The 56,712-nt window shown below is 54.1% G+C and carries 56 protein-coding genes and 1 other RNA gene (2 of these 57 cut by a window edge); 22 read left to right on the forward strand and 35 right to left on the reverse strand.

Annotation, left to right across the window (positions count from 1 at the left end; translation table 11 throughout):
* Positions 1–358: the 5' portion of an OB-fold protein gene (locus C5687_RS00550; RefSeq protein WP_104556222.1), read on the reverse strand. It extends 425 nt beyond the left edge of the window; 358 of the gene's 783 nt are visible here — the first part of the coding sequence; the start codon lies at positions 356–358; its stop codon lies off the left edge, out of view.
* 159 nt (positions 359–517) lie between these two features.
* Here C5687_RS00550 and C5687_RS24960 point away from each other — a divergent pair, with 159 nt between their 5' ends.
* Complete coding sequence (locus C5687_RS24960; protein ID WP_104556223.1) at positions 518–727, forward strand: hypothetical protein; 210 nt, start codon at positions 518–520, stop codon at positions 725–727.
* Positions 728–851: 124 nt separating this feature from the next.
* On the opposite strand, the gene C5687_RS00560 is transcribed toward C5687_RS24960, so the two are convergent.
* The 5 genes from C5687_RS00560 to ffs all read right to left on the reverse strand — a co-directional run bounded on the left by C5687_RS00560 (position 852) and on the right by ffs (position 5,526).
* Positions 852–1,964 (reverse strand): helix-turn-helix domain-containing protein, encoded by a 1,113-nt coding sequence (locus tag C5687_RS00560; RefSeq protein WP_049086739.1) that lies wholly within the window; start codon positions 1,962–1,964, stop codon positions 852–854.
* Positions 1,961–2,632: a hypothetical protein gene (locus C5687_RS00565; RefSeq protein WP_033486668.1), complete on the reverse strand. Its 672-nt coding sequence runs from the start codon at positions 2,630–2,632 to the stop codon at positions 1,961–1,963. The genes C5687_RS00560 and C5687_RS00565 overlap by 4 nt, the downstream gene beginning before the upstream one ends.
* Positions 2,633–3,095: 463 nt before the next feature.
* Positions 3,096–4,049 carry a hypothetical protein gene (locus C5687_RS00570; protein WP_104556224.1) on the reverse strand — a complete coding sequence of 318 codons (954 nt, stop codon included), beginning with the start codon at positions 4,047–4,049 and terminating at the stop codon, positions 3,096–3,098.
* A gap of 183 nt (positions 4,050–4,232) precedes the next feature.
* Positions 4,233–5,321, reverse strand: a complete 1,089-nt coding sequence (locus C5687_RS00575; protein ID WP_104556225.1) for a site-specific integrase — start codon at positions 5,319–5,321, stop codon at positions 4,233–4,235.
* Between the two features lie 108 nt (positions 5,322–5,429).
* An RNA gene (ffs, locus tag C5687_RS00580) (signal recognition particle sRNA small type) lies at positions 5,430–5,526 on the reverse strand.
* Positions 5,527–5,696: 170 nt separating this feature from the next.
* On the opposite strand from ffs, the gene C5687_RS00585 reads away from it, so the two are divergent.
* Positions 5,697–6,008 (forward strand): MGMT family protein, encoded by a 312-nt coding sequence (locus C5687_RS00585; RefSeq protein WP_025204849.1) that lies wholly within the window; start codon positions 5,697–5,699, stop codon positions 6,006–6,008.
* A 33-nt stretch (positions 6,009–6,041) separates the two neighbouring features.
* Here C5687_RS00585 and C5687_RS00590 read toward each other — a convergent pair whose 3' ends face one another.
* A complete protein-coding gene (locus C5687_RS00590) occupies positions 6,042–6,569 on the reverse strand; it encodes a YbaY family lipoprotein (RefSeq protein WP_025756165.1) in 528 nt (175 codons plus the stop codon).
* A gap of 203 nt (positions 6,570–6,772) precedes the next feature.
* Here C5687_RS00590 and tesB point away from each other — a divergent pair, with 203 nt between their 5' ends.
* Positions 6,773–7,633, forward strand: a complete 861-nt coding sequence (gene tesB / locus C5687_RS00595; RefSeq protein ID WP_104556226.1) for an acyl-CoA thioesterase II — start codon at positions 6,773–6,775, stop codon at positions 7,631–7,633.
* A gap of 166 nt (positions 7,634–7,799) precedes the next feature.
* Here tesB and amtB read toward each other — a convergent pair whose 3' ends face one another.
* The 5 genes from amtB to C5687_RS00620 all read right to left on the reverse strand — a co-directional run bounded on the left by amtB (position 7,800) and on the right by C5687_RS00620 (position 13,716).
* Positions 7,800–9,086, reverse strand: a complete 1,287-nt coding sequence (gene amtB, locus C5687_RS00600) for an ammonium transporter AmtB (RefSeq protein ID WP_104556227.1) — start codon at positions 9,084–9,086, stop codon at positions 7,800–7,802.
* Positions 9,087–9,121: 35 nt separating this feature from the next.
* Complete coding sequence (gene glnK / locus C5687_RS00605) at positions 9,122–9,460, reverse strand: P-II family nitrogen regulator (protein WP_008503304.1); 339 nt, start codon at positions 9,458–9,460, stop codon at positions 9,122–9,124.
* A 220-nt stretch (positions 9,461–9,680) separates the two neighbouring features.
* Positions 9,681–11,462 carry a SmdB family multidrug efflux ABC transporter permease/ATP-binding protein gene (locus tag C5687_RS00610; RefSeq protein WP_104556228.1) on the reverse strand — a complete coding sequence of 594 codons (1,782 nt, stop codon included), beginning with the start codon at positions 11,460–11,462 and terminating at the stop codon, positions 9,681–9,683.
* The gene (locus tag C5687_RS00615; RefSeq protein WP_104556229.1) at positions 11,455–13,227 is read right to left on the reverse strand and encodes a SmdA family multidrug ABC transporter permease/ATP-binding protein; all 1,773 of its coding nucleotides are present in this window, start codon (positions 13,225–13,227) and stop codon (positions 11,455–11,457) included. Before C5687_RS00615 ends, C5687_RS00610 begins: the two co-directional genes overlap by 8 nt.
* A gap of 30 nt (positions 13,228–13,257) precedes the next feature.
* On the reverse strand, positions 13,258–13,716 hold the full coding sequence (locus tag C5687_RS00620; RefSeq protein ID WP_008503307.1) for an Lrp/AsnC family transcriptional regulator: 459 nt from the start codon (positions 13,714–13,716) through the stop codon (positions 13,258–13,260).
* A 115-nt stretch (positions 13,717–13,831) separates the two neighbouring features.
* Here C5687_RS00620 and C5687_RS00625 point away from each other — a divergent pair, with 115 nt between their 5' ends.
* Positions 13,832–14,878, forward strand: a complete 1,047-nt coding sequence (locus C5687_RS00625) for a PLP-dependent cysteine synthase family protein (protein WP_104556230.1) — start codon at positions 13,832–13,834, stop codon at positions 14,876–14,878.
* 40 nt (positions 14,879–14,918) lie between these two features.
* Here the strand turns inward: C5687_RS00625 and cof are convergent, their stop codons facing one another.
* Positions 14,919–15,737: an HMP-PP phosphatase gene (gene cof / locus C5687_RS00630; RefSeq protein ID WP_104556231.1), complete on the reverse strand. Its 819-nt coding sequence runs from the start codon at positions 15,735–15,737 to the stop codon at positions 14,919–14,921.
* Between the two features lie 101 nt (positions 15,738–15,838).
* Between cof and C5687_RS00635 the strand changes: the two genes are divergently transcribed.
* Positions 15,839–17,539 (forward strand): SgrR family transcriptional regulator, encoded by a 1,701-nt coding sequence (locus C5687_RS00635; RefSeq protein WP_104556232.1) that lies wholly within the window; start codon positions 15,839–15,841, stop codon positions 17,537–17,539.
* A 65-nt stretch (positions 17,540–17,604) separates the two neighbouring features.
* Complete coding sequence (queC, locus tag C5687_RS00640) at positions 17,605–18,300, forward strand: 7-cyano-7-deazaguanine synthase QueC (protein WP_047957885.1); 696 nt, start codon at positions 17,605–17,607, stop codon at positions 18,298–18,300.
* A gap of 60 nt (positions 18,301–18,360) precedes the next feature.
* Here the strand turns inward: queC and C5687_RS00645 are convergent, their stop codons facing one another.
* The 9 genes from C5687_RS00645 to bolA form a co-directional block, all read right to left on the reverse strand.
* Positions 18,361–18,759: a YbgC/FadM family acyl-CoA thioesterase gene (locus C5687_RS00645; RefSeq protein WP_028017637.1), complete on the reverse strand. Its 399-nt coding sequence runs from the start codon at positions 18,757–18,759 to the stop codon at positions 18,361–18,363.
* A gap of 97 nt (positions 18,760–18,856) precedes the next feature.
* A complete protein-coding gene (locus tag C5687_RS00650) occupies positions 18,857–19,237 on the reverse strand; it encodes a helix-hairpin-helix domain-containing protein (RefSeq protein WP_104556233.1) in 381 nt (126 codons plus the stop codon).
* A gap of 147 nt (positions 19,238–19,384) precedes the next feature.
* Complete coding sequence (gene ppiD / locus C5687_RS00660) at positions 19,385–21,256, reverse strand: peptidylprolyl isomerase (RefSeq protein ID WP_094918594.1); 1,872 nt, start codon at positions 21,254–21,256, stop codon at positions 19,385–19,387.
* Positions 21,257–21,468: 212 nt separating this feature from the next.
* A complete protein-coding gene (hupB, locus tag C5687_RS00665; RefSeq protein ID WP_002444653.1) occupies positions 21,469–21,741 on the reverse strand; it encodes a nucleoid-associated protein HU-beta in 273 nt (90 codons plus the stop codon).
* A 210-nt stretch (positions 21,742–21,951) separates the two neighbouring features.
* Positions 21,952–24,306 carry an endopeptidase La gene (gene lon / locus C5687_RS00670; protein ID WP_023334706.1) on the reverse strand — a complete coding sequence of 785 codons (2,355 nt, stop codon included), beginning with the start codon at positions 24,304–24,306 and terminating at the stop codon, positions 21,952–21,954.
* Between the two features lie 182 nt (positions 24,307–24,488).
* On the reverse strand, positions 24,489–25,763 hold the full coding sequence (gene clpX / locus C5687_RS00675) for an ATP-dependent protease ATP-binding subunit ClpX (protein ID WP_008503316.1): 1,275 nt from the start codon (positions 25,761–25,763) through the stop codon (positions 24,489–24,491).
* Positions 25,764–25,890: 127 nt separating this feature from the next.
* On the reverse strand, positions 25,891–26,514 hold the full coding sequence (gene clpP, locus C5687_RS00680; RefSeq protein ID WP_008503317.1) for an ATP-dependent Clp endopeptidase proteolytic subunit ClpP: 624 nt from the start codon (positions 26,512–26,514) through the stop codon (positions 25,891–25,893).
* A 259-nt stretch (positions 26,515–26,773) separates the two neighbouring features.
* The gene (tig, locus tag C5687_RS00685) at positions 26,774–28,072 is read right to left on the reverse strand and encodes a trigger factor (RefSeq protein WP_104556234.1); all 1,299 of its coding nucleotides are present in this window, start codon (positions 28,070–28,072) and stop codon (positions 26,774–26,776) included.
* Positions 28,073–28,402: 330 nt separating this feature from the next.
* On the reverse strand, positions 28,403–28,720 hold the full coding sequence (gene bolA / locus C5687_RS00690; RefSeq protein ID WP_013095855.1) for a transcriptional regulator BolA: 318 nt from the start codon (positions 28,718–28,720) through the stop codon (positions 28,403–28,405).
* 305 nt (positions 28,721–29,025) lie between these two features.
* On the opposite strand from bolA, the gene C5687_RS00695 reads away from it, so the two are divergent.
* The 8 genes from C5687_RS00695 (at position 29,026) to C5687_RS00730 (ending at position 37,900) form a co-directional block, all read left to right on the forward strand.
* On the forward strand, positions 29,026–29,604 hold the full coding sequence (locus tag C5687_RS00695) for a lipoprotein (RefSeq protein WP_025756179.1): 579 nt from the start codon (positions 29,026–29,028) through the stop codon (positions 29,602–29,604).
* A gap of 45 nt (positions 29,605–29,649) precedes the next feature.
* Positions 29,650–31,125: a muropeptide MFS transporter AmpG gene (gene ampG, locus C5687_RS00700; protein ID WP_104556235.1), complete on the forward strand. Its 1,476-nt coding sequence runs from the start codon at positions 29,650–29,652 to the stop codon at positions 31,123–31,125.
* Positions 31,126–31,603: 478 nt separating this feature from the next.
* The gene (gene cyoA / locus C5687_RS00705; protein ID WP_013095851.1) at positions 31,604–32,551 is read left to right on the forward strand and encodes a cytochrome o ubiquinol oxidase subunit II; all 948 of its coding nucleotides are present in this window, start codon (positions 31,604–31,606) and stop codon (positions 32,549–32,551) included.
* Between the two features lie 16 nt (positions 32,552–32,567).
* The gene (gene cyoB / locus C5687_RS00710) at positions 32,568–34,559 is read left to right on the forward strand and encodes a cytochrome o ubiquinol oxidase subunit I (protein ID WP_025756181.1); all 1,992 of its coding nucleotides are present in this window, start codon (positions 32,568–32,570) and stop codon (positions 34,557–34,559) included.
* Positions 34,549–35,163, forward strand: coding sequence for a cytochrome o ubiquinol oxidase subunit III (locus C5687_RS00715; RefSeq protein WP_025756182.1), 615 nt, complete (start codon positions 34,549–34,551; stop codon positions 35,161–35,163). The genes cyoB and C5687_RS00715 overlap by 11 nt, the downstream gene beginning before the upstream one ends.
* Entirely contained in the window at positions 35,163–35,489 is a 327-nt protein-coding gene (locus tag C5687_RS00720; protein WP_025756183.1) for a cytochrome o ubiquinol oxidase subunit IV, read from the forward strand. Before C5687_RS00715 ends, C5687_RS00720 begins: the two co-directional genes overlap by 1 nt.
* An 11-nt stretch (positions 35,490–35,500) precedes the next feature.
* Entirely contained in the window at positions 35,501–36,388 is an 888-nt protein-coding gene (gene cyoE, locus C5687_RS00725) for a heme o synthase (protein WP_025756184.1), read from the forward strand.
* A gap of 150 nt (positions 36,389–36,538) precedes the next feature.
* Positions 36,539–37,900 carry an MFS transporter gene (locus tag C5687_RS00730; protein WP_047957878.1) on the forward strand — a complete coding sequence of 454 codons (1,362 nt, stop codon included), beginning with the start codon at positions 36,539–36,541 and terminating at the stop codon, positions 37,898–37,900.
* A 32-nt stretch (positions 37,901–37,932) separates the two neighbouring features.
* Here the strand turns inward: C5687_RS00730 and C5687_RS00735 are convergent, their stop codons facing one another.
* The gene (locus C5687_RS00735) at positions 37,933–38,424 is read right to left on the reverse strand and encodes a YajQ family cyclic di-GMP-binding protein (RefSeq protein ID WP_025756186.1); all 492 of its coding nucleotides are present in this window, start codon (positions 38,422–38,424) and stop codon (positions 37,933–37,935) included.
* 121 nt (positions 38,425–38,545) lie between these two features.
* Here C5687_RS00735 and panE point away from each other — a divergent pair, with 121 nt between their 5' ends.
* Together panE and yajL are read left to right on the forward strand one after the other, a co-directional pair.
* The gene (gene panE, locus C5687_RS00740) at positions 38,546–39,457 is read left to right on the forward strand and encodes a 2-dehydropantoate 2-reductase (RefSeq protein WP_095451581.1); all 912 of its coding nucleotides are present in this window, start codon (positions 38,546–38,548) and stop codon (positions 39,455–39,457) included.
* Entirely contained in the window at positions 39,420–40,010 is a 591-nt protein-coding gene (gene yajL, locus C5687_RS00745) for a protein deglycase YajL (protein WP_095441155.1), read from the forward strand. Before panE ends, yajL begins: the two co-directional genes overlap by 38 nt.
* A 67-nt stretch (positions 40,011–40,077) precedes the next feature.
* Here the strand turns inward: yajL and thiI are convergent, their stop codons facing one another.
* Positions 40,078–41,526 carry a tRNA uracil 4-sulfurtransferase ThiI gene (gene thiI / locus C5687_RS00750; protein WP_095449291.1) on the reverse strand — a complete coding sequence of 483 codons (1,449 nt, stop codon included), beginning with the start codon at positions 41,524–41,526 and terminating at the stop codon, positions 40,078–40,080.
* Between the two features lie 191 nt (positions 41,527–41,717).
* Between thiI and xseB the strand changes: the two genes are divergently transcribed.
* From xseB to C5687_RS00770, 4 genes are all read left to right on the forward strand, one after another.
* Positions 41,718–41,960 (forward strand): exodeoxyribonuclease VII small subunit, encoded by a 243-nt coding sequence (xseB, locus tag C5687_RS00755; RefSeq protein ID WP_008503331.1) that lies wholly within the window; start codon positions 41,718–41,720, stop codon positions 41,958–41,960.
* On the forward strand, positions 41,961–42,860 hold the full coding sequence (ispA, locus tag C5687_RS00760) for a (2E,6E)-farnesyl diphosphate synthase (RefSeq protein ID WP_104556236.1): 900 nt from the start codon (positions 41,961–41,963) through the stop codon (positions 42,858–42,860). It begins immediately after the preceding gene.
* A 24-nt stretch (positions 42,861–42,884) separates the two neighbouring features.
* The gene (gene dxs / locus C5687_RS00765; RefSeq protein WP_025756192.1) at positions 42,885–44,747 is read left to right on the forward strand and encodes a 1-deoxy-D-xylulose-5-phosphate synthase; all 1,863 of its coding nucleotides are present in this window, start codon (positions 42,885–42,887) and stop codon (positions 44,745–44,747) included.
* A 62-nt stretch (positions 44,748–44,809) separates the two neighbouring features.
* Positions 44,810–45,784, forward strand: a complete 975-nt coding sequence (locus C5687_RS00770; RefSeq protein WP_047957875.1) for an aldo/keto reductase — start codon at positions 44,810–44,812, stop codon at positions 45,782–45,784.
* A 62-nt stretch (positions 45,785–45,846) separates the two neighbouring features.
* Here the strand turns inward: C5687_RS00770 and thiL are convergent, their stop codons facing one another.
* From thiL to nrdR, 5 genes are all read right to left on the reverse strand, one after another.
* Positions 45,847–46,818, reverse strand: coding sequence for a thiamine-phosphate kinase (thiL, locus tag C5687_RS00775; RefSeq protein ID WP_104556237.1), 972 nt, complete (start codon positions 46,816–46,818; stop codon positions 45,847–45,849).
* A 77-nt stretch (positions 46,819–46,895) separates the two neighbouring features.
* On the reverse strand, positions 46,896–47,315 hold the full coding sequence (nusB, locus tag C5687_RS00780; RefSeq protein WP_006809908.1) for a transcription antitermination factor NusB: 420 nt from the start codon (positions 47,313–47,315) through the stop codon (positions 46,896–46,898).
* Positions 47,316–47,336: 21 nt separating this feature from the next.
* Entirely contained in the window at positions 47,337–47,807 is a 471-nt protein-coding gene (ribH, locus tag C5687_RS00785) for a 6,7-dimethyl-8-ribityllumazine synthase (protein WP_003859098.1), read from the reverse strand.
* A gap of 87 nt (positions 47,808–47,894) precedes the next feature.
* Positions 47,895–48,998 carry a bifunctional diaminohydroxyphosphoribosylaminopyrimidine deaminase/5-amino-6-(5-phosphoribosylamino)uracil reductase RibD gene (gene ribD, locus C5687_RS00790; protein ID WP_047957873.1) on the reverse strand — a complete coding sequence of 368 codons (1,104 nt, stop codon included), beginning with the start codon at positions 48,996–48,998 and terminating at the stop codon, positions 47,895–47,897.
* 4 nt (positions 48,999–49,002) lie between these two features.
* Positions 49,003–49,452 (reverse strand): transcriptional regulator NrdR, encoded by a 450-nt coding sequence (gene nrdR / locus C5687_RS00795; protein ID WP_025756196.1) that lies wholly within the window; start codon positions 49,450–49,452, stop codon positions 49,003–49,005.
* Between the two features lie 152 nt (positions 49,453–49,604).
* Here nrdR and C5687_RS00800 point away from each other — a divergent pair, with 152 nt between their 5' ends.
* On the forward strand, positions 49,605–50,144 hold the full coding sequence (locus C5687_RS00800; protein WP_104556238.1) for a SadB/YajI family lipoprotein: 540 nt from the start codon (positions 49,605–49,607) through the stop codon (positions 50,142–50,144).
* Between the two features lie 268 nt (positions 50,145–50,412).
* The gene (locus C5687_RS00805; RefSeq protein WP_025756198.1) at positions 50,413–51,297 is read left to right on the forward strand and encodes a nucleoside-specific channel-forming protein Tsx; all 885 of its coding nucleotides are present in this window, start codon (positions 50,413–50,415) and stop codon (positions 51,295–51,297) included.
* Positions 51,298–51,407: 110 nt separating this feature from the next.
* Here the strand turns inward: C5687_RS00805 and C5687_RS00810 are convergent, their stop codons facing one another.
* The 6 genes from C5687_RS00810 to tgt all read right to left on the reverse strand — a co-directional run.
* Positions 51,408–52,088: a helix-turn-helix transcriptional regulator gene (locus C5687_RS00810; protein ID WP_025756199.1), complete on the reverse strand. Its 681-nt coding sequence runs from the start codon at positions 52,086–52,088 to the stop codon at positions 51,408–51,410.
* 14 nt (positions 52,089–52,102) lie between these two features.
* Positions 52,103–52,468 (reverse strand): VOC family protein, encoded by a 366-nt coding sequence (locus C5687_RS00815; RefSeq protein WP_094918602.1) that lies wholly within the window; start codon positions 52,466–52,468, stop codon positions 52,103–52,105.
* A gap of 142 nt (positions 52,469–52,610) precedes the next feature.
* A complete protein-coding gene (gene secF, locus C5687_RS00820; RefSeq protein ID WP_047957871.1) occupies positions 52,611–53,582 on the reverse strand; it encodes a protein translocase subunit SecF in 972 nt (323 codons plus the stop codon).
* A 10-nt stretch (positions 53,583–53,592) separates the two neighbouring features.
* Positions 53,593–55,440, reverse strand: coding sequence for a protein translocase subunit SecD (gene secD, locus C5687_RS00825; protein ID WP_104556239.1), 1,848 nt, complete (start codon positions 55,438–55,440; stop codon positions 53,593–53,595).
* Positions 55,441–55,467: 27 nt separating this feature from the next.
* The gene (yajC, locus tag C5687_RS00830) at positions 55,468–55,800 is read right to left on the reverse strand and encodes a preprotein translocase subunit YajC (RefSeq protein WP_000007630.1); all 333 of its coding nucleotides are present in this window, start codon (positions 55,798–55,800) and stop codon (positions 55,468–55,470) included.
* A 22-nt stretch (positions 55,801–55,822) separates the two neighbouring features.
* Positions 55,823–56,712, reverse strand: partial view of a tRNA guanosine(34) transglycosylase Tgt gene (gene tgt / locus C5687_RS00835; RefSeq protein WP_025756203.1) — the 3' portion only. The gene runs 238 nt beyond the window's last position; the window shows 890 of its 1,128 coding nt (coding positions 239–1,128); the start codon falls outside the window, past its right edge; it ends in the stop codon at positions 55,823–55,825.

Genomic DNA, 56,712 nt, shown 5'->3' on the forward strand with positions numbered 1-56,712 from the left:
CACCACCGCAACTATCTATTCCAATTTTGTCTTTCGTTGCCAGAATCATTTTCTGTTTCTTAGCATTTTTTAGCTTATCCCCCATCTCAGCACCAAAGACGATTGAATTGTAAACAGCGTAGTAGCTTTCCGTGTCGGTAGTCATTCCTTTGGTGGCGCTGGTGCTGATGGATTTGATGACTCTATCAATGGAGTTCTTTCCATCATCTGAAAGTACCTGGTCGCAACTGGCTGTAACAAGCGTTTTGACATAGGCAGACAGGTATTCAGGATATGGCTGGATTTCGCCTGAGGCAGCATCACCAGCTACGGACGAGAAAGCGCAGAACGCCAGAGAAAACCCAATAATTTTTTTCATGCTTCTTCCTGTATGCAGACTTGATCGTTATCATTAATAATAGATTTTATCGATCGAAATTATATTATTGATCGTTTTTATAGATCAATGATGGAGATGCATCCTACATACACCGCTTGCAGGAAGGCGGCAGAAATCAACTGCAATGGAGGTTTAGAGATGGTAAGAAGAGTGTTGTTGATGGGATTTATTCTTGCTGCGTTAAGTGCCAATGCCGGGCGTATAACTATGAGCAACCCGGAGCAGTCAACCACGGCGAACGGGCAAACCTTGTGTGTCTATTCCAACAGTATTTACACCTTTACCTACGTCACGAAGTCGAAACATTGCCCATATAGCAAAAGTTTCAACACGGTCGAAAGTGAGTAAATTATGGATAAGAATTGTGTCGAACATCGAAAATGAAGGTTATTGCTCAGAAGGATGACTGCGGTGAGCCCACTGGCGATCAATAATAAGCCGCTAAAGACGGTCTCTAACGGCTTATAGCTTTTCACACCAGACGGAGAGAGGCCTTTGATAGTGAGCTTGATGTTCCGCAATTACCACCACTAATTGCCGCCACACCGTAAAGCAGGCTACTCAGTTCATCAAGAGGCACGTTAAGCTCATCACTCAATTGAGTCAGATTAATGCCGTTACCAGCCAGAGCGGTCATCATTTTTTCAATAATGAGCGATCTTTCACGCTCGATTCCTCCCGGCTCACCGGTTCGATACCCCTTTGCCGTCGCATCGCGCATCAGACTGTTGTACTGCCATTCTGTAAGCATGTTCAGATTTCGCATTCTGACAATCAGAGCCATCGCCGAGACTTTCCAGAGCGATTTCAATTGCACGATTTTGTCGAACGTCGGCAACGTCATCTTAACAGCCATCACATTTTCCAAGGGCATCAGAAATGCCGACGCAAAAGCATCCGCTTCACGCTCTGCATCTTGCCCCTTGACGTCACCATGACGGTGGAGCACCAGGTGAGCAAGTTCATGTGCCGCATCGAAACGACTGCGTTCACCTGATTTACGAGTGTTCAGGAAGATGTAAGGGACATCATCTTTCCAGAACGAAAATGCATCGATACTCGCCGTTTCCTCCGAGAGCCAGAACACCTTAACGCCGTGCTTCTCCAGAAGATGAACAACGTTGGTGATGCTCTTCTTGCCAATACCCCAAGCTTCGCGCACCGCCTGAGCAGCGATCTCAGGCTCACTTCCACGAAGATTCGGCAATTCAGGCTGCGGCAGAGTGAAACGGGTGCTGAAATACTCGCTCAGCATAACTCCCAGCGCACCAGCCCCGATTGCCGCATGCTGGTCGGCGGCTTTTGTCGTGCGCAAAGAACGGAATGAAACCGTCAGTGGATCGATTGCTTCTACGTCATCCCCGAAAAAAAAGGACTCTGGGTATTTCAGAGCTCTAGCGTACGCCTGGACCGTCTCTGGCGTGGGTTCATATAGGCAATAGGCTTTTTCGTACTCAATTACGATACGGCTGGAAAGTCCCATCTTTTCTGCCAGTTCTTTTAGGGTCAGTTTGCGTCTGATCCGTGCCAGCTTGAGCCGGGATGGATTAAAAAGACGTTTACCGTCATCAACAGGGTTACTCATTTGCTTTCAACAGTAATTGATATGTCATCATTGAAATCCTCATCAGGGAAAATATCCGCACCTTCAAATGGCAGAGGACTCAAAATAATACGCTCACTCCAAGCGCTTACGCGGGCAAATCCGTCCTGATTCACCATTCCTACCGGATAAGACACCTCGCAGCGAACCTCTTTGTTAGCCGCATCATAATAGTACAGGACGATATAAGTGCGAGTGCTATCTATCGGAGTGATTTCAGATTTGCCTGAATACAATGCATCCGTCTGGAACATATCAACTGTGCCAGGATTGTTGTGAACAATCGAGCGCGTTGCCTCACCTTTGGCATTTTTGGTTTTCGGCAATCCATCAGGACGCCCGGTGTGTCTGTCACCCGAGGTGATAATCAGATTAACCCCTCTCGCTGAGTTAGCGACCATTTCCATTCGCTTTACCACTTCAGGGGACCAGCCGTTACCCTTACCAATTAGTACACGGCGTGTCGCGGCAACCATTTCACTCCAGAAACGGAACCCTGCATCGACAGCGGGGTGTAGCTTGCTGGATTTGCGGCGCTCGTACAAAGCAGATGTCAGAGCAGCATGAATGTCGTTTTCTGAAAAGCCCAGTCCATTAAGTACAACATCTGAATCAGCTTCGGTATGCAGGATACAGTAAGGCATGGTCATGAAAGTCTCTCCGGTAGTTTCACTTCATGATTTCAACATAAATATTATGACAAAATCAAGAAGTGATTATCGAAAAGTCATTACAGCTTCATATTTATTTTCTTACTGGCTTTCTCTCAGCTCATTGACATGCTGCGATGTTTGTTAAGCCAACCGGCACTGAAACTCCGCTTCTCGCGTATAGCTGATTTTTATCTACACCCTCAAATTTCGACTTTTCAAAATAAATATTTGTTTCAATTTTCAGCAGATTAGCTGGTTTCGCCCCTGCTAGTTTTTTGCTTCTTAACTGACTTTATCTGCTACACAAAGTGAGATACAGTCTGCGACACAAGACAATCCTGGCGCTGTAGATACCTGACGTATGGTCGAACGAAGCCGCCTGATCGGTCAGCTTTACACATAAAAAAACCCTGCTTCAGCAGGGCTTATAATCTTGTCGATTCCTCACACCAATCGAAAATTAATGATTGTCCTTACGAGATGACGCATAATCACTGATTAAAAAATCATCATATTTTGCAGGCAAAAGTGCCACCTCCCCCCACCCTAACTGGGGTGTCATATAACCCATGCCGACCTCATCTACTCGACTATAAAAAACGGTTATCCTCCCACGATTTTTATCATTAAAAAATCCTCTCCCTTCAGCGGTATCATTAGTGATACGTACTCTGAAATCCCTAAATGATGTTCCTTGGTTGATCTTTAACCAGACATTACTATGGCCTGTAAACGTCTCAATTTTCCAAAACGTACCAAAAAAGAATGCTGGATCAGGAGAACCCTCAGTTATGTCATTGATTTCTTTTAGTGAGTCACAAAATCTGTAGCGCTTTGCTTTACCATCTGTGCCAACAAGGTAAATCTCACGGTAATAATTATGATCGAAATTAACGCATAAAGACTGGACACTAGTTACTTGGCTCGGAACCTTGAAAGACTCACCATGATGGCGGGAAATAGGCAATGAAACCTCTTTGCCATTTTTTCTCTCAAAATGAGAATCGACAGGTACCTCACTGCCCTCAGAATCGATCCTTGGATTGTTATCAGGACGAGACTCGAGAAAACCGCTTATGACTATAAGCTCTTCATCTTCAACGGCTTTTTTTGCATCCTCTTGAGATGCGTATTTTTTGTACTGAATGGGGCCACATCTCAAACTACAGAAAGGCGCATTATCATCTTTAAGGTGTTTGTAATAGGCCGGAACTTCATTCGTAGTCATGCCCTTGTCAGGATCGGCAGGCACCCGAGTTATATGTTCATAGCAAGAAGGACAAAAAATATATCCTTTCATAGACAGTGAATAAGCAAGCGGCTCGACAGTATTCCTTTTGAGGGCGAGAAGCGTATGCTCGCCTTTAATCCAATCAGGATCGTAGTATGCATAAGCGATTCTACGAGTTGGCATAATTATCCTACCCCCATCAATAGTGCATTAGCATGATTTCCAGACTATCACTTTTGGAAACCTCGCTAAAACAACACGGATCACAAAACCTCTATATTTAAAGGGGTTATGATTGGCACTCAAGATTTTCGAAGCGTATTTATCCCCTTTGGAACCAGCGTGAATTTGCTTATCCAGATAACTTTAGAGTACCTCAATTAACTCGATGAGCGTCCTGACAGCAATCCCCTTCCCGTATCGGTTGTACGTGATCGTTGCGTTCGAGTGTCCGAGCACCTGCGAAGCGAACTGTTCAGGGAAGCCATTCTGTTTGAATGTTGTGGCGGCATAGTGGCGCAGTGAATGATATTCAGGCAGGCTATGCTTGCCTCTGAACCTCGTAAACCAACGGCTGAAATAGTGACCATAGCTCCCAAGATGCAATGTTAGCTCAGGGAACAGATGGCCTTTTCTTTCTTTGATAAAATCAAGTAGACCAAGTGTCAGCAGTTGCGAATTGATCGGAACGAATCGGCGCGAACTGTCCGTTTTAAGCGTCTGATTCTGATTCAAGTTATCAACACGGAAGCACCAAACTCCGTCAACTTTCATCACGTCATTGTGGTAAAGCTGGCAGATCTCATTCTGCCTCATCCCCGAATAGCGACCAATCAGAATGATCCACCGTTTCCAATCCTTCACGCCATGTAAAGCAATGTGCAATCGTTTCAGATCGTTGAGCGTGTATGCTGGACGGCGATCCATTGGTGCGGTTATTTCCTTAACACCCATCCCCTCAAATGGATTTCGAATCTCATCATCCGTGCGAGTTGCAAGCCATTTGAAAAACGCCGAGTTCTTTTTGATGTAACGGTTTCTGGTGGATGCTGAACCTTCAAGGCCATCAACAAACGCCGCCGCGCTTCGTTTGCTGAAAGGCTCTTTTGTAGAATTCAGATATGCATTTACGCACCTATTGATCGTCAGTATTTCCCGTTCACCAACCTCTCCTGTTTTAGCCTTGGTGTACTTATCAAGCTCGCTCTTCAGGCTCTTGAAAGGCTTTTTCTGTTGTGGTTGTTGGAAGGAAGCAGACGGGGTAGCAGTGTGTGCCGGGATGGACTGCGGAACGCAGTGGAAAGGTTGTGAGGTGAGATATTTCTCCACACGGAGCAAAGCTTCACGCTTGGAACGTGTGCGAAGAGAAATACGAATTTCACGGCGTTTCCGAGGTGTCAGGTAGACCCTACGGTAGTACCAGATCCCGTGACGGGAAAGCATCAGATGCGACATTGATTAGCGTCCTAAGTGATACACGAAAGTTGTATCACCGCCGTTTCAATGCACGAAAACAGAGGGTTACATGATGGATATCATGCAGTTAGCAGAAATGGGTGGGGGCCCTGCCAGCTACATCCCGGCACACACGTCGTCTGCCCTGGCTGCTTCCTTCCGGACCTGACCTGGTGAACAGAGTAGCGTTGCGGGAGAACCAACAGAGCCCCCATTGAGAGCGTTGATAACCAACGCGCTGGCGCATTATCCCTGTGCTAACGCCCAATTGCAAGCCGCGAGGAACCGGATGCTGGTTTCTTGCGCAAACAGGCGCAGCAATCATGACGATCTTCGTTTACCATGGTTGTCCAGAACATCCCCACAGGTGAAGGTATGGACGAACACGACTCCTTTCCACAGCGTGTATGGCAAATAGTGGCCTCTGTTCCAGAAGGGTATGTCACTACTTATGGTGATGTGGCGCGTCTGGCGGGGTCCCCTCGTGCGGCGCGACAGGTGGGCGGCGTCCTCAAACGGCTACCGGAAGGCAGTACGTTGCCCTGGCATCGGGTGGTGAATCGACACGGTGCCATCTCGCTCACCGGGCCAGATCTCCAGCGCCAGCGTCAGGCGTTACTGTCAGAGGGTGTGCAGGTATCCGGGTCGGGGCAGATTGATTTGCAGAAATACCGCTGGGTGTACTGACCCCTCTCCCGCAGGAGAGGGGAAATACTCTCATTACATCTGAGTGGGTGGGGTTGGCAGGGACGGCTGACCGGTCGCCGGGGCGACAGGCACTTCAGTCTGCTGCACAGGAACCAGGTTCAGGTCGATTTTTGTCCCACCGTTGTTGATCGCTTCCTGGACCGTATCGGTGATAAAGACCAGCTTACCGTTAATCGTTACCGCGGCACTCAGCAGAATACGGGCATTAGGCTGTACGTCCGATGGGTTATATGGTAACACGAAGCTAAACGGCGCCTGCTTGCCTTCTGTCCGGACGGCACGCTGAGCCACAACCTTCGAAGGTGCGTCGGCCAGGGAAGCATCCGACAGGGTCACCGTTAATACCGCATCCGGCGGTAACGCCACTTTCTGTTTAATCCAGATAGTACCGGAAACGTTAGGCTGCTGAATGGATTGCTGCGAAAGGGTATTGATCCCGTTCGGATCTGCCGCTGGCACTGGCACCTGGGCGCTCTTACCGGCACAGGCGGACAACGCCACCGCAATAGCTACACCACTTAGCATGGGCACGAGTTTCATTGAAGTCTCCTTATCATCAATGCACCAGCGGGATCGATCCCATCCGATGTCGTTTCAATCACATAACGCATATAAGTGTGGCACAAATCACTGATTAATGCCTGAAATCGTCCCGATATTCAGATTAATCTACCCATCGGACCACTTTCATTTCTGCGTTATACTCAGCCTATCTTTCGCTACGGCGTTTATTGAGGACAACTATGAGTCAGGCACTGAACAATCTGCTGACATTACTGAACCTGGAAAAAATTGAGGAAGGACTCTTTCGCGGACAGAGCGAAGATTTAGGCTTACGCCAGGTCTTCGGTGGGCAAGTCGTAGGACAAGCGCTGTACGCTGCAAAGGAGACTGTCCCGGCAGACCGTCTGGTGCATTCATTCCACAGCTACTTCTTACGTCCTGGCGATAGCGCAAAACCGATTGTGTATGATGTTGAAGTCCTGAGAGATGGCAACAGTTTCAGCGCACGACGCGTCGCGGCCATCCAGAGCGGAAAGCCCATCTTTTACATGACCGCCTCTTTCCAGGCTCCGGAGCCTGGCTACGAACATCAGAAAGAGATGCCCCCGGCCCCGTCCCCCGACTCGCTGCAATCAGAGACCGATATCGCCCGTGCACTGGCGCATCTGCTTCCGCCACAGGTTAAAGAGAAGTTTCTCTGCGATAAGCCACTTGAGATCCGCCCCGTCGAGTTCCACAACCCGATGAAAGGTCACATCGCGGAACCGAAGCGCCAGGTCTGGATCCGGGCTAACGGTACCGTGCCAGAGGACTTCCGCGTTCATCAGTATCTGCTGAGTTATGCGTCAGATTTCAACTTCCTGCCGGTGGCGCTACAGCCTCACGGCGTCGGCTTCCTTGAAAAAGGGATGCAGGTTGCGACGATTGATCACTCCATGTGGTTCCACCGTCCGTTCAATATGAACGAGTGGTTGCTCTACAGCGTGGAGAGCACGTCGGCATCAAGCGCGCGTGGGTTTGTGCGTGGAGAGTTTTATACGCAGGATGGCGTGCTGGTCGCCTCGACGGTGCAGGAAGGGGTAATGCGTAACAGAGGGTGATTTGGCCCTCTCCCACAGGGAGAGGGAATAAACACAAAAAACGGCAACCTAGGTTACCGTTTTGCTTTTACCTTGTGCGGCCTGATGCCCTCACCCTGACCCTCTCCCACAGGGAGAGGGAACAAACACTAAAAACGGCAACCGAAGTTGCCGTTTTGCTTTTACCTTAGGCGTTATACGCATTCTCGCCGTGACTGTTGACGTCCAGACCTTCGCGTTCCTGCTCTTCAGGTACACGCAGGCCGACCGTCATATCCGCCAGTTTGTAGCCAATGAAAGCGACAACGGCAGACCATACAACGGTGATCGCAATACTTTCCAGCTGCACCAGCACCTGATGAACCATGGTCACGCCTTCCGCATAGCCCACGCCACCCAGTGATTTCGCCGCGAAGATACCGGTCATGATACAACCGATAATGCCGCACACGCCGTGCACGCCAAACACATCGCAAGGGTCATCCACGCGCAGAAGACGTTTCAGCGCCGTCACGCCCCACAGACCCGCCAGACCCGACACCAGGCCGACCAGCAGCGCACCACCTACACCGACATACCCACACGCAGGGGTGATACCGACCAGACCAGCAATCGCACCCGAGCAGGCACCCAGCAGGGAAGGTTTACCGCGCACTGCCCACTCGCCGAATACCCAGGAGAGGATCGCACCCGCCGTGGCCACAACGGTGTTCACAAAGGCCAGCGCGGCAATTTCGCTCGCGGCACTTGCTGAGCCTGCGTTAAAGCCAAACCAGCCAAAGTAGAGGATCGCTGTACCGGTAAAGACCATCGGCAGGTTGTGCGGTTTGAACGCTTCTTTACCGAAGCCCACGCGTTTGCCAATCAGGTAGGCACCCACCAGACCCGCTACCGCGGCGTTAATGTGCACAACGGTACCGCCTGCGAAGTCCAGCGCACCGTGCGTCGCCAGCAGACCGCCACCCCAGACCATGTGCGCAATCGGCACATAGGAGAGCGTCAGCCAGACCACCACGAAGATCAGGACGGCAGAGAAGCGAATACGCTCGGCGAGTGCGCCCACAATCAGCCCGACGGTAATGCAGGCGAAGGAGCCCTGGAACGCCACGTGAATATACTGATAGAAACTGCCCATCAGCGCGGTCAGTTCAATATTTTTCAGCATCACCCAGTCGAAGTTACCGAAGAATGCGTTGCCGGTGCCGAAAGCGAGCGAGTAACCGTAAACCACCCACAGCACGCAGACCAGTGCGAAGGTCACGGCAACCTGCGTCAGCATGGAGAGAACGTTTTTGCCACGGATCAGGCCGCCGTAGAACAGCGCAATGCCCGGAATGGACATGAACAGCACCAGCGCGGTGCTGATCATCATAAAGGCGTTATCGGCTTTGTCTGCCACCGCAGGCGCGGCCAGCGCCAGGCCCGGCAGCAGCGCCAGCGAACCCAGACCCGTTTTAAGTGTTGCTATCTTCATTTTCTCGATCCCTATCACTGTGTGCCAGGCGTTAATTACAGTGCCGCTTCGTCAGATTCGCCGGTACGGATGCGAATGACGCGCTGCAGTTCGGCAACGAAAATTTTGCCGTCGCCAATTTTGCCGGTGTAGGCCGCTTTGCTAATGACATCAATGACTTCATCAAGCTGATCGTCAGCAATCGCGACATCAATTTTTACTTTTGGCAGAAAGTTAACGCTGTATTCCGCCCCGCGATAAAGCTCGGCATGACCCTTCTGACGACCAAAGCCTTTCACTTCGGTGACAGTCAGTCCCTGAATACCCATTGAAGACAGCGCTTCACGCACGTCTTCGAGTTTGAATGGTTTGATTACAACCGTAACCAGCTTCATAGATCCCCTCCAGTCAGAATTCGGTAATGGCCGCAGCTTACGCAGAAGCTATTGCAAGGGATGTGCCAGAAATGAAAACCGGAGGGAACAGCGGTGTGATGAGCATTACACGGTCCTGATTAACGAACCGGCGAAAAAAAACGCACCATGCCGGTGCAGGGTGCGTTTCAGTTTTGCACCAACAGGAATGACTGTTAGCGCATCGCCTCATTTTAGTGCATCAGGCGCTAAGCGACTCTTCATCGCGCACGCTGGCTGCCAGCTCTTCGCCCGCCAGCTGCAGCTGGTACATCTGCCAGTAACGCCCTTTGGCCTCAAGAAGTTCGCGGTGCGTACCGCGCTCAACGGCGTGTCCGCGATGTAGCACCAGGATCGTGTCCGCATCGACGATGGTGGACAGGCGGTGGGCAATCACCACCAGCGTGGTATGGTCGCGTACGGCAGCCAGTGCCTGCTGGATGGCCTGCTCGGTGCCGGAGTCAATGCTGGCCGTCGCTTCATCCAGAATCAGGATCTGCGGCGTTTCAATCAGCACGCGCGCCAGCGCCAGAAGCTGTTTTTGTCCAACAGAAAGATTGTTTCCCTGCTCGCCCAGTTTCGTCCTGATGCCGTCGCTAAACCCGCGTGCCAGCTCTGCCAGCTGCACTTTTTCCAGCACGTCCCAGACCTGCTCCTCAGTGTAGTCTCGCCCCAGGGTTACGTTGGCGTAGAAGGTATCGGCCAGGACGACCGGATCCTGCTGCACCATCGCAACGCCTTTGCGTAACACGGTGTGGCTGAGAGACGCCAGCGGGCGTCCGTCGAGGCGAATTTCACCGCGGCTGACCGGGTAATACCCCATTAACAGGCTGGCTAGCGTGCTCTTACCGCTGCCGGTATGCCCCACCAGCGCCACGAACCCGCGTGACGGAACGGCAAGCGAGATATCCTGCAGCACCAGCTGGTCGTCGCGGTAGGCAAACGAGACGTTATCAAAGGCAATCGCCCCGCTTTGCAGAGGACGATCATCGTTACCGTAAGTCTGACGCGGCCTGTCCATCAGCTCGAATACGCGCTCCCCTGCCACCACCGCCTGCTGGAGCATAGACTGCTGCGTCGTCAACTCGATCAAGGGTTCGTTCAGGCGGCCAAGGTAGCTGATAAAGGCGTATAACACGCCCACCTCAATGGTCCCTTGTGTGGTCAGGCCAAAAAGCATCAGCAGCCCGCAAAGCACCAGCGCGGAGAAAAGGCTCAGCAGCGGGCGTAACAGGAACCCGTCAAGCCGCAGCGTCTGCATGCGCGCCATATAGTGCGAACGGCTGGCTTCCCCCATCCGCTCGCCAAAACGTGCCTGCTGGCGGAACTGCTGGATGACGCTCATGCCGTTGATCACTTCGTTGAAGCCATCATTGATGTCGGCCAGGTAGGTGCGCACCCGACGCACAATTGGCGTACTGTAGCGTTGATAGATAACCATCACGATCAGCACTGCCGGGAAGATAGTGATGGCCACCAGCGCCATGCGCCAGTCGAGGCTGAACATCGCCACCAGCATCGCGCCAATCAGCGCTGCGCTGCGCAACACGGTTGCCACCACGGTCACGTACAGATCGCGGATCACCTCGGTGTCGTTGGTCACGCGCGAAATCACCTGCCCGACGGGCTGGATATCAAACTCGCTGAGCGGCTGGCGAAGCGCGGCGTCCATGACGTCCGTGCGCAACTGCTGTACGACGCCCACCGCGGCCCGGTTAAACAGCAGCGACTGGGCATAGTGGAGACCTGCGGCCGCCAGCTGCAAACCTACGTAGGCCACGCCCAGGCCCACCACCAGCCCCAGTGGCAGATAGCTTTTGGCAACCATATTGTCGATGAAGTAGCTGATGAGCAGCGGGCCGCTCACTTCAGCCACTGCAGCAATCCACAGTAAAAGCACGGCCACGGACAGCGGTTTACGCCACGGCGAGCCATAGGCCAGCAGACGTTTCAGCGTCGGCCACATTGTTCCGAGCTTACGCATTGTCCGCCTCCTCAGCGTGTTCTGGCGCATCGTCCAGCGCCGCTTCAAGCTGTTGATAGCGATACATATCTCGATACCAGCCTGGTTGCTCCGCAAGCGTTTCGTGCTGCCCGCGCTGGGCAATATGCCCATGTTGTAATACCAGAATTTCGCTGGCTTCCGTCAGCGCCGACAAACGGTGGGCGCTGATAATCACCGTGCGCCCGTCACCCCACTGGCGCAGGTTATGCAGGATCTGATGTTCGGTACGGCCATCCACGGCGGAAAGGGCATCATCCAGAATCAGGATTTCCGCATTCAGCAACAGCGCACGCGCAATCGAGATACGCTGTTTTTGGCCACCGGACAGCATGACGCCCCGTTCCCCGACTTCCGTTTCGTAGCCCTGCGGCAGGCGCAGAATGTCATCATGTACGCTGGCTAAGCGCGCCACATGCTCAATTTCTCCCTGCGTCGCCCTTGGGCGTCCAAGGGCAATGTTGTTTGCCACGGTGTCTGAAAACAGGAACGGCGTCTGGCTGACGACCGCCAGTCGGCCTCGCCACTCATCCAGCATCAGCCTGGTCAGGGGAATATCATGGAAGCGAATATCGCCCTGCGTAACGTCAAAATGGCGCTGGAGCAGTGAGAGCACGGTACTTTTGCCGGACCCAGTCGGGCCACAGATACCCAGCATCTGGCCGGGCTGAAGGGTAAAGCTGACGTTCTCCAGTACCGGATGTTCCGTTTGCGGATAGACAAACTGGCGGATGTCGACTTTCATGACGCCGCGCCCTTCTGGTACCACTTCACTACCGTCATTGACCACCGGCGCTTCGGCCAGCATGGCGCGAATGCGGCTATAGGCAGCGCTGCCGCGCTCCACGATGTTAAACATCCAGGCCAGCGCCAGCATCGGCCAGATCATCAGCCCCAGATACATAGCAAAGCTGGTCAGTTGCCCCAGAGTTAACGTCCCCTGAACCACCATCCAGCTTCCGCCGCCAATCGCCAGCAGGTTGGCCATGCCAATCGCGATATAGATGGTCGGGTCAAACCGGGCGTCGATACGCGCGACGCGCATGTTCTTCGCCCCCGTGTCGGCGGCATCGGCCGCGAACAGCGCCGACTGTCTGTCTTCCAGGCCAAACGCTTTGATCATCCGGATGCTGGTCATGCTCTCCTGGGTGCGGTCGTTTAGCGACGAAAACGCAGCCTGCGCCAGCTTGAAACGCTCGTGCAGCTGTTCGCCGTAGCGGTTGATCGCCAGCGCCATGAGCGGCATCGGCAACAGGGCAAGCAGGGTTAACTGCCAGCTGATCTGTGTGGACATGACGATCAGCACCGCACAGCCCATCACCAGCGAGTCCACCAGCGTCAGCACCCCTTCCCCGGCGGCAAAGACCACGCGATCGACATCGTTAGTGGCGCGCGCGATAAGATCCCCGGTACGATGGCGCAGATAAAATTCGGGATGCTGCCGGCTCAGCTGGTGATAAAAATCCTCACGCAGCTCTACGGCCAGCTGGTAGGACGCGCCAAACAGCAGCACGCGCCAGACGTAGCGCAGCAAATAAACAATGACGGCCGTCAGCACCAGCGTGCCAACCCACATCAGCACCCGTGCGGTGGTGTAATGCTGTTCGGTGACGCCATCCACGACGTATCCCACCACTTTCGGCGGGATCAACTGCAAAATGGCAATGATAATAAGCAGGCATACGGCGCCGAGGTAGCGTTGCCACTCCCGACGAAAGTACCAGCTTAGTTGGGCAAATAATCGCACGCGGTTTGTTCCTGAAGGTATTTTACGAAGTTATTCAATAGGTAACGCTGTGGTGTATTTAATCTGTTCCATGGCGAAGCTCGAGGTGACGTCCGATAATCCCGGTACGCTGTTCACCAGCCGTTTGTAGAAGTCATCATAGCGCTTCATGTCGGCCACCTGAACGCGCATCAGGTAATCGTACTCGCCGGCCATCCGCCAGAAACCGAGCACCTCCGGCATTTCCGAGACCTGCGTGACAAAGCGGCAATACCATTCGCTGCTGTGATGCTGCGTTTTTATCAGGACAAAAGCCGTCAACCCAAGCCCCAGTTTTTCGGGATCTAATAACGCGACGCGTCCCAGAAGAATACCGTCATCCTCAAGCTTCTTCAGGCGCTTCCAGCACGGCGTGGTGGTCAGATTAACGGCATCGGCCAGCGCCTGCAAAGAGAGGGTACAGTCACTCTGCAGTAACGACAGGAGCTTACGGTCAATTTTATCTAGCATACCCACCTCACAGAGAAAATTTTTCTCCCTTGATTCTATTTTAAAGGCCAGATAGCAACAATTTTTTCTGTGCTTTTCGCTATGCTAGGCACAAAATGACAAACGGATAACTACGATGAATAGCACTTGGGTTAAACATGCGATCAGCGAAATCAATGCCGACTATCAGCGCTCGGCGGATACGCACCTGATTCGCCTTTCCCTGCCGGGATTTGACGGCATACAGCTCTATCTGAAAGATGAAAGCACCCATCCTACCGGTAGCCTGAAGCATCGCCTGGCGCGCTCACTGTTTTTATACGGTTTATGTAACGGCTGGATTAAAGAAGGCACCACCATTATTGAATCCTCATCCGGTTCAACGGCGGTGTCCGAAGCCTATTTTGCTCGCCTGCTGGGTCTGCCCTTTATCGCAGTCATGCCCTCCTGCACCGCCAGACGCAAAATCGAACAGATCGAATTTTATGGCGGTCGCTGCCACTTTGTGGAAAGCGCCTGCGAAATCTACGCCGCCTCTGAAATGCTGGCCCGTGAGCTCAACGGTCACTATATGGACCAGTTCACCTTCGCCGAGCGCGCGACGGACTGGCGCGGCAATAACAACATTGCCGACAGTATCTTCCGCCAGATGACTCACGAGCCGCATCCGGTTCCCTCGTACATTGTGATGAGCGCAGGTACAGGCGGCACGTCAGCCACGATCGGACGCTACATTCGCTGTCAGGGCTACGATACCCAACTGATGGTGGTGGATCCGCAAAACTCCGTATTCCTCGACTACTGGCAAAACCGCGATGCCAGCCTGCGCAGCCCGGTGGGAAGCAAAATTGAAGGGATTGGCCGCCCGCGCGTGGAGCCGTCGTTCATCCCGGATGTGGTGGATGAAATGCTCCGCGTGCCGGATGCCGCAAGCGTGGTAACGGCGCACTGGCTGGAGACGCAGCTGGGTCGTAAAGTGGGCGCATCGACGGGCACAAATATGTGGGGCGCACTGCAGCTTGCCGCACGTATGCGCGACGCGGGCCGCACGGGTTCTGTCGTCACGCTGTTGTGCGACAGCGGCGAGCGCTACCTTGAGACCTACTACAATGCGGAGTGGGTGCAGGCCAACATCGGCGATATCGCCCCGTGGAAAGCGCAGATTGCGCAGCTGCTGAAGTAAAAAAAGCCAGACCGAAGTCTGGCTTGCTGGAAGGGTCTCACTATTCGGGGGAATATGGGAGGGTGTTATTGTCCAGCCAATGCATCAAAAAATGGGACACCGCTTCGTTGCGGCAGTGTCCTATAACCGGCAGATGAGGAAGCGCCGCTTTTAGCTGCGCCATCGCATTCCCCATAATCAGACCGCGGCCGACGCTGCCCAGCATCTCCCGGTCGTTCATGGCATCGCCAAACGCCATGCAATCCTGAAGCGTTAAGCCCAGGTGGTCGCTCAGTACCGCCAGGGCTGAACCTTTGTTACAGCCCACAGGCAACACCTCCAGACAATCCACTGCCGAGAAGGTCAGATGCGCCCGGTTCCCCAGCACCTCATTGAGCTGAACGCGTAAACGGCACAGATCGTCATGATCGCCACAGAAACAGATCTTGGTCACCGCATGGGCGGGGATCTTACGCAGATCGATAAGCTGGTATCTAAAACCGCTGTAGACATGCGCATGCAACAACTCCGGAATATCACGCCCGGTAAACCAGCCCCGATCGTTAAAGACGTGGATGCTGGCCTGCGTGTCCCAGGTACTGTGCAGCACGATATCTGCCACTTCCGGGTCGAGATCCTGACGGTGCAGTATCTCCCCTTCTACAGAGTGAATTCGCGTCCCGTTGCCGGTGATCAGAAAGGCGTCGAGGGAGAAGGCGCCCAGAAGATGACGCATTTCCAGCACATGACGACCAGTGGCAAAGGTCAGGGTGACGTTACGCTCGTGCAGGCGCTTCAGCGTGTTCAGGGTTTTCTCCCCTAAACGGTGATCCGGCATTAACAACGTACCGTCCATATCAAATGCAGCGAGCCGAGCCATGGTTACTCCCGAAATGTGATGCGGTTAACTTGTGCATCAGTATCGTGTGAGATATACGGAAGTAATAGTGAATAGATGATTATTATTGTTCCGGGTTTCTTATGCGCCAGCTCAACCGACTCAATCAGTATCAACGCCTCTGGCAGCCTTCAAAGGGGGCAATGCAGCAGGTCACCATCAGCGAACTGGCTGCCCGCTGTTTTTGCAGCGAACGACATGTCCGCACGCTGCTGCGTCAGGCCCAGGACGCGGGCTGGCTGAGCTGGCGAGCGCAGTCTGGTCGCGGCAAACGGGGAGAGCTGACGTTCCATGTCGCCCCGGAGTCACTGCGTAATGCGATGATGGAAGAGGCGCTGAAGCGCGGACAGCAGCACAACGTGCTGGAACTGGCCCAGCTTGCCCCCGAAGAACTGCGGTCATTGCTGCACCCGTTTTTAGGCGGGCAGTGGCAAAACGACACGCCGACGCTGCGTATCCCCTATTACCGCGCACTGGATCCGCTTGAACCCGGCTTTCTGCCCGGTCGCGCGGAACAGCATCTGGCAGGACAGATTTTTGCCGGGCTGACGCGTTTTCATGGCAACTCCAGTGAACCCACAGGCGATCTCGCCCATCACTGGGCGGTGTCGGAGGACGGTCTGCGCTGGCATTTTTATATTCGCTCCACCCTGCACTGGCATAATGGCGATAAGGTCGAAACCGGGCAGCTTCAGCAAAGCCTGAACGCGCTTCTTGCCCTGCCAGCCCTGCGTAAACTGTTCCAGAGCGTTTTGCGTATTGACGTCACCCACCCTCAGTGTCTGACATTTACTCTGCACCAGCCGGATTACTGGCTGGCACACCGCCTGGCCACCTATTGCAGCCGCCTTGCCCATCCCGAACAGCCCATGACGGGTTGTGGCCCTTTCAGGCTCAGCGTGTATGAACCCGATCTGGTTCGTCTGGAGAGCCATGAACAGTACCATCTCAGCCACCCGCTGCTTAAGGCTATCGAGTACTGGATCACCCCGACGCTGTTTGACTCTGAGCTGGGTACCAGCTGCCGTCATCCTGTGCAGATAGCCATTGGCGAACCGGATGAACTTGAGAGTTTGCGTCTGGTCACTAACAGCACCAGTCTGGGCTTTTGTTATCTCACCCTGAAGCAAAGCCCACGTCTGAGTGAACTGCAGGCGCGACGACTCATTAATATCATTCATCTCTCATCGCTTCTGCATACGCTCCCGCTCAATGAAGGGCTGATTACCCCAACAGAGGAGTTACTGCCCGGCTGGGCAATTCCTCAGTGGCCGGATTTAACCCATGTCCCTCTGCCGGAGAGGTTAACCCTGCTGTACCATTTGCCCGTCGAGCTACACACGATGGCGCGTCAGCTAAAACAGTATCTTGCCCAGCAGGGCTGCGCGCTTACGGTTATCTTTTATGATGCGAAAACCTGGGACGGATGCCAGCAACTGGCGGACGCGGACATCATGATGGGCGACAGACTGATTGGCGAAGCACCGGAATACACGCTTGAGCAGTGGCTGCGTTGTGATGCCCTCTGGCCACACCTGCTGAGCGCGCCGCAATATGCTCATCTGCAGGCGACGCTGGATGCGGTCCAGACCCAGGCTAATGAACAGGACCGGCATGCGGGCCTGAAGGCGATATTTAGCCGGCTGATGGAGAACGCGGTCATCACCCCACTGTTCAATTATCAATACCAGATCAGCGCCCCGCCGGGGGTCAACGGCATACGCCTTAACACCCGCGGCTGGTTTGACTTTACCGAAGCCTGGCTGCCCGCCCCCAAATCGTGAAGAAGCTGGTCGCCGTCGTGGTCAGACGGTAACATAACGTTTTTACGTAACTGTCGAGATGATTTATGAAACGTGCCGTCGTCGTGTTCAGCGGAGGACAAGACTCTACTACCTGCCTGGTCCAGGCCCTTCATCAGTACGATGAAGTTCACTGTGTCACTTTCGATTATGGTCAGCGCCATCGCGCTGAAATCGACGTTGCCCGTGAACTGGCCCTCAAACTGGGCGCACGCGCGCACAAGGTGCTGGACGTTACGCTGTTAAATGAACTGGCCGTCAGCAGCCTCACCCGGGACAGTATTCCCGTCCCGGACTACGAACCTGACGCCAGCGGTATTCCGAACACCTTCGTTCCTGGCCGAAATATCCTCTTCCTGACCCTGACGGCAATCTACGCCTACCAGGTACAAGCCGAAGCGGTGATAACCGGCGTATGCGAGACCGACTTCTCCGGCTATCCGGACTGTCGCGATGAGTTCGTGAAAGCGTTAAACCACGCCGTCAATCTGGGCATGGCGAAAGAGACGCGCTTTGAAACCCCGCTGATGTGGCTGGATAAAGCCGAAACCTGGGCGCTGGCGGACTACTGGGGCAAGCTGGACCTGGTTCGCAGTGAAACCCTCACCTGCTACAACGGCATCAAAGGTGACGGTTGCGGCCAGTGTGCCGCCTGCAACCTGCGCGCTAACGGGTTGAATCACTATCTTGCCGATAAAGCTGGCGTAATGGCCGCAATGCAGAAAAAGACTGGGCTTAAATAGGGTTATTTGACCGTGCTGTCGCAAAACAGGTGTCGACAGCACGCGTCCCCCTGATATGTCTTACACGATCATCTGTTCCAGCTTTTCCCGCAACTCCCCTTCAAGCGGCAGCGCTTTCTGCGTTTTCAGATCGATACAGACGAAGGTAATCAGCGCATCAGCCACCACCTGCCCTTCAGGATCCAGCGTGACAACCTGACTGAGGACACCACTCTTCCCGTTTAGCTGTTGTACCTGGCTGGTCACGGTGAGCACATCACCCAGTACGGCCGGACGGCGGTAGTTGATGTTGATGTTGACGACCACGAACGCGATGTTATGCGCGGTCAGCCACTGAAAGCTTTCGCTGTTTTCCAGCCCGTCCCAGCGCGCTTCTTCAAGAAACTCAAGATAGCGTGCATTGTTCACATGCTGGTAAACGTCGAGGTGAAAACCGCGTACTTTGATTTTTGTCTGCATAGCGCAATAGCCTTTAGTTGTTATAGGATCAGAGGTCATCACTGGTATGACCTCTTTATCCTGGCAAATTATCGCCGCAGTGCAAGTAATTGTGAGATTACAGCGTCAGGTGTGAGAGGTTGCGTTCAACCAGCGCGCTTCCCATCCCCGGAACCTGTTTGAGATCATCGACGGTTTTGAAAGGTCCGTACTCTTCGCGGTAGCTGACGATAGCCTGCGCTTTTTTCAGGCCGACACCATTCATCGCGCGGGCCAGATCTTCCGCCGATGCCGAATTGATACTCACCCGCGTACCGTCATCGTCCCCTTTTTTACCGGCATCCGTCGCTTTGGTTTGCCCCTGCACTGACGCAGCGTCGTCGGTCTTACTCTGTACCGTCTGTGGTTTAGCGGTAGGCGTCGCCGCCTGCGCGCCAGCGCTCATCCCGGTGGTGGCAATAGCCAGCGTAATTAACAGTGCTTTGATTCCACGTTTCATGCTGTATCTCCTTGTTTGTTGACAGCCCCGTCACGATAGCCATCGATGAAAACAGGCACAAACGGCAGATTGCAGAAATGGAAAAGGCCGCGAAAGCGGCCTTGAGTTTTTGCAGAGCGTTACGAAAATCTGCGAGCAGATACGTAATTATTGCTGCTGAGTCATCACATCACCCAGCTTGATTTTGGCATCTTTACGCAGGTTGCTCATCATCGCTTCGAAAGCGATCTGGGCATTGTTCTGGGTAATGCCCTGAACCATCGCTTTCTTCTGCGCTTCTGGCAGAGTGCCGGCTTTCACTTCATCGAGCGCCAGCAGAACGACGTTACCCTGCATATCAGTCGTGGAGCCGAAGCTCGGTTTATCCTTCGCAGGCAGGCTCAGACCAAATGCAGCCTGGCTGACAGGATCCTGGCTCGTACGGCTCAGCGTTTTCGCCTCACCGAAGCTCAGGCCAGCCGCTTTCAACGCGTCCTCTTTACCCGCTTTCAGATCAACCAGAATCTTTTCAGCATCCAGTTTCGCCTGCTGTTCCGCTTTATTGTGCTTAACCTGGGCGACAACCTGATCCTTCACTTCCGCCAGCGGTTTGACCGCTTCTGGCTTGTGCTCGCTAACACGCAGAACGAACGCACGATCGCCATCAACGGTAATGATGTCAGAGTTACTGCCTGGCGTGCCGTTCTCGCCGACCAGCCCACCGTTAAAGATGGCATCTGAAACCGGTTTGAAGTTCAGCTCTTCCGGCAGGTTATCACGGCCAAACCAGCCCGTTTCAACCGCTTTCACGCCAGCCGCCTGCTCTGCACCCGCCAGAGATTCGTTGTCGTTGCTGGCCGCATCGCTCACTTTCTGCTGCAGTGCGTAGTAGGCATCCAGCGCTTTTTCCTGCTTCACTTTCGCCGCGATGTCATCACGAACTTCAGCCAGTGGTTTGGTTTTCGCAGGGATGATGTCGTCCAGACGAACCACCAGGAAACCAACGGAAGATTTAACAACACCAGACAACTGGCCTTTATCTTTCAGACCGGCATTTTTCAGTTCATCAGGGGTCGTTGCCTCTTCCAGCCAGCCCATATCCCCACCGTTTTTCGCAGAGATAATATCGGTGGATTTCGCTTTCGCAATGGTCGCGAAATCTGCGCCTTTATTCAGTTCATCCAGTACCGCTTTGGCATCAGCCTCGGTTTTGGTCTGAATTACGCTGTAGCGGTTGCGCTGCGGCTGAGTGAACTGATCCTGATGCTGATCGTAGTAAGACTGGATCTCCGCGTCAGACGCGCTTTCCTGCAATGCAGCCGCATCCAGCTTGATGTAGCTCACGCGGAACTGCTCCGGAGAAACAAAGGAATTCTTGTTCTGCTCGTACCAGGCGTTAACGTCAGCGTCGCTTACCTGCTGTTTCGCCGCCAGGGCGTTCACGTCAATGGTCGCTTCACGCACAACGCGTTGCTGCGCTACCAGCGCGGCCAGTTCGTCCGTTTCACCTTTGAGCATGAAATCAGTCCCCACAACAGCATTGATGAGCTGCTGGGTAGTCAGTTGGTTACGCAGCGCCTGGGCGTATTGATCGGCGGTCATGCCCATCTGGTTGACGATGCTGTTGTAACGCGCGTTATCGAATTTGCCGTTAGACTGGAAGGCTTGCGTGGAGAAAATGGCTTTTTTCACCTGCTCGTCGCTGATGCCGAGGCCCAGTTTTTTGGCATACTGGTCCAGCAGCGCTTCGTCGATAAGACGGTTCAGCGTCTGTTGGCGCAGGGTCTTCATATACCCTTCGTTCGCCGCCAGCTCAGAGAATTGGTCGCCCAGCTGTTGCTGCATACGGTTACGTTCACCGGCAAAAGCATTCTCGAACTGACCACGACTGATCTCCTGGCCATTCACTTTTGCGGCATAGTTCGCGCCACCGCCAATAAGGTAACTGCTCACGCCGGTCAATATGAACGACACGATAATGATACCGAAAATAATCTTGAGCACGAGACTGTTAGCAGCCGTGCGTAAGCTGTCCATCATGGTGTAACAACACTCCGCTGTAGGTGACTGATTACCTGACGCTGACGGTAAATCCTGCCCGTCGCGCGTGAAGGCCTATTGTGACAAGAAAACGGGGCGATTGTCAGCCCACAACTCGCATAAACTCGTACAAATCAGGTCTGGACAAACAAAAAAGGCACATCAAACGATGCGCCCTTGTACTATCCGGCTTCCCTGAAACGGGAAAGCAATCAGTTTACTGCGTCTTTCAGCGCTTTACCTGCACGGAAACCCGGCACTTTAGCAGCAGCGATGGTGATCTCTTTACCGGTCTGAGGGTTGCGGCCAGTACGGGCAGCACGCTCTTTAACAGCAAAAGTACCGAAGCCTACCAGTGCAACGTCGTCCCCAGCCTGCAGAGATTCAGTAACAGAAGCAATTAATGCATCTAACGCACGTCCAGCTGCAGCTTTAGAAATATCAGCACCAGCAGCAATTTTGTCAATCAGTTGAGATTTATTCACTGTTCTCTTCCTCTCTTTATAATTTATATCGCGTCTGAATCCTTCACAACGCGACCGCGCAGCAGTTATATCAGGCCTGCCATGACCTTACAACACCCGTTGTTGATGGCTGACCTAATCAGCAATCTAAATTAGCTATACAAAAAAAGGCTGGCAAGTGCGAAATCACTTACCAGCCTTGTTTTTATTGACGCTCTTTGCGCGAGGTCACTATTTTGCGGTTACAACCTGCATTCCGGAAGGTTCATTCTGCAATGCGAGACTAAGAACTTCCTCAATTCGCTTAACAGGATGGATCTGCAGATCGGCAATCACGTTGTCCGGAATCTCTTCCAGATCGCGTTTGTTTTCGTACGGGATCAATACGGTTTTGATCCCACCGCGATGTGCCGCCAACAGTTTTTCTTTTAACCCACCGATTGGCAGAACCTGACCACGCAGGGTGATTTCACCGGTCATCGCCACATCGGCGCGCACCGGGTTGCCGGTCAGACAGGATACCAGCGCGGTACACATGGCAATACCCGCGCTTGGGCCATCTTTCGGCGTTGCCCCTTCAGGAACGTGAACGTGGATGTCGCGTTTTTCATAGAAATCCGGGTTGATGCCCAGTTTTTCCGCGCGCGCGCGCACCACGGTCAGCGCCGCCTGAATGGACTCCTGCATCACTTCACCCAGAGAACCGGTGTAGGTCAGTTTGCCTTTGCCCGGGACACAAGCGGTTTCGATGGTCAGCAGATCGCCGCCCACTTCCGTCCATGCCAGACCAGTCACCTGGCCCACACGGTTTTCGTTGTCCGCGCGACCGTAGTCGAAACGCTGAACGCCGAGATAGGCATGCAGATTGTCGCCGTTGATCACAATGTGTTTCAGGCTCTTATCCAGCAGCAGCTGTTTCACCGCTTTACGACACAGTTTAGAGATTTCACGCTCAAGGCTACGCACGCCCGCTTCACGGGTGTAGTAACGGATAATGCCAATAATCGCGCTGTCCTCTACGGTCAGCTCGTTGGCTTTCAGCGCGTTACGCTCTATCTGTTTCGGCAGCAGGTGCTGCTTAGCAATGTTCAGCTTCTCATCTTCGGTATAACCGGAGAGACGAATCACTTCCATACGGTCCAGCAGCGGGGCCGGAATATTCATGGAGTTCGACGTCGCGACAAACATGACGTCGCTCAGGTCGTAGTCCACTTCCAGGTAGTGATCGCTGAACGCCACGTTCTGTTCTGGATCAAGCACTTCCAGCAGAGCCGAGGCTGGATCGCCACGCATGTCCGATGACATTTTGTCGATCTCATCGAGCAGGAACAGCGGGTTTTTAACGCCCACTTTCGCCATTTTCTGGATCAGTTTACCCGGCATAGAACCGATGTAGGTGCGGCGGTGACCGCGGATTTCCGCTTCATCGCGTACGCCACCCAGCGCCATACGGATATACTTACGGCCAGTCGCTTTGGCGATGGACTGGCCCAGAGAGGTTTTACCCACCCCCGGCGGTCCTACCAGGCACAGAATAGGGCCTTTAATTTTGTTCACACGGCTCTGTACCGCAAGGTACTCAAGAATGCGGTCTTTCACACGTTCCAGGCCGTAGTGGTCGGTATCCAGGATTTCCTGTGCCTGACGCAGGTCTTTTTTGACCTTGCTGCGGGCGTTCCACGGAACCTGTACCATCCACTCAATGTAGCCGCGCACCACGGTCGCTTCCGCCGACATCGGAGACATCATTTTCAGCTTCTGCAGTTCTGCTTCCGCTTTCTCTTTCGCCTCTTTCGGCATCTTCGCCGCATCGATCTTGCGCTTCAGCGCTTCGTTTTCGTCCGGCGCGTCGTCCATCTCGCCGAGCTCTTTCTGAATGGCTTTCATTTGCTCATTCAGATAGTACTCACGTTGAGATTTCTCCATCTGCTTTTTCACGCGGTTGCGAATACGCTTCTCAACCTGCAGCAGATCGATTTCAGACTCCATCATCGCCATCAGATATTCCAGACGTTCGTTAACGTCGGACATTTCCAGCACGGACTGCTTGTCAGCCAGCTTCAGCGGCATATGGGCTGCGATGGTGTCCGCCAGACGCGCAGGATCGTCGATGCTGTTCAGCGACGTCAGCACTTCTGGTGGGATTTTCTTGTTCAGCTTGATGTAGCCTTCAAACTGGCTAATCGCGGTGCGCACCAGCACTTCCTGCTCGCGCTCATCCAGTTCAGGCGAATCAAGGTACTCTGCCTTCGCGGAGAAGTGTTCGCCATCGTCTGACAGAGTGGTAATACGCGCACGCTGCAGACCTTCTACCAGCACCTTCACGGTGCCGTCAGGCAGCTTCAGCATCTGCAAAATAGAGGCCACGGTCCCGACGGTGAAAAGATCGTTTACACCCGGCTCATCCGTTGATGCTTCTTTCTGCGCCACCAGCATGATTTTTTTATCATGATCCATAGCGGCTTCGAGGCAACGGATAGATTTTTCCCGCCCTACAAATAAGGGTATGACCATGTGCGGATAAACCACCACATCGCGCAACGGCAATACGGGGATTTCAATGCGTTCAGAACGCTCAGGATTCATAGAGCTCTCTCTTAGTTAGTGTCCGCCAGGTAAGCTGGTCATGTCACTGTGCTTCACATAACCATTAACATGTATCCAGTATATGGGGATGTTTCCCACACATTCAACGCTATGAATAAGGAAAAAGTAAAGGGGAGATAAAATCCCCCCTTTTTGATTAACTGCTTGTATGATTTGGTGAATTATTCGCCAGACGCCTGCTGTGCTTCCGGTTTACCGTAAATCAGCAGTGGCTTGGTTTGACCGCTAATCACGGACTCGTCAATCACCACTTTTTCAACGTCTTCCATTGAAGGCAGATCGTACATGGTGTCGAGCAGAGCCGCTTCAACGATAGAACGCAGGCCACGCGCGCCGGTTTTACGGCTCATTGCTTTTTTGGCAATCGCATCCAGCGCTTCGTCACGGAATTCCAGGTCAACGCCTTCCAGATTGAACAGCGCCTGATACTGCTTGGTCAGCGCATTTTTCGGCTCTTTCAGGATCTGGATCAGCGCCTCTTCACTCAGTTCATTCAGGGTTGCCACCACCGGCAGACGACCGATGAACTCAGGGATCAGACCGAACTTGATCAGATCTTCTGGTTCAACCTGTGCCAGGAGTTCGCCTTCGTTCGGTTTTTCGGACGTTGATTTCACCGTTGCGCCAAAACCAATGCCGGAGCCGGTTTCAACACGGTGGGAGATGACTTTATCCAGACCGGCAAACGCACCGCCACAGATGAACAGGATCTTGGAGGTATCAACCTGCAGGAACTCCTGCTGAGGGTGTTTACGTCCCCCCTGCGGCGGAACGGCAGCAACCGTCCCTTCAATCAGCTTCAGCAGTGCCTGCTGTACGCCTTCACCTGATACATCACGGGTGATGGACGGGTTGTCTGATTTACGGGAGATCTTGTCGATCTCATCGATGTAAACGATCCCACGCTGGGCTTTCTGTACGTCGTAATCGCACTTCTGCAGCAGTTTCTGGATGATGTTTTCAACGTCCTCACCCACATAACCGGCTTCGGTCAGGGTGGTGGCATCCGCCATGGTGAACGGTACATCCAGCAGACGCGCCAAGGTTTCAGCCAGCAGCGTTTTACCGGACCCGGTTGGGCCGATCAGCAGAATGTTACTTTTACCCAGTTCTACGCCATTGCTGGTATCGCCGTTGCGCAGACGTTTGTAGTGGTTGTATACCGCTACCGCCAGTACTTTCTTGGCCTGCTCCTGACCGATGACATAGTCGTCAAGGTGATGACGAATTTCATGCGGCGTTGGCAGCGCGCTGCGCTCGCGGTGTGGCGCGACTTCTTTAATCTCTTCGCGAATGATGTCGTTACATAAATCGACACATTCGTCGCAGATATACACGGACGGCCCGGCAATCAGTTTACGCACTTCATGCTGGCTTTTGCCGCAAAAAGAGCAGTACAGCAGTTTGCCCGAACCATCTTTGCGTTTATCTGTCATGAGTCCAAACCTCTTTTTAAGTTCTTTGTGCCGCACATGACGACGCAAATGCCATTCTAAGACGCAAGCTGCTCTCAGGCAGAGTGCCGCCCTACCTTAGTATAGCGGCACACTCGCGTCGCGGGCATCAATTACGATGGGTCAACACGGAGTCGACTAAGCCGTACTCAACTGCTTCTGAAGCAGAGAGGAAGCGATCGCGCTCGGTATCGCGCTCGATCTGCTCGAGGGGTTGACCCGTATGCTGCGCCATAAGTTCATTCATGCGCGCTTTTACTTTCAGGATTTCGCGGGCGTGGATTTCAATATCCGTCGCCTGCCCCTGGTAACCGCCCAGCGGCTGGTGAATCATCACGCGGGAATTCGGCAAGCAGAAACGCTTACCCTTAGCCCCTGCTGTTAACAGGAACGCGCCCATAGATGCAGCCTGACCCATACAGATAGTGCTTACATCAGGCTTGATGAATTGCATGGTGTCATAAATGGACATACCTGCTGTAATCACGCCACCCGGGGAGTTAATGTACAGGTAAATGTCTTTTTCCGGGTTTTCCGCTTCCAGAAACAGCATCTGCGCCACGATCAGGTTAGCCATGTGGTCTTCCACCTGGCCTGTCAGAAAGATAACGCGTTCCTTGAGCAGACGGGAATAGATATCAAAAGAACGCTCACCACGTGAGGTCTGTTCAATAACCATTGGCACCAGAGCCATATGGGGTGCAAAGTTATCTCGTTCGCCACTGTATGACATTTCCGTCTCCTGGATCAAAATTGAAAACACCTGCTGTACTGATTGTAACCTTACGGACGGATTATCAGCCAGTCTCATTCATCATGATTACGTACTTATGGGGTTCACAGTGCCCTATTTCAAGCATAACAACCTTTTGTTGTTACGCTAACACCGAAAGGGCGTTTTAGCACTCTTCCTGGGCTAAGCTGCGATAAAAAAAACCCGCTGCCGCAAGGCAACGGGTTTTCTGTTCAAACTTTAAACCGTCAGGCCGAAATTACGCCTGCTGGTTCATCAGTTCGTTGAAAGAGGTCGCTTTTTCGGTCACTTTCGCTTTCGCCAGTACCGCTTCAACAGCCTGCTCTTCCAGGGCAACGTTGCGCATGTTGTCCATCAGCTCTTTGTTCTTACCGTAGAACTCGATCACTTCTGATGGATCTTCGTATGCAGAAGCCATCTCTTCGATCAGGCCTTTCACACGCTCTTCGTCAGCTTTCAGCTCGTGGGTACGAATCACTTCGCCCAGCAGCAGGCCAACAACAACGCGGCGTTTTGCCTGCTCTTCGAACAGTTCGCGTGGCAGTTCCATCGCTTGCTGCTGGTTGCCACCGAAACGCTGTGCAGCCTGACGGCGCAGCACGTCGATTTCGCCGTCGATCAGGGCAGCTGGCACGTCGATTTCGTTCGCTTTCACCAGACCTTCGATCGCCTGAGATTTAACACGGTTACGCACCGCGCCATTCAGCTCGCGCTCCATGTTTTTACGCACTTCGGTACGCAGGCCCGCGACAGAACCATCTTCCACGCCGAAACGCTTGATGAATTCTTCAGTCAGTTCTGGCAGTTCGCGCTCTTCAACTTTCTTCAGGTTGATAACGAACTTCGCCGCTTTACCTTTCAGGTTTTCAGCGTGGTACTCTTCCGGGAAGGTCACGTCGATGGTGAACTCTTCGCCCGCTTTGTGGCCTTTGATACCGTCTTCGAAGCCTGGGATCATACGACCCTGGCCCATCGCCAGTACGAAGTCAGACGCTTTGCCACCTTCGAACTCTTCGCCGTCTACAGAACCGGTGAAGTCGATGGTCACACGGTCTTCCGCGTCAACAGCGCCTTCTTTCTCTTTCCAGTTCGCCTGCTGCTTACGCAGGGTGTCCAGCATGCCGTCAACGTCTTCGTCAGTCACGGATACAATCGGTTTTTCAACTTCGATAGATTCCAGACCTTTCAGCTCGACTTCCGGATACACTTCGAACTCTACAGAGTAGGTGAAGTCTTCGCCCAGTTTGTATTCGCCTGGAACGTAGTTCGGCGCGCCGGCCGGATTGATTTTTTCTTTGATGATCGCATCAATAAAGTTACGGCTCATCAGCTCACCCAGCACATCCTGACGCACAGAAGCGCCATAACGCTGAGCAACAACATTCATTGGTACTTTGCCCTTACGGAAGCCGTCAATACGTACTTTTTTTGCTACGTTGACCAGCTCGCTTTTCACAGCAGTTTCGATGCTGTCAGCAGCGATAGTAATCGTTACACGGCGGCCAAGGCCTTGAGTGGTTTCAACTGAAACTTGCATCTTGTTACCTCAAAAAAATCACAGTGCTCGGTCAACTCTGAATCTGTCTGTTATACCGGGATGCTCTCTTAGTGCAGATTCACATTCCCTGTCGCCAGAATCATCCCGAAGACATTCATTAAGACGCGGCATTATAGCGGCATCACTTAGGTGAGTCGAGAACGGTTGGGGCATGTTGCTGCGGCTTTTTTCACACTTTAAGGCTATTTTTAGCCTTAAAAACGCACCATCCGCTCAAAACTCAGACAAAACAAAACGGCCCGGAGGCCGTTTTGAGGAAATCTGTATGCAACATACTGGAAAAACTCCAGCGGTTGCAAATCCGATTTATCAGGCGATGGTGCCTGCTCCCCGACAAGGCGGGGAGGCAAAAACCGTATCCTGCAAGCCTTCCCACTCCTTAATGGTGTAGGTATGCAACGCCAGGGCATGTACGGTTGTGGAGAGTTCTTCCGTCAAGGTGCTGTAGATCAAGCGGTGTCGGTTCAGGAAACGTTCTCCCGTGAAGCGATCGCTAACAAGAACCACTTTGAAGTGGCTTTCAGAACCTGCCGGTACGTTATGACGATAGCTCTCGTCGACGACTTCGAGGAACACAGGGTTGAACGCTGCCCTTAATTTATCTTCTATCTGCTCACGTATCATCATGAAATTACTCCTCCGACAACGCCAGGATGTCACCCATCCCTTTAAATATTAGCCGCTTTTACCGTTTCCATTACACCTTGACAACAAATATTTAGCTTTCGTCTTATTTTCTCATCCAAACGAATGAAGTTTACTGTGTGGCTCATACGTTTTGTCATTCCACGATTGAGAAAAAGGGTGAGCTGGTCAGTTTTCAGACAAGGCGATGAATTTACATGCGTTGACCACTTCCCCTGGCCGTTGGCGATGTTATGATGGCGGCAATTTTTTCTCTCTCTATGCTTACGATTCGTGAGAACCTTAAAATGTTAAAAAAACTCTTCTTCCCGTTGGTAGCCCTTTTTATGCTGGCAGGCTGCGCTACCCCGCCAACCACCATTGATGTTTCACCGAAAATCACCCTGCCTCAGCAGGACCCAAGCCTGATGGGCGTCACCGTGAGCATTAACGGTGCCGATCAGCGTCAGGATCAGGCTCTGGCGAAGGTGACCCGCGACAACCAACTGGTGACATTGACCGCGTCCCGCGACCTGCGTTTCCTGCTGCAGGAAGTGCTGGAGAAACAGATGACCTCTCGCGGTTATATGGTTGGCCCAAGCGGCGCGGTGGATCTGCAGATCATCGTGAACAACCTGTACGCTGACGTCTCCCAGGGTAACGTGCGCTACAACATCGCCACTAAAGCGGATATCGCCATCATCGCGACCGCGAAGAATGGCAACAAGATGACCAAAAATTACCGTGCGAGCTACTCTGTAGAAGGCGCGTTCCAGGCGTCTAATAAAAATATTGCTGATGCGGTTAACAGCGTGCTGACGGACACTATCTCCGACATGGCGCAGGACACCAGCATTCACGACTTCATCAAACAGAACGCGCGTTAATTCTGCTGGCTGACCCGGTGTGTTACCGGGTCAGTTGCTAAGAACATGTCCAGTCAATACTTACGTATTTTCCAGCAACCGAAATCAGCCATTCTGCTGATCCTCGGCTTTGCCTCGGGTTTACCCCTCGCGCTCACTTCCGGCACGCTTCAGGCATGGATGACGGTCGAGAATATCGATCTTAAAACCATCGGTTTCTTCTCGCTGGTGGGCCAGGCCTATGTCTTTAAGTTCCTGTGGTCTCCGGTCATGGATCGCTACACGCCGCCATTTCTGGGGCGTCGTCGTGGCTGGCTGGTGATGACCCAGGTCCTGCTGCTGCTGGCCATTGCAGGGATGGGTTTTCTTGAACCCACCTCGCAGTTACGCTGGATGGCCGCGCTCGCGGTGGTGATTGCCTTCTGCTCCGCTTCCCAGGATATCGTGTTCGACGCCTGGAAGACGGACGTCTTACCGGCGGAAGAGCGCGGTGCCGGTGCGGCCATCAGCGTCCTGGGCTATCGCCTCGGGATGCTGGTCTCCGGCGGGCTGGCTCTCTGGCTGGCCGACCGTTACCTCGGCTGGCAGGGCATGTACTGGCTGATGGCTGCCCTGCTTATCCCCTGCATTATCGCGACGCTGTTTGCGCCCGAACCAAGCGATGTTATCCCGGTTCCCCGTACGCTGGAGCAGGCCGTCGCCGAACCACTGCGTGATTTCTTTGGCCGTAACAACGCCTGGCTGATCCTGCTGCTTATCGTCCTTTATAAGCTTGGCGATGCCTTTGCGATGAGCCTGACTACCACCTTCCTTATCCGGGGCGTCGGTTTTGATGCCGGCGAAGTGGGTGTGGTGAATAAAACGCTGGGGTTGTTCGCGACCATCGTCGGCGCGCTCTACGGTGGTGTATTAATGCAGCGCCTGACGCTGTTCCGCGCACTGTTGATTTTCGGCATCCTGCAAGGGGCGTCTAACGCAGGTTACTGGCTGCTGTCGATCACCGACAAACATATGGTCAGCATGGCTACCGCGGTGTTCTTTGAAAACCTCTGTGGCGGGATGGGCACCGCGGCATTTGTCGCCCTGCTGATGACGCTCTGCAACAAGTCGTTTTCTGCCACGCAGTTCGCACTGCTCTCGGCACTCTCTGCCGTTGGCCGCGTCTACGTGGGGCCGATTGCTGGCTGGTTTGTGGAAGCCCACGGCTGGCCGACGTTTTATCTCTTCTCTGTGGTTGCGGCGGTGCCAGGGATTTTATTACTGCTTGTCTGCCGTCAGACGCTGGAATATACCCAGCGAACAGAACACTTTATGCCGCGCACCGAATATCATCGCGCCTACCGTTTTGCGTTACGTCTGTTAATGACGGGCTGTGTTGCCCTGGCTCTCTGGCTGGTCGTGCTCATTATTAATGTCAGCACGTTGCTGGCGCTCCCTCTGGAAGCCCTTCTGCTGGACGCTGGCGCCCTGCTGGCCGTCGTCGGGATCCTGACGGGAGGCGTGCTCGATTTCATGGCGCTGCGTAAAACGCGCATGACCTGAAGAAAAATGCGAAAGGTTATTTCCCGTTGTAATCACTAAGCGAAATTATAACGGTGAAATAGCCAGCAACCGCTAAAAAAATATTTGTTGTTTTGTGCGGGATAGGATTTGGAAATTATTGGCTCCGGTTCCAAAAGACTATTTTTCATTAAACGATTCAGCATTGGGAAGTTTGATTTTTCGTTTTTTAGATGTCTTTTTATTGATAATTAATTGTTAATTTTTTGTTTATTTTTAACAATGGTTATACCAATTGCCCCTTTTAGGGTATGCTTGGGGGTCCTTTCGTTATAAAGCCCATGCCATGCGGCTTCGGTCATAAAAACCGACATAATTTGCAACACTTGTGACACGTGCGGCAGAACCCGGTAACACCTTCCTGACACAGGCCTAATGATGTTTACAGTAATGTAACCTTCCCGTAAAATGCCCGCACACTTTAAACGCCACCAGACTCCCGTGGAATTGAGGTCGTTAAATGAGACTCAGGAAATACAATAAAAGTTTGGGATGGTTGTCATTATTCGCAGGCACTGTATTACTCAGTGGCTGTGATTCTGCACTACTAGACCCCAAAGGACAGATTGGACTGGAACAACGTTCACTGATATTGACGGCTTTTGGCCTGATGTTGATTGTGGTTATTCCAGCCATTTTGATGGCTGTTGGTTTCGCCTGGAAGTATCGTGCGAGCAATAAAGATGCGAAGTATAGCCCGAACTGGTCACACTCCAATAAAGTGGAAGCTGTGGTCTGGACGGTACCTATCCTTATCATCCTGTTCCTTGCCGTGCTGACCTGGAAAACCACTCACGCACTTGAGCCAAGCAAACCGCTGGTTCACGATGAAAAACCTATTACCATCGAAGTGGTCTCCATGGACTGGAAATGGTTCTTCATCTATCCAGAGCAGGGCATTGCTACCGTGAATGAAATCGCCTTCCCGGCGAACACTCCGGTTCAGTTCAAAGTGACCTCCAACTCCGTAATGAACTCCTTCTTCATCCCACGTCTGGGTAGCCAGATTTACGCGATGGCCGGTATGCAGACTAACCTGCACCTGATCGCGAATGAAGCAGGCACCTATGATGGTATCTCCGCCAGCTATAGCGGCCCGGGCTTCTCAGGTATGAAGTTCAAAGCTATCGCAACGCCGGACCGTGCCGCTTTCGACCAGTGGGTTGCAAAAGCGAAGCAGTCTCCAAACACCATGTCTGACATGGCGGCGTTCGAAAAAGTGGCTGCACCTAGCGAATACAACAAGGTGGAGTACTTCTCTAACGTGAAACCTGATTTGTTCAAAGACGTTATTGGCAAATTTATGGATCACGGCAAGAGCATGGACATGACCCAGCCTGAAGGCGAGCACAGCGCGCACGAAGGTATGGAAGGCATGGACATGAGCCACGCGGAAACCGCTCACTAAGGGGCCGAGGAAGAAAATGTTCGGAAAATTGACACTGGATGCAGTGCCCTACCATGAACCGATTATCATGGTTACGGTGGCTGCAATTATCATCGGTGGTGCGGCCTTACTGGCCTTAATCACTTACTTCGGTAAGTGGAGCTACCTGTGGAACGAGTGGCTGACTTCGGTTGACCACAAAAAACTCGGTATCATGTACTGCATCGTCGGTATCGTCATGTTAATTCGTGGCTTTGCGGATGCGATCATGATGCGTAGCCAGCAGGCACTCGCGTCTGCGGGTGAAGCCGGCTTCCTGCCGCCGCACCACTACGATCAGATCTTTACCGCCCACGGCGTTATCATGATCTTCTTCGTGGCGATGCCGCTGGTTATCGGTCTGATGAACGTGGTCGTTCCGCTGCAAATCGGCGCGCGCGACGTTGCGTTCCCGTTCCTGAACAACCTGAGCTTCTGGTTCACGGTTGTCGGCGTAATCCTGGTTAACCTGTCACTGGGTGTGGGCGAATTCGCGCAGACCGGCTGGCTGGCTTACCCGCCGCTGTCAGGAATCGAGTACAGTCCGGGCGTAGGTGTCGACTACTGGATTTGGGCGCTTCAGCTCTCCGGTGTTGGTACAACCCTGACCGGTATCAACTTCTTCGTGACCATTATCAAGATGCGTGCCCCGGGCATGACCATGTTCAAGATGCCGGTATTTACCTGGGCATCGCTGTGCGCCAACATCCTGATTATCGCGTCCTTCCCAATTCTGACCGTCACCATCGCGCTGCTGACCCTGGACCGCTACCTGGGCACCCATTTCTTCACGAATGATATGGGTGGCAACATGATGATGTACATCAACCTGATTTGGGCCTGGGGTCACCCGGAAGTGTACATCCTGGTTCTGCCTGTCTTCGGTGTGTTCTCCGAAATCGCAGCAACCTTCTCGCGTAAGCGTCTGTTTGGTTACACCTCGCTGGTGTGGGCAACCGTCTGTATTACCGTTCTGTCGTTCATCGTTTGGCTGCACCACTTCTTCACCATGGGTGCGGGCGCGAACGTAAACGCCTTCTTCGGTATTACCACCATGATTATCGCCATCCCGACCGGGGTGAAGATCTTCAACTGGCTGTTCACCATGTATCAGGGCCGTATCGTGTTCCACTCAGCCATGCTGTGGACCATCGGCTTCATCGTGACCTTCTCCGTAGGTGGGATGACCGGCGTACTGCTGGCGGTACCAGGTGCTGACTTCGTTCTGCACAACAGTCTGTTCCTGATTGCGCACTTCCATAACGTTATCATCGGTGGCGTGGTCTTCGGCTGCTTCGCTGGCGTAACCTACTGGTGGCCAAAAGCGTTCGGCTTCACGCTGAACGAGAAATGGGGTAAACGCGCGTTCTGGTTCTGGATCATCGGTTTCTTCGTGGCATTTATGCCGCTGTACGTGCTGGGCTTCATGGGTATGACCCGTCGTCTGAGCCAGCAGATTGATCCGCAGTTCCACCCAATGCTGATGGTTGCAGCGGGCGGTGCGGTGCTGATTGCCTGTGGTATCGCGTCTCAGCTGATTCAGTTCTACGTGTCTATTCGCGACCGCGACCAGAACCGTGACCTGACCGGTGACCCATGGGGTGGCCGTACGCTGGAGTGGGCAACCTCTTCTCCACCGCCTTTCTATAACTTTGCCGTTGTGCCGCAGGTTCATGAACGCGACGCATTCTGGGAAATGAAAGAAAAAGGTGAAGCGTACAAGCAACCTGCTCATTACGAAGAGATCCACATGCCGAAAAACAGCGGTGCGGGCATTGTGATTGCCGCTTTCGCAACGGTATTTGGTTTCGCAATGATCTGGCACATCTGGTGGATGGCGATTGTTGGCTTCGCTGGCATCGTAATCAGCTGGATTGTGAAGAGCTTTGACGAGGACGTGGACTACTACGTACCAGTCCGTGAAGTTGAAAAGCTGGAAAATCAGCATTTCGACGAGATTTCTAAAGCGGGGCTGAAAAATGGCAACTGATACTCTGGCGCACTCGACTGCCCACGCGCATGAACATGCGCACCACGATACAGGACCGACCAAAGTCTTCGGTTTCTGGATCTACCTGATGAGCGACTGCATTCTGTTCTGCTGTCTGTTCGCGACCTATGCCGTTCTGGTGAACGGCACAGCGGGCGGCCCGACCGGTAAGGACATCTTTGAACTGCCGTTCGTTCTGGTTGAAACCGCACTGCTGTTATTCAGCTCCATCACCTACGGCATGGCGGCTATCGCCATGTACAAAAACAACAAGAGCCAGGTTGTTTCCTGGCTGGCGTTGACCTGGTTGTTTGGTGCTGGATTTATCGGGATGGAAATCTATGAATTCCATCACCTGATCCTGGAAGGCTTCGGTCCGGATCGCAGTGGCTTCCTGTCAGCGTTCTTCGCGCTGGTCGGTACCCACGGTCTGCACGTGACCTCCGGTCTGATCTGGATGGCAGTACTAATGTTCCAGATCTCCCGTCGCGGCCTGACCAGTACTAACCGTACCCGTATCCTGTGCCTGAGCCTGTTCTGGCACTTCCTGGACGTGGTGTGGATCTGTGTGTTCTCTGTAGTGTATCTGATGGGGGCGATGTAATGAGTCATTCAAACGATCATGGCGCTTCCCACGGTAGCGTAAAAACCTACATGACAGGTTTTATCCTGTCGATCATCCTGACGGTGATCCCGTTCTGGATGGTGATGAGCGGTTCTGCCTCCAAGCCGGTTATTCTGGGTGCAATCCTGGTGACCGCGGTGGTTCAGATTCTGGTGCATCTGGTTTGCTTCCTGCACATGAACACCAAGTCCGATGAAGGCTGGAACATGACGGCCTTCATCTTTACCGTGATTATCATCGCTATCCTGGTAGTCGGTTCCATCTGGATTATGTGGAACCTCAACTACAACATGATGGTTCACTAAGAGCGGCGAGTATGTTTAAGCAATACCTGCAAGTAACGAAACCAGGCATCATCTTTGGCAACCTGATCTCCGTGATCGGAGGGTTCCTGCTGGCCTCTAAAGGCAGCATTGATTACACCCTCTTTATTTACACGCTGGTCGGTGTGTCACTGGTTGTTGCGTCCGGTTGTGTATTTAACAACTACATCGACATGGATATCGACAAGAAGATGGAAAGGACCAAAAATCGGGTGCTGGTGAAAGGCCTGATCGCCCCTTCCGTCTCGCTGGTGTACGCCACCTTGCTGGGTATTGCTGGCTTTATGCTGCTGTGGTTTGGTGCTAACCCGCTGGCCTGCTGGCTGGGGGTGATGGGGTTCGTGGTGTATGTAGGCATTTACAGCCTGTATATGAAACGTCACTCCGTGTACGGCACGCTGATTGGTTCTCTCTCCGGCGCTGCGCCGCCGGTGATTGGCTACTGCGCGGTCACGAACGAGTTCGACAGCGGTGCGGCTATCCTGCTGGCTATCTTTAGCCTGTGGCAGATGCCGCACTCCTATGCCATCGCGATTTTCCGCTTTAAGGATTATCAGGCAGCGAACATCCCGGTTCTGCCGGTCGTGAAAGGCATCTCTGTTGCCAAGAACCACATTACGCTCTACATCATCGCCTTTGCTGTCGCAACGCTGATGCTCTCTCTGGGTGGCTACGCTGGATACAAATATCTGGCGGTAGCGGCTGCAGTGAGCGTCTGGTGGCTCGGTATGGCGCTGCGCGGTTACAAAGTGGAAGATGACAAAGTCTGGGCGCGCAAACTGTTTGTGTTCTCGATTGTCGCCATCACCTCGCTTTCCGTGATGATGTCCGTAGATTTTATGGTGCCAGATTCACACAACCTGCTGACTTACGTCTGGTAAGCCTCAACAGATGAATAAAGGGGTGCTTCGGCACCCTTTTTTTATTCACCAAATCTATTAATAACGCATGTAATATTTGTTAAATAACCCTTTATTTACCCCGCCCCTTCCCCGCACTACACTATGGCCTGCTTTTGAACTGAGGTGGTAATGAACGATTATAAAATGACGCCAGGCGAGCTTCGCGCGACCTGGGGCTTAGGGACTGTCTTCTCGCTACGGATGCTTGGCATGTTTATGGTCCTGCCTGTTCTGACCACATACGGTATGGCCCTGCAGGGCGCCAGCGAGGCGCTGATTGGCCTGGCGATTGGCATTTACGGCCTGGCACAGGCGGTGTTCCAGATCCCGTTTGGCCTGCTCTCTGACCGGGTGGGCCGCAAGCCGCTGATCGTCGGCGGACTGCTGGTCTTTGTTCTCGGCAGCATCATTGCCGCCCTCTCCCACTCCATCTGGGGAATTATTCTTGGCCGCGCCCTGCAGGGTTCCGGCGCAATTGCCGCCGCGGTGATGGCGCTGCTGTCAGACTTAACCCGCGAGCAGAACCGTACCAAAGCGATGGCGTTTATCGGCGTGAGCTTTGGCGTCACCTTTGCAATTGCGATGGTGCTGGGCCCCATTATTACCCATGCACTTGGTCTGCACGCCCTGTTCTGGATGATTGCCGTGCTGGCGACGGTCGGGATTGCCTTAACCTTGTGGGTGGTGCCGGACAGCAAAAACCACGTCCTGAACCGTGAATCAGGGATGGTAAAAGGCTGCTTCAGCAAGGTGATTGTTGAACCCCGCCTGCTCAAGCTCAATTTTGGCATTATGTGTTTGCACATCCTGCTGATGTCGACCTTTGTCGCCCTGCCCGGCCAGCTTGCCGCTGCAGGTTTCCCGGCGGCTGAGCACTGGAAAATTTATCTGGTCACGATGCTGATTTCGTTTGTCTCCGTCGTGCCGTTTATCATCTACGCCGAAGTGAAGCGCAAAATGAAGCGCGTCTTCGTGGGCTGCGTGGCGCTCCTGCTGATTGCCGAGATCGTGCTCTGGGGCGCCGGCCCGCACTTCTGGGAGCTGATCGCCGGCGTGCAACTCTTCTTCCTCGCCTTTAACCTGATGGAAGCGTTGCTCCCGTCGCTGATCAGCAAAGAGTCTCCCGCCGGCTACAAAGGTACGGCAATGGGCATTTACTCCACCAGCCAGTTTCTCGGCGTGGCGATCGGCGGCTCGCTTGGTGGCTGGGTTGACGGGCTGTTTGATTCACAAACCGTATTTCTCGCCGGTGCGCTACTGGCGACGGTCTGGCTGCTGGTCGCCAGCACCATGAAAGAGCCGCGCTACGTGAGCAGCCTGCGGGTAGAAATTCCGGATAACGTGGAGATTAGCGATGCGCTGAAACAGCGTCTCGAAGCCAAAGAGGGGGTGACAGAGGTGCTTATTGTCGCGGAAGAACGCAGCGCTTACGTCAAAATAGACAGTAAAGTGACCAACCGCTTTGAGGTCGAGCAGGCGCTCAGCGCCTGAAAAAATGCCCGGTCAAACCGGGCATTATTGTCTTAATCGCGGAAGTTTTTAAACTGGAACGGTTGTCCCAGATCGCCGCCGCGCACCAGCGCCATCACGGACTGCAGGTCATCGCGTGACTTTCCGGTAACACGGATTTCTTCGCCCTGGATCTGCGCCTGTACCTTCAGCTTGCTGTCTTTGATGAGCTTAACGATCTTCTTCTGCACCGCGCTCTCAATGCCCTGCTTCAGTTTGGCTTCCACAAACCAGGTTTTACCGCTGTGGACAAAGTCTTCCGGCACATCCAGAGACGTCCCTTCAATGCCGCGTTTTAACAGCTTAGCGCGCAGAATGTCGAGCAGCTGGTTCACCTGGAAATCAGACTCGCTCAGCACCTTAATGGTCTTATTTGCATCGTTGAGCTCAAACGACGCCTCTACGCCACGAAAATCGAAACGTGACTCAACTTCGCGGGTTGCGTTCTCAACGCCGTTGCGAACTTCCTGGATATCAACTTCGGAAACAATATCGAAAGATGGCATCTTTTCTTCTCCCTTCACTTTTGTTGCGTTGCATAATACCCGCTACGAGACATAACTCAACAGAAGCTTAGCTGTATAATTAAGCTGTAACACCTGGCGCAGTTGCAGGTGAGGAGGAACAATGAAAATTACAGTGCTCGGATGCGGAGCCCTTGGTCAGCTATGGCTGACTGCGTTGTGCAAGCATGGACATGAGGTTCAGGGCTGGCTGCGCGTGCCCCAGCCCTATTGCAGTGTAAACCTGATTGGTGAAGACGGAAGCATCTTTAACGAATCCCTCACTGCGAACGATCCGGATTTCCTGGCGCAAAGCGACCTTTTACTGGTGACGCTCAAAGCGTGGCAGGTCTCGGACGCGGTCAAAACCCTGGCCGTGCAGCTCCCCCCCACGTCCCCCATCCTGCTGCTGCATAACGGCATGGGGACCCTGGATGAACTGAAAAGCGTCCCGCAGCCCCTGCTGATGGCGACAACCACTCACGCTGCACGCCGCGACGGTAACATTATTGTCCATGTCGCCAGCGGCGTGACGCACATCGGGCCTGCCAGACCGCAGGATGGGGACTACAGTTATCTGGCTGATGTCCTGCAGAAGGTATTACCTGACGTGGCCTGGCATAACCACATTCGTCCTCAACTCTGGCGCAAGCTGGCCGTCAACTGCGTGATTAACCCACTGACGGCGCTGTGGAACTGCCCAAACGGGGAGCTGAAAAATCATCCTGACGAGGTTGCGCTGCTGTGTGCGGAAGTCGCGGCGGTCGTTGAGCGGGAAGGCTTGCATACCTCGGCAGACGATTTACGCTGTTATGTCGAGCAGGTCATTGAGAGTACCGCAGAAAACATCTCCTCGATGTTGCAGGATGTTCGGGCATTACGCCACACAGAGATCGACTACATCACGGGATATCTGCTAAAACGCGCCCGCGCGCACGGCATCGCGGTGCCGGAAAACGCCCGTCTGTATGACCTGGTTAAACGTAAGGAGAGTGAATATGAGCGCGTCAGCACTGATCTGTCTCGCCCCTGGTAGCGAAGAGATGGAAGCGGTCACTACCATTGATTTGATGGTGCGCGGCGGCATTAAGGTCACCACCGCCAGCGTCGCCAGCGATGGTAATCTGGCTATCACCTGCTCGCGCGGGGTGAAGATCCTCGCGGATGCCCCGCTTGTGCAGGTGGCTGACGGGGATTATGACATTATCGTGCTGCCTGGTGGCCTGAAGGGTGCGGAGTGTTTTCGTGACAGCCCGTTGCTGGTCGAGACCGTGCGTCAGTTCCATCTTTCGGGCCGCATCGTTGCCGCCATTTGTGCTGCGGCCGGCACGGTGCTGGTACCCCATGACATCTTCCCCATCGGTAACATGACCGGCTTCCCGGGGCTTAAGGATACGATCCCGGAAGAGCAGTGGGTGGATAAACGCGTGGTCTGGGATCCGCGCGTCAACCTGCTGACCAGCCAGGGGCCAGGCACCGCGATTGATTTTGGCTTAAAGATTATCGACCTGCTGGTCGGGCGCGAAAAAGCGTACGAAGTGGCGTCATCGCTGGTGATGCCGGCGGGGATTTATAATTACTACGAATAGGTGTTCTCCCTCTCCCCGTGGGAGAGGGCCGGGGTGAGGGCATCAGGCCGCACTCCCCGGCGAGAAACTACGGACGATACACCTTCACATTGGCAAAGCCCTGCTCGCGCAGATACAGCGCCTGCAGACGGCTCATCACCCCGCGCTCACACCACAGAAGGTACGTTTTGCTCTGGTCGAGGTCGCCAAACTTCGTGCTCAGCTTGTAGAACGGCAGCGAAACCACTTCCACACCGTCTACCTGCAGCGGCTTGTCATCCTGCTCATCAATAGAGCGGATATCCAGAATCGCATCGTTCGCACCGAAACCGCTCACGGTTTCCACTTCAACCACGTCCTGTTCGGTCTGCTGGGCAATTTCGCGGATATCAATGTTGGACGCTTCCGCCACCACTTTATCCAGAATGCTGAAATCGAAGTTCTCTTCTTCCGCTTCGATCTTCGCCTTCACCGCTTTAACGGTCGGGCTTTTTGAGATCACACCGCAGTATTCCGGCATGGTGCGGGCAAAATCTTCGGTACCAATTTCGCGCGCCAGGTCGATGATGTGCTCTTTGTCGTGGGAAATCAGCGGGCGCAGGATCAGGGTATCAGACACATTGTCGATAAGGCGCAGGTTGGTCAGCGTCTGGCTGGAGACCTGGCCCAGCGCTTCCCCTGTGACCAGCGCCTGCACGCCGTAGCGCTCCGCCACTTTGGATGCCGCACGCACCATCATACGCTTCAGGATGACGCCCATCTGGCCATCGTCCACTTTCTCAAGAATTTCGCCGACCACAGGTTCGAAGTTGATCGCCACAAAACGCACGCGGTGGGAGCTGCCGAAGCGGTTCCACAGATAATGCGCAACCTGACGAACGCCGATTTCGTGCGCCGCACCGCCCAGGTTGAAGAAGCAGTAGTGCACGCGGCAGCCGCGGCGCATCAGCATATAGCTGGAGACGCCGGAGTCGAAGCCGCCGGAGATCAGGGACAGGACATCTTCCTGAGTCCCGATCGGGAAACCGCCAATACCTTCATAGCGCCCTTTCACCAACAGCAGGCGATCGTTTTCGATCTCCAGATTCACGGTCACGTCCGGGTTGGTCAGACGCACGCGCGCAGACTCAACGTGCTGGTTCAGACCGCCGCCGACGTAACGTTCCACTTCAATGGAGCTGAATTCGTGTTTACCGCGACGCTTCACGCGCACGCAGAAGGTTTTGCCTTCAATCTGGTCGCGATACTGAACCAGCGCTTTCTCGAAGATATCGTGTATGTCGCTGAACGGGACATCTTCCACTTCCAGAATATGGTGGATCCCCGGGATACGGGTCAGGGCGTCACGAATGTCCTGACGTTTGTTTTCGTCTTTCGCACGGACTTCAACGTGGTCCCAGTGGCGCACCACGGCGAGGGTTTCGTCGTAGTGCTTTAATACGTTACGAATGTTCCCGGTGAGAATTTTAATAAAGCGCAAACGCACAGATTGGCTTTTGATGGTGATTTCAGGGAACAATTTAATGATAAACTTCATGGCGGCAATGTTTCTTAGGCAAGCGTATTAAGGCTTGTAATGGAAAAGAGTACAGCAGCCCACACCCGTGGCTGCATCCAGGCGCGCAAGTATACCACCATCGCGCCGCTCCTGTGCACATTGCGCGTTATTTGATAATTGCCCTGAGTCCGTTACCATGTCGGGGCTGAGAATATAAGAGTCAATTCACTATGCCGAAGAAGAACGACGCACCGGCCAGTTTCGAAACTGCGCTGAGTGAACTGGAGCAGATTGTCACCCGCCTTGAGAGCGGCGATCTCCCGCTGGAAGAGGCGCTCAACGAATTCGAGCGCGGCGTGCAGCTGGCACGCCAGGGGCAGGTCAAGCTGCAGCAGGCTGAACAGCGCGTACAGATCCTGCTGTCCGACAGCGAAGACGCGAAAACCACGCCTTTTACACCGGACGCCGAGTAAATGGATTTTGCCAACGAGCTTCAGGCGCGTGTCGTGCGCGCCAACGACGCCCTGCGCCGTTTCATTGCGCCCCAGCCTTTTCAGAACACTCCACTGGTTGAAGCCATGCACTATGGCGCACTCTTGGGGGGAAAGCGCCTGCGCCCGTTTCTGGTGTACGCCACAGGCAATATGTTTGGTATCAGCGATAACACGCTGGACGCCCCGGCAGCCGCCGTGGAGTGCATCCATGCCTACTCACTGATCCACGATGATTTACCGGCCATGGATGATGACGATCTGCGTCGGGGTCAACCTACCTGCCACATCAAATTTGGCGAGGCGAATGCCATTCTGGCGGGTGATGCCCTGCAAACGCTGGCATTCTCGATCCTGAGCGATGCACCTATGTCGGAAGTGGCTGACCGCGACCGCCTGGCGATGATCTCCGAACTGGCAATGGCCAGCGGCGTGGCCGGCATGTGCGGCGGACAGGCTCTCGATCTGGACGCGGAGGGACGTCAGGTTAATCTGGAACAGCTGGAGCGTATTCATCGCCATAAAACCGGGGCATTGATTCGTTCAGCCGTACGCCTGGGCGCGCTGAGCGCGGGTGAGCGAGGGCGCAAAGCCCTGCCGATTCTGGACAGATACGCCGAAAGTATCGGTCTGGCATTCCAGGTTCAGGATGACATTCTGGATGTGGTGGGCGATACTGCAACATTGGGAAAACGTCAGGGTGCGGACCAGCAGCTTGGCAAAAGTACCTACCCCGCCCTGCTGGGTCTTGAGCAAGCCCAGCGTAAAGCCCGGGATCTGATAGAGGATGCCCGCCAGTCGCTGAATCTGCTGGCCGCGCAATCACTGGATACTTCGGCACTGGAAGCGCTAGCGGACTATATAATCCAGCGTGATAAATAAACACACTATCTCGATGAGCCTTTGATGAGTTTTGATATTGCCAAATACCCGACACTGGCGTTAGTTGACTCCACCCAGGAGTTACGTCTGTTGCCGAAAGAGAGCCTGCCGAAGCTGTGCGACGAGCTGCGTCGTTACCTGCTCGACAGCGTAAGCCGCTCCAGCGGCCATTTCGCCTCCGGGCTTGGCACGGTTGAGCTGACCGTGGCGCTTCACTATGTCTATAACACGCCGTTCGATCAGCTTATCTGGGACGTGGGTCACCAGGCCTATCCGCACAAAATTCTGACCGGACGTCGCGATAAGATTGGCACCATTCGTCAGAAAGGGGGCCTGCATCCGTTCCCGTGGCGCGGTGAGAGCGAGTATGACGTACTGAGCGTCGGTCACTCCTCCACCTCCATTTCAGCGGGCATCGGGATTGCCGTGGCCGCTGAAAAAGAGAACAAGCAGCGCCGCACCGTCTGCGTGATCGGCGACGGCGCCATCACCGCCGGGATGGCCTTTGAGGCCATGAACCACGCGGGCGACATCAAGCCGGACATGCTGGTGATTCTGAACGACAACGAAATGTCGATTTCCGAAAACGTCGGCGCGCTGAACAACCATCTGGCACAGCTGCTCTCCGGCAAGCTTTACTCAACGCTGCGTGAAGGCGGCAAGAAAGTCTTCTCCGGCGTACCGCCGATCAAAGAGCTGCTCAAACGTACCGAAGAGCACATCAAAGGCATGGTCGTGCCAGGCACGCTGTTTGAAGAGCTGGGCTTTAACTATATTGGTCCTGTTGATGGTCATGACGTGCTGGGGCTGGTGTCCACGCTCAAAAACATGCGCGACCTGAAAGGCCCGCAGTTCCTGCATATCATGACCAAGAAAGGGCGTGGTTACGAACCGGCGGAAAAAGATCCGATCACCTTCCACGCGGTACCGAAATTTGACCCGTCCAGCGGCTGTCTGCCGAAAAGCAGCGGCGGTATGCCGAGCTATTCAAAAATCTTCGGCGACTGGCTGTGCGAAACCGCCGCGAAAGACAATAAGCTGATGGCGATCACCCCGGCCATGCGTGAAGGTTCCGGCATGGTGGAGTTCTCTAAAAAATACCCTGACCAGTACTTTGACGTGGCCATTGCCGAGCAGCATGCGGTCACCTTTGCGGCGGGTCTGGCGATTGGCGGCTACAAACCGGTTGTCGCGATCTACTCCACCTTCCTGCAGCGCGCTTACGATCAGGTTATTCATGACGTGGCGATTCAGAAACTGCCGGTACTGTTTGCAATCGATCGTGCCGGCATCGTCGGCGCTGATGGCCAGACGCACCAGGGCGCATTTGATCTCTCCTTCCTGCGCTGCATCCCGGAGATGGTGATCATGACGCCAAGCGACGAGAACGAATGTCGTCAGATGCTGTTTACCGGCTACCACTATCAGGACGGGCCGAGTGCGGTTCGCTACCCGCGCGGTAATGCGGTGGGCGTTGAGCTGCAGCCGCTGGAGAAACTGGCGATCGGTAAAGGACTGGTAAAACGTCGTGGCGAGAAAGTGGCGATCCTGAACTTCGGCACGCTGATGCCAGAGGCCGCAAAGGTGGCGGAATCGCTGAATGCCACGCTGGTGGATATGCGTTTTGTGAAGCCGCTCGACGAATCCCTGATCCTCAGCATGGCTGAAACGCATGACGTGCTGGTCACCCTGGAAGAAAACGCCATCATGGGTGGCGCAGGCAGCGGCGTGAACGAGGTGCTGATGGCGAACCGTAAAGCCGTTCCGGTGCTCAACCTCGGTCTGCCGGACTACTTCATCCCACAAGGCACTCAGGACGAAGCCCGCGCGGCGATTGGCCTGGATGCTGCCGGTATCGAAGCCAAAATCCGCAGCTGGCTGGCCTGATCCCTCCTCTTTTCCGCTCCTGCTATGCTTAAACGTATTGTTTAAACAGCAGGAGCGGAACCATGCAATACACGACATTAGGAAAAACAGATCTCAGGGTTTCCCGACTTTGTCTGGGATGCATGACCTTTGGTGAGCCCGACCGGGGGAACCACGCCTGGACGCTGCCGGAAGAGAGCAGCCGTCCGATTATCAAACGCGCCATTGAGGGCGGCATTAACTTCTTTGACACCGCTAACAGCTACTCCGACGGCAGCAGTGAGGAGATTGTTGGCCGTGCCCTGCGTGATTTTGCACGCCGGGATGAAATCGTCGTCGCCACCAAGGTGTACTACCCGGTGGGCGATCTGGCGGAAGGCCTTTCTCGCGCCCAGATCCTGCGCTCTATTGATGACAGCCTCAGACGCCTGAACATGGATTACGTTGACCTGCTGCAAATTCACCGTTGGGATTACAACACGCCGATCGAAGAGACGCTTGAAGCGCTCAACGACGTGGTGAAAGCCGGTAAAGCGCGCTACATCGGCGCATCGTCCATGCACGCATCGCAGTTTGCCCAGGCGCTGGATCTCCAGGCGCAGCACGGCTGGGCGCGCTTTGTCACCATGCAGGATCACTACAATTTGATCTATCGTGAAGAAGAGCGCGAGATGCTGCCGCTGTGCTACCAGGAGGGAGTAGCGGTCATCCCCTGGAGCCCGCTGGCGCGTGGACGTCTGACCCGTCCGTGGGGGGAAACCACGGCCCGGCTGGTATCCGATGAGGTGGGGAAAAATCTGTACGGCGGAACAGAAGCCAGCGATGCGCTGATTGCCGAACGTTTGGCCGGGATCGCCGACGATACCGGTGCAACCCGCGCCCAGGTGGCCCTGGCGTGGCTTCTGGGAAAGCGTGGTGTCGCGGCCCCCATTATCGGCACGTCCCGGGAAGAGCAGCTGGACGAACTGTTAAATGCGGTGGATATCACGCTCACGCCAGAGCAGATTGCCGAGTTGGAGACGCCGTATCAGCAGCATCCGGTGGTGGGGTATAAATAAGCCCTCTCTTATGTAGGCCGGGTAAGGCGTAGCCTCCACCCGGCAATACAGAGCGCAAAACATCACGCGAAGTGGTCGTACCCTTTCCAGTCCAGCGTCACGGGCGCACCGTCTTTCACAAACTTCAGCCCTTCACTCTCCGGCATAATCTGCCCGATACAGGTAAATTTCGCGCCGAGATGGGCTAACGCCACATCCAGCGTGCCACGGTTGAGTTCCGGAACGGTAAAACACAATTCATAGTCTTCACCACCCGAGAGCGCCCAGCGCAGAGCCTGCTCAGGCTCCACATGGCGAAGCAGCTGCTCTGACTGCGGGAACAGATCCAGATCGATGCGCGCGCCAACGCCGCTGGCTTTCAGAATATGCCCGAGATCTGAGATAAGCCCGTCAGAGAGATCGATAGCCGAGCTTGCCCGCTCGCGCAGCGCCTGACCGTGCAGAATACGCGGCGTCGGGCGCAGATGGCGTTTCACCAGATAGGCCGCATCGTCAGCGTTCTTCACGGTTAAGCGATCCTGAAGAATCGCCAGGCCCGCGGCGCTGTCGCCCGGCGTACCGGTCACGTAGATCCAGTCGCCGGGTTTTGCGCCCGAGCGCTTCAGCGCGCGACCGAGTGGAACATAGCCATGGATCGCCAGCGTCATTGACAGCGGCCCGGCCGTGGTATCACCGCCGATCAGCTGCATATCGTAGTAATTAAGCTGCTCAAACAGCGCATCACTAAAGGCTTCAAGCCAGGCTTCATCCACCTCAGGCAACGTCAGAGCCAGCGTTAACCAGGCGGGATCGGCACCCATCGCCGCCAGATCGCTGACGTTAACCGCCAGTGCTTTATAGGCCAGATCGGCAGGATCGATATCCGGTAAAAAATGACGTCCGCACACTAAGGTGTCGGTGCTGATTGCCAGCGTCTGTTTTTCGGGAACATTGAGAAGTGCGCAGTCATCGCCAATGCCGGTTTCAACATCAAGACGAGAGGTTCTGACACGGTCGAAATAACGGGCAATCAGGGAGAATTCGCCGCATGCCATACGTTATGCCTCAGCAAATAAAAGAAAAAACCGGAGCCGCACTGCCCGTCAGGCAATGCAGGACTCCGGTTTGCGGATCACTTTTTGTGGGGACGGATCGCAGGTGCTGCTTTATCAAGAACGCCGTTTACGAACTTGTGGCTGTCTTCAGCGCCGAAGGTTTTCGCCAGTTCGATCGCTTCGTTGATGGCCACTTTGTACGGCACATCATCACGTTTTGACAGCTCAAACAGCGCAATGCGCAACACTGCTTTTTCAACCTGGCCCAGCTCTTCGAGCAGACGGGACAGGTATGGCTTCATCAGACCATCGAGATACGCGCTATTAGTCGCCACTCCCGACAGCAGTTCACGGAAGTACAGAACGTCAACGTCTTTCACGTCCTGTTCTGACAGGAACTGGTATTCAACATCAGCGATGTCGTTCTGGGACAACTGCCAGGAGTAAAGTGCCTGGACGGCACATTCACGGGCGCGGCGACGAGCAGCAGGTTTCACGGAATTCCCCTTACAAAAAAATCAGGCCTTGATGGCTTTCAATACATTGATCATTTCAAGCGCGGTCAGTGCAGCTTCTGCACCTTTGTTACCGGCTTTGGTGCCAGCACGTTCGATGGCTTGTTCAATACTTTCGGTGGTCAGCACGCCGAACGCGACAGGAATTTCAGCATCCTGTGCAACGTGTGCCAGACCGTTGCTTGCACCGCCCGCAACGTATTCGAAGTGCGCAGTGCCGCCACGAATAACGGTACCCAGCGCAATCACCGCGTCGTATTTACCGGTTTTCGCCAGCGCGCCCGCTGCCAGTGGCAGTTCGTAAGCACCTGGAACCCACACAACGGTAATGTTGTCATCTTTAACCTGGCCGATGCGTTTCAGGGCGTCAACCGCACCTTCCAGCAGGCTGTCGTTGATGAAGTTGTTGAAACGCGCAATGGTGATGGCGACGCGAGCGTCCGGGGTAGCTACAGCAGCTTCAATAATGTTCATACTCTTCCTTTACGGGTTCATTTGGCCCCGCAGGGGGGCGGATTTTATCATAATACTTTGCGCACTGCTTCCCTATTTCGGGAGCAATTACGCTGTCGTTAAGTGGAGGCAGACATCCGGGCCCACCGGACGAATCTCGCTGAATTTCAGTTGTGGTGCATCAGCCAGTTTTTCAAGGCCGGGCAGCACAAACAGGCCACGCGCGTCGCTGCCCAACAGTTTAGGCGCCACGTAAACAATCAGCTCATCCACCAGCCCGGCCTGGAGCAGCGCGCCGGCCAGTGTCGGGCCCGCTTCCACCCAGATGCTGTTCACCTGCTGCTTACCGAGCAGCATCATCAGCACCACGAGATCCAGACGTCCGTTGTGCTCCGGCACCCTGATACTGCGCACGCCTTCCGGCCATTCGCGCGTATCGTCTTTGGTGCGCGCAAACCAGGTTTCACCCGGCTGCTGGACAATGCGGTGCTCTGGCGTCACACGGTTCTGACTATCAATCACAATACGCAGCGGCTGGCGCAGGTTCTCCTGCGGATAGAGCGCCTGGGTATCGGCATTCAATTCGTCCCAGCGCACGGTCAGCGCCGGATCGTCAGCCAGAACGGTTTCACTGCTGGTGAGGATAGCATGGCTTTGCGCACGCAGACGTTGCACATCGCGCCTTGCCTGCGGCGAAGTGACCCACTGGCTTTCACCGTTTGCCATCGCCGTGCGTCCATCCAGCGAGGCGCCCAGCTTAAGCTGAATATACGGGAACCCGGTGCGCATGCGCTTCAGGAAACCTTTATTAAGCGCCTCTGCGTCCTGCATCATCAGGCCGTGACTGACGTCAATCCCTTCCTGCTGCAGGCGATACAGACCCCGTCCCGCCACCTGCGGATTCGGGTCCTGCATTGAGGCGACCACGCGTGCAACACCTGCGGCAATCAGCGCGTCGCAGCACGGCGGCGTACGCCCGTGATGGCTGCAGGGCTCTAGCGTAACGTAGGCTGTGGCGCCGCGCGCCTTCTCGCCGGCCATGCGCAGGGCATGAACCTCAGCATGGGGCTCACCCGCGCGGTAGTGAAAACCTTCCCCCACGATCTCGCCATCGTTAACGATAACGCACCCGACATTCGGGTTAGGGTGGGTGGTAAAACGACCGCGCTGCGCCAGTTTCATGGCGCGCGCCATGTACATCTCATCCTGCATGGACTTAATCCTGTAAGCGGGCGATCTCTTCGCCAAACTCTTTGATATCTTCGAAACTGCGATAAACAGAGGCGAAGCGGATATAGGCGACCTTATCGAGCTTTTTCAGCTGTTCCATCACCAAATTGCCGATCATCTTGCTGGGCACTTCACGCTCGCCCAAACCACGAAGGTAAGATTTTATGTGGTTTAACGCCATTTCAACGTCATCCGCACTGACGGGCCGTTTTTCCAGGGCCTTCAGCATCCCGCTACGCAATTTCTCTTCGTTGAAGGGTTCACGCACGTCGTTAGTTTTTACCACGCGCGGCATGACCAGCTCTGCCACCTCAAAGGTCGTGAAACGCTCGTTACACACCAGACACTGCCGACGACGGCGTACGGATGATCCTTCGCCCACAAGACGAGAGTCGATGACTTTGGTATCCACAGCGGAGCAAAATGGGCAATGCATACGGTATCCCTGTTATCTGGTTAACTGATTTTCATTTTACCCTGATCTGGCCTGACAACAAAGGAAGAGCTTTTTGAGATAAAGGATCTATGTCTGACGCCACAATGCTGGCTACCATTAGGGCGATCCGTTATTTCAAGGAAATAAACGCAATGACAAGACGTTACCTGAAAATATTGCTGGTGGGGAGCCTCTTCACCCTTAGCGCCTGTGCACAGCAAACCGAAGTCCGTCAGATGAAACAGAGCGTGAATACGCTTAATAACGCGATGGACAAACTGAACAAAGAAACGGTGAAGATCACCCAGCAAAATGCGCTGAACGCCAAATCCAGCAGCGGGGTTTATCTGCTGCCGGGCGCGAATACCCCTGCGCGACTTAACAGCCAGGTTGGCACGCTAAAAATGTCTCTGGTGAATGTGGCGGCGAATGCAAATGGTACTCGCGCAACATTACGCATCCAGGGAGAATCCAACGATCCGCTGCCGGCCTTCAGCGGCACCGTCGAGTGGGGCCAGATCCAGGGCACCACGGAGAACTACCAGGAAGTGAATGTCAGAAATCAGCTTTTCACTGCACCCGCCAGCGTGCTGGCTCCGAGCGATGTTGACATTCCGCTGCAGCTCACCGGACTGACCCCGGATCAGTTAGGTTTTATCCGCATTCACGATATCCAACCCGCCGCGCAATAACCCCTTCTTTTCGCGGAGTGCAATGTCACTCCGCTAACATTTACATTTCGTATGGATTGGCAACATAAATGATTGCCGCTACAATCCCGCCCGTTTAAAGTACGCAAACGTGAACGCAATCGATTACGTGTATGAGAGATATGTGAAACAACACATATTTTTGTGAGCAGGGATTCCTATAATAGGCACCGCAGAAACACGAAATATTTAGAAACGCAATTCGCGCATTTTTCACTCCCGGAAGGGAATTTCAATCAGTGGCATGATTATGAAAAAAACATTACTCGCAGCTGGCGCCGTGCTGGCACTGTCCTCTTCTTTCACTGTTAACGCAGCGGAAAACGATAAACCACAATACCTCTCCGACTGGTGGCACCAGAGCGTTAACGTGGTCGGCAGCTACCACACCCGCTTCGGACCACAGATCCGTAACGATACCTACCTGGAATACGAAGCATTCGCCAAAAAAGACTGGTTTGATTTCTACGGTTATATGGATGCACCTGTCTTCTTCGGTGGTAACACCGACGCTAAAGGTATCTGGAACCACGGTTCCCCACTGTTCATGGAGATCGAACCGCGCTTCTCTATTGATAAGCTGACCGGTACCAGCCTGGCGTTTGGTCCGTTCAAAGAGTGGTATTTCGCAAACAACTATATTTACGACATGGGCCGTAACAAGTCCGGTCGCCAGAGCACCTGGTACATGGGTCTGGGTACGGACATCGACACCGGTCTGCCAATGAGCCTGTCTCTGAACGTGTACGCGAAATATCAGTGGCAGAACTACGGTGCCGCGAACGAAAACGAGTGGGATGGCTACCGTTTCAAAGTGAAATACTTTGTGCCAATTACTCAGCTGTGGGGCGGCAACCTGAGCTATATCGGCTTCACCAACTTTGACTGGGGTTCAGATCTGGGCGACAACGACTTCCGCGACCTGAACGGTAAGAAAGCGCGCACCAACGACTCCATCGCGTCCAGCCACATCCTGGCGCTGAACTACGATCACTGGCACTACTCTGTTGTGGCACGTTACTGGCACAACGGTGGTCAGTGGAACGACGACGCCAGCCTGAACTTCGGCAACGGCGACTTCAGCGTTCGTTCTACCGGTTGGGGTGGTTACCTGGTGGTGGGTTACAACTTCTAATCGTATGATTGTTGCCGGGTGGCGGCTACGCCTTACCCGGCCTACAAAACCTGTAGGCCCGTGCAAGCGCAGCGCCGCCGGGCAAAAAAGCCAGCTCAAGGGCTGGCTTATTACTGCTTCACCTTCCGTAAAAAATCCGCCAACGACCTGTCCGCACTCTCGCTAAAGCGCCTCTCCGTCTGCGCAATATTGAGACATCTGTCGAGCCGAAAACAGCGATAGTCCTCGCGCCGTTCGCACCACGCTGCCAGCAGCCAGCGCTCGCCCCAAAAGAACAACCCCAGCGGCTGAACCTCGCGTTTAGAGAGCTGTCCGGCTTCATCACGGTAATGCAACGCCAGCACGCGCTGGGCGGAAATCGCCTGATGGATCCTGTCAAAATCGCTACGGGAGTGGCTTTGCATGCAAAAATCCGGGGCGTAGATCCGCGTCTGCTCCGCCTTTCGACGACTCTCCTCGGGCAGGATCGCGAGCACTTTCTCCTGAGCCGACTCCAGCTCGCGCGAGAGCGACTCCCCGCCCCAGGTTTTGAGCAGGCGAATCGCGACAATCAACGCCTCAGACTCCTTGTTTGTCAGCATCAGCGGCGGCAGGTCAAAACCCGACATCAGCCGGTATCCGCTCCCTGCCTCGCCTTCCACCGGCACGCCGGAAAGCGACAGGTCGCGAATATCGCGGTAGACGGTGCGTTCGGACACGCCAAGTCGGTCCGCCAGATGCGCTGCCGTTGTCAGACGCCTGCCCCGCAGGATCTGCACTATCTGGAACAAACGGTCAGCGCGTCGGGTCATAGGTTCGTTAACTCTCAGGCAGGTTGATGGAGGCCGACGCGATTACCTTCGCTGTCGGTAAACAACGCGATAGTGCCAATACCATGCGGCAGTTCCAGTGGGCCAAACACGCACTCGCCGCCAGCAGAGGCAACGCGATCGAGCGTGGCCGCCAGATTGTCGGTATGCAGATAGATAATAGCGCCTTCATGGGACGGTACAATGCCCTCAAATTTTGCCAGCGCCCCGCCGGTAGCCGGATCCTCATGGGGGAAAACGGCCAGTTCAGCACAGTCCATTTTCTCGCGTTTTAATGACACCTGCATCACGGGCTCATAAAAACTCATCGCGCGATCCATATCCGTGACCGGGATTTCAAACCAGTTAATCACACTTTTCATACATCCTCCTGACGGTTGTTTGGGTTCGAAAAGAGTCTACGACAGGGCTCCTGACAGCATACTGTCAGGAGTGTTTGTCAGGAGCAGATAAAAAAAATCCCGGTCAACAGACCGGGATTTCGATAACGCGCTAAACGTCGGCTTACGGCAGAATGGACGGCTGATCCGCCCCTTCCTTCTCGACTTTCTGCTGGAGCAGGTGCTCGCGCTTCATGCCGAGTTTCAGCGCCAGTGCGGACGCAACGTAGATAGACGACGCCGTACCGATGGTGACACCAATCAGCATGGTCAGCGAGAAGCCTTCCAGTACCGGGCCACCGAACAGGAACAGCATCAGGATCACCATCAGGGTAGTACCGGATGTGATCAAGGTACGGTGCAGCGTCTGGGTCAACGACACGTTAAAGATTTCGTACGGCGTACCGCGACGGATCTTACGGAAGTTTTCACGGATACGGTCAGATACCACGATACTGTCGTTCAGTGAGTAACCGATAACGGACATCAGGGATGCCACAATCGTCAGGTCAATCTCAATGTGGAACAGAGACAGTATCCCCATGGTGATCACCACGTCGTGCGCCAGAGCGATAACCACACCGGCCGCCAGTCGCCACTCAAAGCGGAAACCGACGTAGACCAGGATGGAAATCAGCGCCACCAGCAGCGCCATGGCCCCGGTTTGCGCCAGGTCAGCACCCACGCTTGGGCCGACGAACTCAATACGTTTGACCGCCGCATTCTGGCTGGTTGTTTCGTTAATCACGCTCACAACCTTGCTGCCCAGCTCCTGGCTTCCGTTGGCATCGTGCACCGGCGGCATACGCACCATGATGTCGCGGCTGCTGCCGAAGTTCTGCAGCAGTGGCTCTTCAAAGCCCGCCTTCTGCAGAGACAGGCGCATCTCGTCCATATCGACCGGTTTTTCCAGGGAGATCTCAATGACCGTCCCCCCGGTGAAATCAAGCCCCCAGTTAAAGCCTTTCACGCCCATAATGACGATGGACAGGATCAGCAGGAAACCTGAAATGCCGAAGGCCCAGTAGTCCCAGCGCATAAAGTCCCAGACTTTACGGCCGTGGTTCAATTGTTCAACAGTATATTCCTGTGCCACAACGCACTCCTCAGATAGACAGCTTTTTGACGCGCTTGCCGCCGTACAGCAGGTTCACGATGGCACGGGTGCCGACAATAGCGGTAAACATTGACGTTGCGACACCGATACCGGTTGTAATCGCAAAGCCTTTGATCGCGCCAGTACCCACTGCATACAGGATAAGAACCTTAATCAGTGTTGTTACGTTCGCATCGAAGATGGAGCTGAACGCGCCTTTGTAGCCTTCGTCAATCGCCTGCTGAACAGAGCGACCGTTGCTCAACTCTTCTTTGATACGTTCGTTAATCAGTACGTTGGCGTCGACCGCCACCGCAAGGGTCAGAACGATACCCGCAATCCCCGGCATGGTCAGCGTCGCCCCTGGCAGCAGGGACATAATGCCGATGATCAGCACCAGGTTAGCGATCAGTGCGCTGGTCGCAATCAGACCAAACTTCTTGTAGAAGAAGATCATGAAGAGGATAGAGACCACCAGACCGGCCAGACACGCTTCCAGACCCTGCTGGATGTTTTGCATCCCAAGCGTTGGACCAATGGTACGTTCTTCAACAATCTGAATTGGCGCAATCAGCGCACCGGCACGCAGCAGCAGAGAGAGCTGACGCGCTTCGTTCGGGTTGTTAATACCGGTAATACGGAAGCTGTTACCCAGACGAGACTGGATGTTGGCGATGTTAATCACCTCTTCTTCTTTCACCAGTACCGCACGGCCGTTTGCATCTTTCTTACCGCTGTCTTTGTACTCCACGAACAGGGTCGCCATCGGCTTGCCGATATTGTCCTTGGTGAAGTTAGACATGATGTTACCACCCGCACTATCCAGCGAGATGTTAACCTGCGGCTGGTTGTATTCGTCCTGGCTGGAAGTGGAGTCGGTGATATGGTCACCGGTCAGGATCACGCGTTTGTACAGCACCACCGGCTGACCTTCGCGAGTCTGTTTCACTTCCGAGTCACCCGGAATACGGCCAGAAGAGGCAGCAGACTGGTCAACGTTGGTATTCACCAGACGGAATTCCAGCGTTGCGGTCGCACCCAGAATCTCTTTCGCACGCGCGGTGTCCTGAATACCCGGCAGTTCAACCACGATACGGTCAGCACCCTGACGCTGTACCAGCGGCTCAGCGACGCCCAGCTGGTTTACACGGTTACGCAGAATATTGATGTTCTGCTGAACGGCATATTCACGCGCTTCTTTCAGTCGGGCATCGGTCATCACCGTACGCAGCTGATTACTGCCCTGAGAGGTGATCACCAGGTCACGGTGACGTTGCGTCAGGTAATCTACAGCCTGATCGCGCGCCGCGCTGTCGCGGAACGTGATGCTCATACCGTAGTTATCTTCTTTACGCACGGTGGTGTAAGCGATGCCTTTTTCACGCAGATCGCTGCGCAGGCTATCGATATTTTGTTCCTGCAGTTTGCCAAGCGCGGTATCCATATCCACTTCCATCAGGAAGTGAACGCCGCCACGCAGGTCAAGACCGAGTTTCATTGGCTCAGCGCTCAGCGCAGCCAGCCAACGCGGGGTTGCAGGAGCAAGGTTAAGCGCCACGACGTATTTATCACCCAGCACGCCCATCAGCGCTTCACGAGCGCGGAGCTGCGTGTCGGTGGTGTCGAAGCGAGCAAGAATTGCACCCTCTTCCAGAGCCACAGACTTAGCGGTAATTTTTTCTTCTTGTAACGTTTTCTGGACCTGGATCAGCGTTTGCTCACTGGCGGCGACACCGCGCGCGCCAGTGATTTGAACAGCCGGATCCTCACCATACAGGTTGGGAAGTGCGTACAGCAGGCCGACGAGAATCACGACGACCAGCATGATGTACTTCCACAAAGGATAACGGTTTAACACGGCAGTTCCCTTTGGGAAAAGTTGGGATTACAGCGCCTTCATGGTGCCTTTCGGCAGAACGGCAGCTACGAAGTCACGTTTGATGACCACTTCAGTGGTGTCGTTCAGGGCGATAGCAATGTAGCCGCTTTCAGCCACTTTCGTTACACGACCGACCAGACCACCGTTGGTCAGTACTTCATCGCCTTTCGCGATGGAGTCCATCAGCTTTTTGTGCTCTTTGGTACGCTTCTGCTGTGGGCGCAGGATCATGAAGTAGAAGATCAGACCGAACACAACCAGCATCAGAATCAGAGACATCGGGCTGCCCTGCGCCGGAGCACCTGTTGCCGCTACCGCATCAGAAATAAAAAAGCTCATTCAAATTCCCTCATTATTAATATTAATCAACGTTCAAAGGTGGAACGGTTCGACCCTGACGTTGGTAAAAATCGGTCACGAAGCTCTCTAATTTACCCTCTTCGATAGCCTTGCGTAAACCAGCCATTAAGCGCTGATAATAGCGAAGGTTATGAATGGTATTGAGACGCGCGCCCAAAATCTCATTGCAACGATCGAGATGATGCAGATACGCGCGAGAATAATGGCGACAGGTATAGCAATCGCACTCGGCGTCGAGCGGACTGGTGTCACTTTTATGCTTCGCGTTACGGATTTTCACCACGCCATCGGTAACAAACAGATGACCGTTACGCGCGTTGCGGGTTGGCATGACGCAGTCGAACATATCGATGCCGCGGCGCACGCCTTCAACCAGATCTTCTGGTTTACCCACGCCCATCAGGTAACGGGGTTTATCAGCCGGGATCTGCGGGCAGACATGTTCCAGAATGCGATGCATGTCTTCCTTCGGCTCACCGACAGCCAAACCGCCGACAGCGTAGCCATCAAAACCTATCTCTACCAGACCTTTAACAGAGATATCGCGTAAATCTTCGTAAACGCTGCCCTGGATAATGCCGAACAGTGCATTTTTGTTCTGCAGGGAGTCAAAACGATCGCGGCTACGCTTCGCCCAGCGCAGCGACATCTCCATTGAGCGCTTCGCGTAATCCCAGTCCGCCGGGTACGGCGTACATTCGTCGAAGATCATCACGATGTCAGAGCCGAGATCGTACTGAATCTCCATCGATTTTTCAGGATCGAGGAAAATCGGATCGCCGTTGATCGGGTTACGGAAGTGGACACCCTCTTCGGTGATCTTACGGATATCACCGAGGCTGAAGACCTGGAAGCCGCCGGAGTCGGTCAGGATGGGGCCTTTCCACTGCA

It is taken from the genome of Enterobacter sichuanensis (assembly GCF_002939185.1).
GTDB classification, from domain to species: Bacteria; Pseudomonadota; Gammaproteobacteria; order Enterobacterales; family Enterobacteriaceae; genus Enterobacter; species Enterobacter sichuanensis.

Excerpts from the sequence above, each read along its gene's own strand:
- C5687_RS00695 (WP_025756179.1), top strand. The coding sequence starts at position 29,026 with ATGTTAAAAAAACTCTTCTTCCCGTTGGTAGCCCTTTTTATGCTGGCA.
- C5687_RS24960 (WP_104556223.1), top strand. The coding sequence starts at position 518 with ATGGTAAGAAGAGTGTTGTTGATGGGATTTATTCTTGCTGCGTTAAGT.
- C5687_RS00575 (WP_104556225.1), bottom strand. The coding sequence starts at position 5,321 with ATGTCGCATCTGATGCTTTCCCGTCACGGGATCTGGTACTACCGTAGG.
- C5687_RS00720 (WP_025756183.1), top strand. The coding sequence starts at position 35,163 with ATGAGTCATTCAAACGATCATGGCGCTTCCCACGGTAGCGTAAAAACC.
- glnK (WP_008503304.1), bottom strand. The coding sequence starts at position 9,460 with ATGAAGCTGGTTACGGTTGTAATCAAACCATTCAAACTCGAAGACGTG.
- C5687_RS00810 (WP_025756199.1), bottom strand. The coding sequence starts at position 52,088 with ATGACCCGACGCGCTGACCGTTTGTTCCAGATAGTGCAGATCCTGCGG.
- C5687_RS00560 (WP_049086739.1), bottom strand. The coding sequence starts at position 1,964 with ATGAGTAACCCTGTTGATGACGGTAAACGTCTTTTTAATCCATCCCGG.
- C5687_RS00770 (WP_047957875.1), top strand. The coding sequence starts at position 44,810 with ATGCAATACACGACATTAGGAAAAACAGATCTCAGGGTTTCCCGACTT.
- clpX (WP_008503316.1), bottom strand. The coding sequence starts at position 25,763 with ATGACAGATAAACGCAAAGATGGTTCGGGCAAACTGCTGTACTGCTCT.
- lon (WP_023334706.1), bottom strand. The coding sequence starts at position 24,306 with ATGAATCCTGAGCGTTCTGAACGCATTGAAATCCCCGTATTGCCGTTG.
- tesB (WP_104556226.1), top strand. The coding sequence starts at position 6,773 with ATGAGTCAGGCACTGAACAATCTGCTGACATTACTGAACCTGGAAAAA.
- cyoE (WP_025756184.1), top strand. The coding sequence starts at position 35,501 with ATGTTTAAGCAATACCTGCAAGTAACGAAACCAGGCATCATCTTTGGC.
- amtB (WP_104556227.1), bottom strand. The coding sequence starts at position 9,086 with ATGAAGATAGCAACACTTAAAACGGGTCTGGGTTCGCTGGCGCTGCTG.
- C5687_RS00565 (WP_033486668.1), bottom strand. The coding sequence starts at position 2,632 with ATGACCATGCCTTACTGTATCCTGCATACCGAAGCTGATTCAGATGTT.
- cyoA (WP_013095851.1), top strand. The coding sequence starts at position 31,604 with ATGAGACTCAGGAAATACAATAAAAGTTTGGGATGGTTGTCATTATTC.
- clpP (WP_008503317.1), bottom strand. The coding sequence starts at position 26,514 with ATGTCATACAGTGGCGAACGAGATAACTTTGCACCCCATATGGCTCTG.
- C5687_RS00800 (WP_104556238.1), top strand. The coding sequence starts at position 49,605 with ATGACAAGACGTTACCTGAAAATATTGCTGGTGGGGAGCCTCTTCACC.
- C5687_RS00715 (WP_025756182.1), top strand. The coding sequence starts at position 34,549 with ATGGCAACTGATACTCTGGCGCACTCGACTGCCCACGCGCATGAACAT.
- C5687_RS00645 (WP_028017637.1), bottom strand. The coding sequence starts at position 18,759 with ATGCAGACAAAAATCAAAGTACGCGGTTTTCACCTCGACGTTTACCAG.
- bolA (WP_013095855.1), bottom strand. The coding sequence starts at position 28,720 with ATGATGATACGTGAGCAGATAGAAGATAAATTAAGGGCAGCGTTCAAC.
- C5687_RS00620 (WP_008503307.1), bottom strand. The coding sequence starts at position 13,716 with ATGCTAGATAAAATTGACCGTAAGCTCCTGTCGTTACTGCAGAGTGAC.
- C5687_RS00730 (WP_047957878.1), top strand. The coding sequence starts at position 36,539 with ATGAACGATTATAAAATGACGCCAGGCGAGCTTCGCGCGACCTGGGGC.
- thiL (WP_104556237.1), bottom strand. The coding sequence starts at position 46,818 with ATGGCATGCGGCGAATTCTCCCTGATTGCCCGTTATTTCGACCGTGTC.
- C5687_RS00650 (WP_104556233.1), bottom strand. The coding sequence starts at position 19,237 with ATGAAACGTGGAATCAAAGCACTGTTAATTACGCTGGCTATTGCCACC.
- C5687_RS00815 (WP_094918602.1), bottom strand. The coding sequence starts at position 52,468 with ATGAAAAGTGTGATTAACTGGTTTGAAATCCCGGTCACGGATATGGAT.
- C5687_RS00735 (WP_025756186.1), bottom strand. The coding sequence starts at position 38,424 with ATGCCATCTTTCGATATTGTTTCCGAAGTTGATATCCAGGAAGTTCGC.
- thiI (WP_095449291.1), bottom strand. The coding sequence starts at position 41,526 with ATGAAGTTTATCATTAAATTGTTCCCTGAAATCACCATCAAAAGCCAA.
- yajC (WP_000007630.1), bottom strand. The coding sequence starts at position 55,800 with ATGAGCTTTTTTATTTCTGATGCGGTAGCGGCAACAGGTGCTCCGGCG.
- queC (WP_047957885.1), top strand. The coding sequence starts at position 17,605 with ATGAAACGTGCCGTCGTCGTGTTCAGCGGAGGACAAGACTCTACTACC.
- ppiD (WP_094918594.1), bottom strand. The coding sequence starts at position 21,256 with ATGATGGACAGCTTACGCACGGCTGCTAACAGTCTCGTGCTCAAGATT.
- C5687_RS00635 (WP_104556232.1), top strand. The coding sequence starts at position 15,839 with ATGCGCCAGCTCAACCGACTCAATCAGTATCAACGCCTCTGGCAGCCT.
- ribH (WP_003859098.1), bottom strand. The coding sequence starts at position 47,807 with ATGAACATTATTGAAGCTGCTGTAGCTACCCCGGACGCTCGCGTCGCC.
- ribD (WP_047957873.1), bottom strand. The coding sequence starts at position 48,998 with ATGCAGGATGAGATGTACATGGCGCGCGCCATGAAACTGGCGCAGCGC.
- nrdR (WP_025756196.1), bottom strand. The coding sequence starts at position 49,452 with ATGCATTGCCCATTTTGCTCCGCTGTGGATACCAAAGTCATCGACTCT.
- C5687_RS00805 (WP_025756198.1), top strand. The coding sequence starts at position 50,413 with ATGAAAAAAACATTACTCGCAGCTGGCGCCGTGCTGGCACTGTCCTCT.
- tig (WP_104556234.1), bottom strand. The coding sequence starts at position 28,072 with ATGCAAGTTTCAGTTGAAACCACTCAAGGCCTTGGCCGCCGTGTAACG.
- C5687_RS00570 (WP_104556224.1), bottom strand. The coding sequence starts at position 4,049 with ATGCCAACTCGTAGAATCGCTTATGCATACTACGATCCTGATTGGATT.
- yajL (WP_095441155.1), top strand. The coding sequence starts at position 39,420 with ATGAGCGCGTCAGCACTGATCTGTCTCGCCCCTGGTAGCGAAGAGATG.
- dxs (WP_025756192.1), top strand. The coding sequence starts at position 42,885 with ATGAGTTTTGATATTGCCAAATACCCGACACTGGCGTTAGTTGACTCC.
- C5687_RS00590 (WP_025756165.1), bottom strand. The coding sequence starts at position 6,569 with ATGAAACTCGTGCCCATGCTAAGTGGTGTAGCTATTGCGGTGGCGTTG.
- cof (WP_104556231.1), bottom strand. The coding sequence starts at position 15,737 with ATGGCTCGGCTCGCTGCATTTGATATGGACGGTACGTTGTTAATGCCG.
- panE (WP_095451581.1), top strand. The coding sequence starts at position 38,546 with ATGAAAATTACAGTGCTCGGATGCGGAGCCCTTGGTCAGCTATGGCTG.
- xseB (WP_008503331.1), top strand. The coding sequence starts at position 41,718 with ATGCCGAAGAAGAACGACGCACCGGCCAGTTTCGAAACTGCGCTGAGT.
- C5687_RS00585 (WP_025204849.1), top strand. The coding sequence starts at position 5,697 with ATGGACGAACACGACTCCTTTCCACAGCGTGTATGGCAAATAGTGGCC.
- ispA (WP_104556236.1), top strand. The coding sequence starts at position 41,961 with ATGGATTTTGCCAACGAGCTTCAGGCGCGTGTCGTGCGCGCCAACGAC.
- C5687_RS00610 (WP_104556228.1), bottom strand. The coding sequence starts at position 11,462 with ATGCGTAAGCTCGGAACAATGTGGCCGACGCTGAAACGTCTGCTGGCC.
- cyoB (WP_025756181.1), top strand. The coding sequence starts at position 32,568 with ATGTTCGGAAAATTGACACTGGATGCAGTGCCCTACCATGAACCGATT.
- C5687_RS00625 (WP_104556230.1), top strand. The coding sequence starts at position 13,832 with ATGAATAGCACTTGGGTTAAACATGCGATCAGCGAAATCAATGCCGAC.
- ampG (WP_104556235.1), top strand. The coding sequence starts at position 29,650 with ATGTCCAGTCAATACTTACGTATTTTCCAGCAACCGAAATCAGCCATT.